We start from the raw sequence: 57671 nt of genomic DNA, 5'->3' as shown, positions 1-57671 counted from the left end.
TTTCATTAAGTTCCTTGTATTTATAAGGCTCAATATTACAAAAAACTTTTCCATCTGCTATTACTTGTGTATATTCACCACTTGGTTTTAACAAAACCGGATTCATCAAAGCATCTGGCTCTAATTTGCAAGCCTCTGCTTGAACTACTTGAGCTCGTCCCATTTCCAATCCATCTTTTGTTACATAAGAATTTAATGAAATATTTAGGGCCTTAAAAGGAGCTACATTTAACCCTTGATTCTTTAAATATCTACATAGGGCTGTTACTAAAGTACTTTTACCAACAGAAGACGCTGTACCTAAAAACATTATACTTTTTTTATCCATTTCTTTACTCCCCTCAAATTCGAGTTCCAATACTTAACATTTAATTTTTAATCTCTGACTTCCAACATTTGAATTCAAATTTCGAATTATTTTTCCAAGTCCTATCATTAATCTAATAATCCGTTTACTGTTAAATATCCATAATTCTCTGTAACCTCTGTACCATTCTTATTAAATTTGATTGAATTCTTAAATATAGGACCATCAAAAACTAATGTATGATATTCTCCATTTTCTCCACAAGGATCACATCCTAAGTTTTTTATTTCATTAACAACATCTTTGGTTAATTCTTTTCCTAAGAATTCTATTCCTAGCGCCTTTAGATTTACCTTTTTAATTATAGCCTTAAAACCACAGTCTATAAATTCATTAGTAAGCTTTTCCCTATTTTCTTGCCATAAAGGAAATACTCCTTTAATTTCTGCTGCCTTGCACCTATCTAAACACCAGCTTCTATGTGCTTCTATATCTATATCTCCAAATACACAAATTTCAGCGCCTTTATCTTTTGAAGCTTTTAATGCCAGCTCAAATTCTTCTTCATAATTATTCTTATTGCTACAATCTATTTCAATAAGTGGAATTTCCAATTCTTTAGAAATGTCCTGAAAAACATTCCTTGGTATTTTATGAAAATACGAATCATTTTTATTTTCGAAAGTAACTAATAATCCTATTATTTTATAACCACTTTTAATCATTCTATACAAGGCTAAAGTGCAATCTTTTCCCCCGCTGAATGAAACTACAACTTTTTCTTTATCCATACTACCCCTCTTATTTGTTTTTACTTTAATTCAAATTCAGCAGCACATCTTCCGCTAAACTTTACTATTCTATATTTCCCCGCAGTTAAATTCTCTAAATTTTCTAGAGAAATAACTTGACTACTTGTTTTTCCTGGTTCTAAATTATAAGCAATTTCTATAAACATTGGTTCATCTTTAAAAGGGACTTTACTCCATCTATTATCTACAAATTTTTCAACTGCATATTCTACTCCATAATAAGCTGATTCCTTTCCATTGTTTGTAATATACACAGTAATTTCTTTAGTATTTAGACCATATTCATTTTTTTCTGTTTTCATAGTAATATTATTTTTAAATTCATCATTAATTTCCGTCGCATCGCTAGTTGAATTTTTTTCAACCCAAGATCCATCTACTCCTAAATAGTATCCATCAACAGTATCATCGGAAACCATTTCTCCATTTTGGCTTAAATAATACCAAGCCCCTTTATACTGAATCCAACCTGTTTTCATGGCTCCAGATTCACTCATATAATACCACTTGTTATTAACATTAATCCATCCTACAGCCATATTCCCATCGTCTTTAAGGTAATAAAAATTCCCCTTATCATTTACCCATCCAGTTTTTACACTGCCATTTTCATAATAACTCCAGCCATTATTGTTATTGACCCATCCATTGCTAATTTCTGCATTAACTTCATTAGAGATTCCTATACTCATTCCTACAAGCACGCTCATTATTGAAGCAATAAATTTTCTATTCATATCCTGGCTCCTCTCATTATCAAAGCTTAATATTTCATCTGATTCTAACAATAAAATTAACCTATACATAACTTAAATTATTGTTCATTTCTGTGCATTTCAAATATATTTTTCATTATTTTTATCAGTTTGTAATTCTCTTCATGACTTCGTACAGCAATCCTATAATATCTATTATCCAATCCTACATAATTGCTACAACTTCTAATTAATATATTATTCTTTAGTAGTTCTTTTTTCAAATCTATTTTGATCAGAGTTTTTAATAAAACAAAATTCACACTTGGTTCAAAGACTTTAATTCCATCTATTTCTCTTATTTCATTATAAAGGTATTTTTTTTCATGGTCTATAAATTCTATAGATTTCTTTATATAATTCTTTTCATTAAGTGCTGCTTTTGTTGCTATTTCTGCCAAGATATTTATATTCCAAGCAGGAGATATAGTTTCTATCTTCTCTTTTAGTGTTGAATCACTGCAAATAGCATAACCAATTCTTATACCTGGAAGCGCAAAAAATTTGGTCAAAGATTTTATTATAATTAAATTTTTATATTTATCTATATAGGGAATCATTGAAAAACTTTCTTCTCTGAAATCCAAAAACGATTCGTCTATTATTACCCTAACATTATTTCTCTCCGCTTTGTTCAAAATTCTTTTTAATAAATCTATTTCAGTTATAACACCTGTTGGATTATTGGGATTACATATAAATATCAAATCTAAGTTTTCATTTATATCATTTAGAATATCTTCTCTTATATTAAAATCATTTTCTTCTTTCAAATTATAATAAATAATATTACTATTTATTGCCTTTGCTGCCTCTTCATATTCTGAAAAAGTTGGGGCCAAAATTAGTGTATTCTTTGGATTAATTCCTCTTACTGAATTAAATAAAACTTCTGCTGCTCCATTACCTAAAATCAAATTTTCTTTACTAACATTTTCGAACTTTTCTATTGAATCCTTCAATTCAAAATAAGTTATATCAGGATATTTCTCAATTTCATCTATACCTTCAATAATCGCATCTTTTACACTACTTGACATTCCCAATGGATTAATATTAGCTGAAAAATCAATTATGTCTTTGTAATTTATTTTGTTTTCTCTACTTATTTCTTTAGCATTTCCACCATGTCCAAAGCTTGCCATGACTTTCCTCCCTATGCATAGTGCATATATGTTTCAATTAAATTTCTCCACTTCAATCTTAATTTATTTTTAGCTTGTTATAAGCTTAAATATAAATTTACTATTTCAATATATATATTAATTTTAATTTAATATTAACTCTCACATCTCTATATTATAATATTCGTTAATCACCCAAATTTCTGACACTTAAAACATTGTTATCATTAGCTTTCTAAATATTAAAGTAAGTACAAATCCTATAAAAAATGATAAATAGAGGACCTTAGCAGTCTTCTTAACATCATTGATATCAATTTCTTTAATTTTATCTCCTATTGTAGGCTTACTTACAAGTTTTCCAAAATAATAATTTGCCCCTCCAAGCTGTACCCCTAATGCACCAGCTATAGCTGCTTCTGGATGCGCACTATTAGGGCTTGTATGATTATGTCTATCTCTTCTGTATATCTTAAAGCTATTTTTATAATCATATCCTAGAAATGCAGAAGCTAATATTATCAACATTCCTGTTATCCTGGCTGGAATAAAATTAAAAATATCATCCAATTTCGCCGGAAAATACCCAAACTCTATGTATTCATCGTTCTTATATCCAAACATCGAATCTAATGTATTCACCGCTTTATATGCGAATGCGAGAGGCGCTCCAAAAATCATAGCATAAAATAACGGAGCTATGACCCCATCTGCCATATTTTCTGCTATAGTTTCAACAACTGCTCTTATTATTCCTTCTTTACTCAAACTTGCAGTGTCTCTCCCCACTATAAATGATAGCTGCTTTCTTGCGCCATCTAAGTCATTTATTAATAAAAACTTAACTACTTTATATCCTTCAACAACTAATGCTTTCGATGATATGCAAAAATATATCAAGATTCCCTCTAAAATAATTCCAAAGTAAATATTAAATTCTCTAGATAAGTTAATAATTGCGAATACAATTGCAAATATTATTGACACAGTAAGAATCCATACAATAAGACCTGCTGCTTTTAAATGCTTTCTAAGGATTCTTCTAAACAGTGCTTCAAGTTTTTTAGCCACATATCCAATTCCTCTAACTGGATGAAGCGGATTATTAGGATCGCCAATTAATAAATCCAAAACAAATCCTATACTAAGTTCAATCATATAGTTCTCCTCGTTATCTTCTTTCGCATCTCCAAAATAGTTCTAATCATATTATCTTGCTATATTTGAGATACATTTTTTATTTCGAATTGCTTGTCTTCTCTAATTTTTATTGTAAGTTCGTACCCTTCTCCATTGCTAGGCTGCCACTCATAAAATTTTTTCTTATTATCATAAAACATTTCCAATAGTATACCTATACTTCCTCCATGAATCACTCCAAAAGCAGTATCTATATTTTCTTTAATGAGATAATTTATAAGCTCCACAAATCCATCATTAACTCTTTTTCTAAATTCTGCTCTGCTCTCTCCACTTGGACATTTTACATTTCCTTCTTTGTCTTCTATCCAAGTTATATACTCTTTTAACAATTTTAGTTCTTCATATGATCTTAATTCAAAATCACCAAAATCATACTCAAAAAACTTGTTTAAAATTTTATACTTATTCTGTGGACAAATGATTTCTAATGTTTGATTTGCTCTCTTTGCCCCACTTGTAAAGTAAAAATCGCACTTTGTATATTTAACCCTTCTAGAAATTTCCCTTAATTGCTCTTTCCCACTTTCACTTAATTCAACATCACTTTTACCACAATATAATTGTCTTTCATTGCAATAAGTTTTTCCATGCCTGACCAAATATAACTTAATTTCGTTCATACCTTAATCGCTATAGTTTTTTCAATTAAATCTATAACTAATTTACCTCTTTCTTTAAATTGTATTATTTTTCAATTCCTCTTCAATTCCAAAAAATATTCTATATACATGGGAAGAATGCTTTGCTAGAAACTGAAGTAATCGCCCAGTTTCTTCTCTCCATATTCTATCAAATTTTTCGATTGGAACAATTCCAGAATTTATTTCGTCACATATTATTATTTTATTTTCTAACAAATCCATTTTATCTTTTAAAACTTCTATTGGGTTAAGCTTATTAGAAACACACGCTTTAACAAAAATATGTAATCCACATATGATTTCCTTATTATATTCTATATTTTCATCCCTACAGAAAAATATCTGTTCATTACTTACTTTATATTTTTCTTTTACATAATCTAATTTTCCATTATAAGCTCCACCAAAAATTAATTTCATAAACGCCACCCTTCCCTTTACGGGATTATTCCTAGTATTAATATTCCAACTACTTCACCTATAACCAAAGCAAATCCGGCAACATCTCCAGATATTCCACCAAATTCTTTTCTGCATTTTTCTACTGACAATTTAATTCCTAAACTCATTAATAAAACTAATATTATTCCATAAATATTTAACAAAATTACTGATATTATTAATGCTATTATCAATGTTATTATCATAATAAGCTTATCATACACATTTGTCCCTTTTTTAAAATAAGTCCCTAAAGTACTTTCTTTTATAGTTGCTCTGCTTAAAAGATAATACGCTACAACACTTCTACTTATTATTGGAATCAAAATTAATGTATAAAGAGAACTATTTTTTTCTAAAATAGAATATACCCCTCCAAATTGTAAAAAGAACAAAATCACTAGGGATATTACTGCAAACGCTCCTGTAGCTGAATCTTTAAGTATTCTGAGTTTTTCTTCCTTACTTCTCCTTGAAAGAATTGCATCGCAAACGTCCATAAAACCATCCAAATGCAGCATTCCTGTTATTATAAATGGTACTATGGTAATTATCGAACTCTTTAAAACAATTGAGATATTTAATATACTCGCCAAATAATATATTATACTCCACAAGATTCCAATTATTAATCCAATCAGTGGGTAAAATTTCATCATATTTTTTACTCCATCGTCATCCCATTCAACATATGGAGTTGGAAGTATCGTAAACATGCTTAATGCCATAATAAATCCTTTGTATAATTTCTTCATAAAGTTATTTCTCCTCATGTTTAATATACTTAATTAATCCGAAGCTACATTCTATAACATTCTCACAATAATTTGCTAACCCTCTATTTATAATGGCTAGTTCTTTCTTGAAATTTTCAGTTATTTCATCATATTGTATAGCATCATTAAATATGTAATCACTTACAATAACAACATTCTTTGCATTATTCATAACTTGCCTTATATCATTTAATATCTTATGCGAAGGATTTTTTATAATATTATTTTCAACAAACATCTCATTAGTCAAAAGGGAGGTTATACTATCTATAAGTACAGTATCCTTGCAATTGATTGTATTAATCACACTATCCAAATCTCTAGTAACTTCTAGTGTCTTAAAATTTAATCCTTCTCTACTTTTTTTATGTCTCTCTATTCTATCTTCATCTTCTTTATCATATGGATTCATCGTAGCAATATATATAACTTTGTTTCTATTTAAAGTCAGAGCTATTTTTTCTCCAACTTCTGATTTACCACTCTTAGACCCTCCAATTATCAAATAATTCATATACTCTAATTTAAGCCCAAAATACTATTAAAAATAAATTACTTCTCTATACCTATCCTTGAGCCTATTCCTTTCTCATATGGATGTTTTACAGCTTTAATTTCTGAAACATAATCTGCAAGTTCAACTAACTTTTCATTAGGATTCCTACCAGTTAGAACAACTTCTAATCCCTTTGGTTTGTTTTCTAAAAAATTTATCACTTCACTTAGAGGGATTAAATCTAAGTTAGTAGATGCAATCACTTCATCTAATATCAATAAATCAAAATTTTCTTCTACAGCCTTCTTAGTAACTCTAAAAAATCTTTCCTCATGCTCTCTTTTAGTCTCTATCTGCTCTTCTTCACTCATAAATTTAAAAAATTTCTTTACAGGAGTTCCTTTAAAAACTTCAAAGTCATTTCCTAGCTTATCAATAGAATTCAATTCACCAGTCTCATTATCTTTTAAAAATTGTGTTAATAAAACTTTCTTTTGACGTCCAACAGCCCTCATCCCAAGACCCATAGCCGCTGTTGTCTTTCCCTTTCCATCTCCACAATAAATATGAATAAGTCCTAATTCCATAAACACTCTCCTTTCTTATTCATAAAAACAAGTATTTTTATATTCAAAAATGCTGCTTATTTATTACTTTATAACAGTTTGTCAAAACAAATATATTATTATCAAATTATTAAAACATAATATTATCAGTTTTAACTGCTTTACATACTCATATTTTCATAGAGTATACAGTTATTATAACATATTCTTTAAGTTCCATATTAACCCCACTATGATGATCTTTTACTTCCTCGCACGACTAGAAATATACAACTTATAAAAAGCAGCTATACACTTATGAAAAGATCAGCTATACTGCAATACGGAACTTTTCTACATAAAAAAACATTCCTTAGTAGTTTTTTACCTATTATTTACTTTCATGTGCCTTATTAAATTATAAATAGTTAATTTAATCCCCTGCAATCATTTAAATATTTATCATTTATTCATAGCCTTAAGTTCATCTAAATAACTGTCGTTAATCTCCGCTTCCTCAAAAGTCGCCATGTTATTCATAATTGCACATGCAGATTTCATTATTGAAAATGCTAGTGGGCATCCACTTCCTTCTCCAAGTCCCATATTTAAGTCTAATATTGGACTTAAGCTTAATTCTTTCATTGCAACTTTAAATCCTAATTCTTTTGAATCATGTGAAGTAAACATATAATCTCTAGTTTTTGAATTTAATTTAAAGGCTATAAGCGCAGCAACTGATGATATAAAGCCATCAATAACAACTGGAACTTTATAATAAGCAGATCCTAAAAATACTCCTGCCATGGCTGCTAAATCAAAGCCTCCAACTTTTGAAACTACATCTATTGGATCATCTTTTTCCGGATTGTTCACCTTTATTGCTTTCTTAATAACTTCCTTCTTTTTCTCAAACGCTTCGTCTGTGATTCCAGCACCTCTTCCTACAACTGTTTCCACTCTTACGTCTGTTAATACTGACAACACGGCACTACTAGTAGAAGTATTACCAATCCCCATCTCTCCAACACCAAAAATTTCGTAGCCTAGTTCTTTCGCGTTTTTAACAGACTCTATTCCAATTAAAATTGCTTTTTCTGCTTCTTCCCTTGTCATTGCAGGCCCCTTTGCAATATTATTAGTTCCTTTTCTTATCTTTTTATTAATTACGCCAGGATAGCTAAAATCACAGTTAATGCCAACATCTATCACCATAAGCTCAGTATCATTTTCTTTTGCAAGAACTGCTACACCCGTTAATCCTTTTGTGAAGTTAATTGTTTGAGCTAAAGTTACCGATTGAGGCGCTGAAGCAACTCCTTCTTCAACCACACCATTATCTGAAGACATTATTATAACCATTTTTTTTGTTATGTTATTTTTCACTTTGCCTGTAATGCCCGCAAGTTTTATAGCAATTTCCTCTAGCTTCCCCAAACTCTTCAGTGGCTTTGCAAGCGATGTCATTCTTCTATCTGCTTCAGCGATTACATAAGCATCTGCTTCTCTTATACTATTAATAATATCTTTTAATTCTTTAGACTTAATGTTCATTTCATTTCCCCCAATTATATACGCTATTATTTTTTGTTTTAATATAACATAAATTCATAAAAAATGCGTACAATTTATTTATTATCTTTAAAATAATTCATCTCACATTCGAAATCTAAAAGCTGAAGATTTTGTTCTTGAATAACTCCTATCAGAAGTTTCGAATAAATTTCTTCTCCCTTGTCATTTTCTACTGTACTATATCCAGCCTTTTCTATAGCATTAGCCTGGTCTAGATAATTAGCTGCCTGAAAAACTCCACTTTGTTTATATCTTTTATTATTGCTGAGAAATTCTCCATAATCTTTTATGGAATCTTCTTTATTATTATATACCCGAAAGTAATCCTCAATCTTTTGTTTATAATATTCTGAGGTACTCATTTTAATTTTTTTCCCTGTCCATCCTGAATCTGCTTTTATTCCAAATAGATTATTGGCTTTAGTGCTCAAATCGGATTTTCCCCAGCCACTTTCTAATATTGCCTGCGAGATAGTTATAGAAGGGAGAATACCATACTTATCATATATCTCACTTGCCTCTGGATATAAATCATTAATAAATCCTTGCTTAGATTCATCTTTTAAATTATTCTTCTGAGATCCAATATATTTTAAATCATCTATATACTTATATACTTTTTCTTTTTGTTCTTTATCAAAAGATAGCTTATCTAACACTGTATCCAAGTCGACGAGCTTATATTGACTATTTTTAATTTTAACGCTTGTACTCTTATTGTTATCTATGAACATATTAGCTAATTGATTTATGCTACTATCCGTTACTTTAGAAAAATCATTTTTGTATCTAACACCATCAATAGCCGCCATGAATTTCCAATTTACTTGAAGTTTACCTTTGCTCGCATTATCTGCATCCTGTATATACATTTTTGTGTTTAAATCCTGCAGGTTTATACTATTATATTTTGCCATATAGCCGCTATAAACTCCAAAAATAGCAAAGGCTATAATACCAAATGCTATAATATTTAGTATAAATCTTTTAAATCCTCTTTTTCTTTTTCTCGTGTTCATAATAATTCTCCCTTTCATCCCACATAAAAAATATATAATTATAAATGAAAAATCATAGCCTCAAAAAACTTCTCTTAATAAGCTATAAAACGTTATGCTAAAATAATAAAATTACATTCAGAATTTCAGTAAACCAAGACTTAATGATAAATTGTATTATCTATAAGTTATATATTTAAATTATATAATGTAAATATGAATTTCAAATAACTATTTTTATTAAACTTCTATTACTTTTTGCATAATATTTCGACAATCACTTATTCTTTTAAATATATTTTTAAGTGTAATTACTAAAAAAATTATTAATGAATTAACAGCTAGCTTCTTTAACCTAAACATCATATATATGTTGCAATTCATAATTCACAATGCAAATTTCACATTTCACAATTATGGCTAAAATTCTTTTAATATTTTCAGAACTATGATAAAGAATTTTTTTCCAATATATATTCAAAAAAAAAAATAAAGAGCCTCTTTTTGTGATATTATCATTATCCCAAGAGTACCCTTTAATTATCATGTATATTAGTTTGCTGGCTCCCATTTGCAGCGGACTGGTGATACAATAGCGCTTTCTTTCTTTAATTCCTTGAATGCATTATCAATTTCTTTACGATCTAAACCAGATAACTTTTCAACCTCACCTGCACTAACTGGCTTTCCAGCCTCTCTCATAACTTCTAAAACTTTTTCCTTAACGCTCATTACTTTAACTCCCTTCAATAAGAATTATTTCTTTTCTTTGATTATATTCCAAAAAAATAATTTAATCAATAATCATTTTCCAATAAAATCTATTATTGATCTTAAATATTCTTCCTCATGTACACAAAATTCATGCGCTCTTATATTAAATTTTGACTTTCCATCAGTTGAAAAAGCTATAATATGGTCATAGCCACCTAATACCAACTTCTTAAATTCACTAAATGATAACTTTACCATCTTCTCCACTTCAAATCCAATATTAAATTTAGGATCTTCTACATTATATAAATATACTTCACATATTTCATTATTTAAGAAGCTACTTAGATTAAATTTTTCTCTTATACTTCCAACAAATCTTAATTTCTTAAAATTAATTTCTATTCCTATTTCTTCCTTAACTTCACGTTTTAATGCATTTTCTATTTTCTCTCCAATCTCAACATGTCCCGCTGCTGAGATATCATATAATCCTGGAAAATCTTTTTTCTTATATGATCTCTGTTGAAAATATATCCATTTCTCATTGCTAGACTCATCTACTATCCAACAATGAACCACCTTATGTAGAAGTCCATTTGCATGTATTTCTGAACGAGAAGCTACACCAATTTCATTTAATTCTTCATCGTAAAATGACAGTTTTTCTTCGCTTTCCGTAAGTATCTCCCCCTTTTATCTATTTTGTTTCGATGAAAAACATTTTTATAGCTATATTAACATCTCTATAGTAAATTTCTCTATCAAACGATTTTCTTCATACAAATACTATTACTATCATTTATATATGGTCCATAGTTTTCAGTTAACTTATATCCCATACTCTCGTATAAACTGACAGCGGCCTTTTGTCTGCTTCCTGTCTGCAAAATAATATTTTTAATATTACTTTCAATTGCTAACTTTTCAATTTCTTTTACTATAATCTTAGCTACTCCTCTGTTTCTATATTCTAATGATACATATACCCTCTTCACTTCCGCTAAATCACAATCAAGAAATTTTAAGCACCCACAGCCTATTGGCTTTTGGTCAACAAATATTATAATTGTCTTTAAATCTATAACTGTATTGTGTGATGAATAATTACTTTGCATATCCCCATATATTTCGAATAACTCATCATCAAGTTGCTTCTCTAAAAACTTAAAATCTACATCTTCCGAAGTAGTTCTTTTGACTATATAATTCATTTTTACCCCCATTTTATTTTTTATATTTCATCAGAAACTCTACTAATTTTTCTTCATGATTAAATACTAATTCATAATTAAATTTTGGTTTTTCTATTACTATTAATTTAATCTTGGCTTCCCGAACTGCTTTAAGCTTTTCTAGAACTCCGCCTTCTTTACCACTGTCTTTAGTCAAAATTGCCTTAATATTATATTGGTAAATAAATGCTTTTTCTAGTTCATACGATATCGGACCTTGAAGCGCTATAATATCTTTAATATTAATTCCCTTTTCGACTATCTTTTCTAATACTTTAGGTGATGGTAAAATTCTATGTATTACTCTATGATTAAACTCTAAATTTACAAACTTAGAAACATTATTTCCGCCTGTAGTATTTAAAATATTCCCATCTATATTCTTTATAATTTCAATAGCCTCATCATAATCCTTAACTCTTACTATATCTTCTCCAGTAATACTCTCAAGAGCACCTAATCTTTCATATCTTACATACTTAATCTTAAGTGAATTTGCGCACTTTAATGCGATCTTTGTAACTTCTTGTGCATAAGGATGAGATGCATCAACTAGTATATCAATTTGATTAATCTCTATCCATTTTAGCATTTCTTCTGCATTCAAAGGTTTTGTGTTTAGTTCCTTTATATTAAATTCCTTGAGTAGCTCTCCTCCATAAGCTGTAGCAGTTGTAACTGCAATGTCACTAGTATATTTATTTATTAACGACAAAATTTTTCTTCCCTCTGAAGTTCCTAATATAAATCCAATCATACTTTCTCCATTCCAGATTGCCAAGACACATTAAGAAAAATAATGAGCCAACCATGCGAATTTATTTCCAATTAATGTAGCGCATCATCGACTCATTATTTTCTTTTATATATCTAAATACAATCTATTTCTATCTTTTATTTTCATAACCTCTAGGTGTTATGAATTTTTCATCTTTATAATAACTTTTTGAATTTCCTACTATTACAATAGACATCATATCTACTATATCTTCATCAAAATCTTTGATAGTAAATAATTTATAACTTTGCCCTTCTCTAAGTGCATGTCTTATTACTGCCACTGGAGTGCTATCCTGCCTAAACTCCCTTATTATATCAATACATTCTCTTAAATAGTCAGGTCTTCCCTTACTTTTAGGATTATATAAGGATATTACAAAGTCTCCTTCTGCTGCAAGTTTTACTCTCTTCTTTATATCTTCATAAGGTGTCATGAGGTCACTTAAGCTAATATTGCAATTATCATGCATAAGAGGTGCCCCAACTACAGAACCTGCTGCACTACTTGCAGTAATACCTGGAATTATCTCCACATCCTCATCTTTTTTAAGTTCAAGTATCAATCCAGCCATTCCATAAATACCTGCATCTCCAGTACTTATTAATGCAACATTTTTATCCTTACATAAATTTAAAGCTTCCTTGCATCTAGCTTCTTCACCTTTCATTCCTGTCGAATATAACTCTTTATCTTTAACTAAGTCTTTTATCATATCTATGTACTTATTGTATCCAACAACAACATCACTATCTTCAATGGCCTTTAGTGCTCTCAGACTCATATTCTCAACACTTCCAGGTCCTATACCTATTACTCTTAATTTTCCCATATTTCAACCAACCTCTTTCGCTTAATTCTTATCCTTCGAATAAAATCTAATTCTTAATTATCATTATCTAATTCTATATTATAGCATTTCACTATAATATAGTTAACTAATTAATATGAGATAGCATTTGAAATCTCAAAAATGCAACTTATTTACTATATATTTTTCTCATCGAAACAATATTGATCAAGGATATTTCATTACCTGAAATAAAGTATTATATTTTGAAATATTGCCGGTTCTCTACTCACATTTCTATATTTATGTGGTATATTGGCTACAAATTTAATAGAATTACCTTTTTTTAACGAATACTTTTGATCCTCAATATCTATTTCTACTTCACCTTGAGTTACTATAATATATTCCTCGACGCCATCGCTGTGTGGAGTAGATATATGATTGCACCCTGGTTCTAATTCTATAGTGAATATTTCAAAACCTTTATTTGCATCAAAAGGAAATATCGGATATAACTTCATTCTAGCATCGTCTTCTATAATCGGATCAATATTATTTTGATCTACTATCTCTAATTCATCCTGCTCTTCATCAATAAAGAACGAAAAAGACACCTTTAATCCAGTTGAAATTTTCCACAAAGTAGATACTGTCGGACTTGATTGTCCTCGCTCTATTTGTCCTAACATAGCCTTACTGACTCCAGTTAATTTTGCCGCTTCATCTAAACTTAATTCTCTCTTATTTCTGATTTCCTTCAATTTACTCCCAATAATCGAATTTAAATTTCTCATATGCTACTCCTTTTCTCAAAAATATTGTATGCTATAACATATATATTATAATATATTGCACAAAATATTGTTCATGTATATAATATAACATATCTTACTAATTTAATTTACAACTTAATTTTAAATATTTTAGGTAAGGAGTTTTTTAAATGACAAAAGCACTCATATTAGGAATTGCAGCATCATTTTTCTTTGCATTTACATTTATATTAAATCAACAAATGAATATTTCTGGAGGAAGTTTTTTATGGAGTTCATCTCTACGGTATATATTTATGCTACCACTCTTGCTTATTATTATGATTATAAATAGACAATTAAATCCAGTATTAAATGATATAATTAATAAACCCATTCAATGGATTGCTTGGAGCACAATAGGCTTTGGATTATTTTACACTCCCTTAAGCTTTGCATCTACATATGGTGCATCATGGCTGGTTGCTGGAACTTGGCAATTAACCATAGTTGCTGGTGCTCTTATGTCTCCATTATTTTTTAAAAGTATTAAAACACCCACTGGAATATGCAAAGTAAGGAATACACTTCCCAAAAAATCTCTATTAATGTCCTCTTTAATATTACTAGGTATATTTTTAATGCAGTTTGAAGAAGCAAAAAGTGTCTCTTTTTCAGAAATAATCTCTGTAATTATCCCAGTTATACTAGCTGCATTTGCTTACCCACTTGGTAATCGCAAGATGATGGAAATTTGCAATGACAAATTTAATACCTTTCAAAGAGTATTTGGAATGACTTTATGTAGCATGCCATTTTGGATATTAATATCAATATTCGGTGTATTGTCTGCAGGTATGCCAAGTAAAGGGCAAGTGCTTCAATCCTTAATCGTTGCCATTTTTTCAGGGATTATTGCTACAATATTATTTTTTAAAGCAACCGATATAGTAAGTAATGATACACACAAATTAGCCGTCGTGGAATCAACACAATCCGGTGAAGTAATATTTACTCTTATAGGTGGAGTTTTTATATTTCATGATAAATGTCCGACATTTGTTGGACTAGCAGGCATAGTACTAATAGTAATAGGTATGATTTTAAATAGCATTGTTAAATCATAAAATTATTGCGTTTAATAAAAAAGGTAGGTTTTAACCATCTCACACTTATCGATCCATTGATGTCATTACTTTTTATAACTCGAAGTTTTTATATTTCCATTTTCGTAAAAAGCAAGAAGAGATGTTGCTTCTCCTACTTGTTAATAAGTAGTTTTAACAACATCTCTTAATATTTCTTATTCTTCTGCTGGCTTGAAAGTTCCTTCAATAAATTTATTAGGATTAAATATATGCTCTATTCTTGGTAGTGAAATTCCCAAAGTTTCTCTTAGAACATCTTCTACTGTTTCTACAGCTATAATAGTTAATTGTTCCTTAACTTCTTGTGGAACCTCATTTAAATCAACTACATTATCCTTTGGAATTAGTACTTTTGTAATTCCAGCTCTTTGAGCTCCTAATAATTTTTCTTTAAGTCCTCCTATTGGAAGAACAGCTCCTCTTAGAGTTATTTCTCCTGTCATTGCAAGTTTTGAATCTACTTTTATACCTGTAACAAGTGATGCAAGTGCAGTAAATAATGCAATTCCTGCTGATGGTCCATCTTTAGGAACAGATCCTGATGGAACATGAATATGAATATCTCTTTCTCTAAAGTTTATAGCATTAATCGGCAATCTTGATTTTAATAAACTTAAAGAGATTTGTGCGGATTCTTTCATAACATCTCCTAGCTGTCCAGTTAAGACAATTTGTCCACTTCCTAGCATTCCTGTCGCTTCGATGAAAAGTATTTCTCCCCCTACGGATGTCCACGCTAATCCAGTTACAACTCCTGGGACATTATCATCTTGAGCTTTATCATGGCTTGAAACCTTTCTTCCTAATAAGTCCTCTAAATCATCTTCTTTAACTTTAAAAGGTAATTCCACCTTATTAGATACAATCTTTTCTGATGCAACTCTTGCAATAGTTGCTATTTGCTTTTTAAGTCCTCTTACTCCAGCCTCTAGAGTATATTCACTTATAATTCTTTCTAATGCTGCATCTTCTATAACAAGCTGAGTGTCATTTAATCCATGTTCTTCAAGAACTGCTGGTATTAAGTGATTCTTTCCTATGTGGAATTTCTCATTCATAGTATAACTAGAAATTTGAATTACTTCCATCCTATCTAACAAAGGCCTTGGTATAGTATCTAGAGAGTTGGCTGTAGCAATAAAGAATACATTAGATAAATCATAAGGTGCATCTAAATAGTGATCAGTAAAAGTATCATTTTGTTCTGGGTCTAATACTTCTAGCAATGCACTTGCTGGATCTCCATTATAGCTAGCCATTAATTTATCTACTTCATCTAAGACCATAACAGGATTTATTTCTCCTGCTTTCTTTATACTTTGAATAATTCTTCCTGGCATTGCACCTACATAAGTTCTTCTATGCCCTCTTATTTCAGCCTCATCACGAACTCCACCTAAGCTTAATCTTACATATTTTCTATTTAAAGCTTCTGCAATACTCTTTCCTAAGCTTGTCTTTCCTACTCCTGGAGGACCTACTAATAATAGAATAGAACCCTTTTTATCATTTTTAAGCTGCATAACTGCTAAATGTTGTATTATTCTATCTTTAACTTTTTCTAACCCATAATGCTGCTCATCTAATATTCTTCTTGCTTCTTCTAAATCAATGTCCTTAAATTCTTGTTTTTTCCAAGGAAGCTGAATTAATAATTCTAAATAATTCTTAATCACATTGTATTCAGCGCTATTTGGACTTTGGCTTTCTAATTTTTCTAATTCTTCTAAAGCAACTTCTTTTATTTCATCCGGCATCTGCGCCTCTTCAATTCTATTTAAGTAGTTCTTGTCCTTTTTAGAAGCTGAGCCTTTTCCTTCATTTAATTCTTCTTGAATAGCTTTTAACTGCTCTCTTAATACTGTTTCCCTATAATTCTTATTAGCTTTTTCTGTGAATTTTTCTGCTAATTCAAATTGTAATTTTAAAGATTCCTTTTGTTTTAATAAATAATCTATAAATTTAAGACCTCTATCCTTTAATGATTGAGTTTCCAACAAATCATATTTTTCCTCATTTGAAATTTGCATGAAATGAGATAAATATCCCATAAGCTTATTCAAATCTTTTTGACCTTCAACAGCCAACATAAACTTTTCTGAGCCCTTGAAATTCTCACTAATTTCACGAGTAACTTTTTTAATATACTCTACCATTTCATCCTTACTTTTTTCTGTAAGATCAATAATATCAGGTGCAAATTCGAATTCAGCTTTAATAAAATCTTCCTCAATACTGAATGTTTTAATTTCAACTCTATCTAATATTTTAATTTCTGCTTTATATCCCTTTTCTGTTTTTTCAATTGCATTTACTTGAAATGTAACACCAACTCTATGAAAATCTTCTTCCTTTAACTTACTTTGACCAAAGTTTTGTTTTAAAGGTAATGCAATATTAACTATATCTTCATCTGATAAACTTTCAATTTGAGTTTCACTAAATTTATTAAATTTTAATGTATGGTACATTCCAGGTAATAGCACTATATCTGACACAGGAATTACTCTTCCCATATTATTTTTATTATCTAAATTTATCATCATAATCATCCTTCCTATTAGAACATTCTTAAACGAGCATTCATTTAAAGATTGGTTAAGCAATAGCGAGATACTTCTGCAATTACATCTTCACAAAATCTCTCGCACTAAAAAACAGTTCTTTTAATTATATAAGTAATGCGTCTTGTACTATTCTAATGAGTTCCTTTAATAACTCAAATTTTTCATTTTCCTCAATACATGAATTAATAGCAATTGATTTTACAGGATAAAAAAGTATTGCTCTTAAATTATCATTTTGAAGATTTTTAAATACTTTTCTTTCTTTCATTTCATCAAGAAAATTATTTAGGTTATCTATTCCTCTTTTGGTCAAGCATTGATTTGACAAAGCTGGACAATTAGCAAATTGATCTACAAAATGAAAGACTTCTCCATGCTCCTTAATATAAATAAAATACTCTTTAACAATAATTTCGATAACTTGCTGACCATTCATATTATTGTTAAGTTTACTGAGTATGTAATCAAAAATATCTTCAGAATATTCAAGATATATGTCCTGTAACATGACTTCTTTATTCTCATAATATATATATACTGTAGCGGGTGATACCCCTGCCTCTTTTGCTATCTTCGAAATAGAAGCACCGTGAAAGCCTTCCTTAAGAATTAATTTAATAACTGCTTCTTTTATGTTTTTTTGCTTTTCATCGTCTTTCCTTCTCATTTAAACACCTCTATTATTATATTTCTATAATAAATGAACGTTCTTTTATTGTCAATACATATTTCACCCATTTTATCTTATTAAATGTTAATTTTCTTTTAAAATCTACATAAAGAAACTAAAAACATAATTTGTCCATTTTTTAATCTGCTACCAAATACATTTATAATAATTATCGAATTAGTTATGTAAAATATTAAAAATCGCTATTAATCTTTAAAATAGCGATTTTTAATATTTTCTAAACTTTTATGTTTAAAATAAGAAGTGACTTAAGCCAAACAATTCCTTACATATTTAATACGTGTCTACATTCGCTAGCGCATTGACTACATACATCAGCACAAGTTTGACAATGTTCATCATCAAATCTTCCGCATTCTTTTGCACAGCTTTCACAGACTGCAGCACATACAGTAGCTATTTCTCTTATATGACCGCTTCCTCTTGAAATAAAACAAGCTGTTGTCGAGCAAATTTCAGCACAATCTTGAAGTGATTTAATACAATACATCCTATCTCTAGCATCACTATGTTGTAAACATAAGTTTAAACATTCCTCACATATTTGTACACATTTGCTGCAAGCATCAATGCAATATTGCATTGGATTTCCTTCTGATATTAATGAATTTGCATTTCTAGTCATAGTTGCTTCCATTTTTGTTTCCTCCTTTATTATTTTATTGATCACAAAATATATTCTCTTCTAACGTACTAAAAATATACTTTGTAATTTCTTCTTAAGTAGCCTATAAAATTCAAAAAGGATATATTGATATTTTTATATAAACTTTTTTAGTTTATATTTGTTATATCTTAAATCTTTGTTCTGAATATATTTGTGCATCTAAAACAGGAGCAGATTAAGTAACATCTGCTCCTAATTTATATATGTTCTATATTTAAATTCTTTTATACAAGCTAACGACATGTACTTCCCAAAACTCATCTACCCATAAACCAACTATTGTATCAACCGAAAAATTCCAATTTTTAATTAAATTTGTGGCTTCTTCTATTTGCCTATAATGCACCTCAGCATCCACTGGATTCGCAGCACAGTCATAATGACCTACCAATCCAATTATTTTGGATTTATGAGCTTTAACCGAAATATTAATCTTATCTTTTAATCTACTTGAATAAAACGGATTTCCTTCTGACACTATCTTGTCCATTCCAGGCTCAGTTATTAAATCTACATACTCCACATTAAAATTTTCTTTTATCCAATTTATTACTGGAATCTGAGTCCTTCCGTCAATACAATTTAAAACTGTTCCAAAGCTTTTTTCCATTCATACCACCTAAAACTATTATTCTTAGGTAAGATATGAATATAAGTCAGCGTTTGCTATAACAGTCCTCAAATAAATATGATATATTATTGTTTTTCAACTACAAAAATAATTATATTCATAATTCTCTATTATAGTCTTAATTGCCTTAGTAGGCTCTTAGATGCACTTTACCTCTATTATATTTCTTTCTATAGTATTATAAAGTTCCTTTAAAATGAAATCTATATTTCATTTTTATCTCTAAATTCAATTTCTGTGCCCTCAGGAGCCTTTAGTTTAAATAAGAAACTATCTTCAACTTTATATATCACTTCATTATTTTTAACCCTAAAATTGTTATAGCCTAAACCTTTAATCCTGTTAAATTCCTCTTGAACATTATCCACTAAAAAGCACATGTGGACTATCCCTTCGCTTAACTTATTCCACTTAGAAAGATCTTCTCCCGTCTTGCTGGTTTGTAACTCAATCATGAATGTTCCTAGTTTTAACCATGTATTATAATCTCTAGTATGAAAATTCTTTGTCTCTTCTACAATCTCAAACCCAAGAATATTTTTATAAAATTCAAGAGATTCTTTGTAACTATTGGTTTGAATGCACACATGGTGCATAGCTTTTATTCCCATTATTTATCCTCCATAATAAATCTATTTATACTTGTAAATTTAGCCCTAATTATTCTATTTAAATACAACATATTGCCCTTCGTACTCTGCAAAAACAGTTTCCTTATTTTTAATAACAACCTTAAGATCTAATCTACTCTTGTTATGTTTCGTGTATGTTTCGAGAAATTCTCTTCTTGTTTCATCCCCAAAAATTTCACATTCTGCAGTAAAATCTTCACGTATAGGAGCCCTATAATTTATATTACTTTTTTTAATTACTATCTGAGCTTTTGGATCAATTTCTTTAATATTTACAAAAACCATAGACCATCCGCATATTGTCATCAAAGTATTTATACTTCCTCCAAACGCTGTTAATTTATCATTTATATTAGGTTTTAATTTAGCAGCAAGTATAACTCTCGACTTAGTAAACTCTGTAACACTTATGCCCATAGCTTCTGTAATTGGTATATTGGTATGTAAAAACTGCTCAAACTCATTCTCACTCATTATCTTACCTCCGCTGTTCATCTACATATATTGTAGACAAAATATAATATTTATAAATTCTATCATATAACTCAATTTAAATCCAATATATTACATAATAGTACAATCAAACAATTATTATTCTAATATTGAAATATAATTGTCTTAACTTGTCAGACATGCTATTGTTATCTATATAAATTCTAATATTAAAGGAGCAATTATGAAAAATATTACACATTATTTATTAGTTTCATTTATTTTAATTTTATTATCATTCATAATGTTTTTTATTCACTATTTAGTATTTGGTCAATTAGAAAACACGATTTATTACTCTTTTATGAGCCTCTGTTTTATCCCTATAAATATATTAGTCGTAACCCTAGTATTTGAGAAGCTTGTAGAAAGACGTACTAAACTTGAACGCTTAAGTAAATTAAATATGTTAGTCGGACTATTTTTTAGTGATATTGGTTTTACTCTATTAGAAATAATAGTAGCTGGTGATGAGAATATACAATACTTAAATTTAGATTTTACAGACCTAAAAACTTCTAATAATAAGCTAAAATCTTATGAACATATAATAGCATTTGAAAAGATTAATTATCCTAGACTTGAAAAACTAGTTCTCGAAAGTAGAGATATTTTATCTAACCTTATAAGTAATGAGAATATATTAGAGCATGAAACCTTTGCTGATTTACTTATGTCTCTAATGCATTTAAGAGATGAAATTGTATTTTTACAATACAAAACACTGACAAAAGATGATTCTACTCACATAAAGGGTGATATTTGCAGAGTCTATAGGGCATTAACTTCTCAATGGATAAATTACCTTTCTCACTTAAAGCAATTTTATCCTTATCAATATAATGGTGCCATCAAATTCAATCCATTTACAACTACTAGTAAATGATAATTAAAGCAGGAGAATTTAAAACTCCTGCTTTAATTATCATTTAAAATTTAAATCCTATTTTACAATATTATGTTTATTTCCTCACCACATTTTTGACACTTATTATCTTTTATAAATACATTAGTTGAATAACCATTCCTCTCAATAAGCAGTTCATTGCAATTATCACAATAAGTATTATTATCAACTCCTTGAATATTTCCTACATACACATGTTTTAAGTATTTCTTTGCTTCATTTTGAGCTTCTGTTATCTTTTCTATTTTTGTAGCCTCATTCTCCATCTTATATCTTGGAAAATATCTGCTTAAATGAAGAGGTATATTTTCATTAACACTAGCTATAAATTCAGCTATTTGCCTTGCTTCTTCTAATGAATCGTTTTCTTCGCTGACAAGTAGAGTAGTAATTTCCACATGACAGTATTCACTGCACCTTTTTATAGTTTCTAGAACAGGCTCAAGTTTTGCACCACAAATATTATTATAATATCTATTTGTATATCCCTTTAAATCGATATTCATAGCATCTACATACGGAAGAAGCTTCTTAAGCGGCCCTTCATTAATATATCCATTAGTAACAACCACAACACTTGTATCAGTATTACTCTCTTTTATGACCTTTGCAGCATCATACATGTATTCATACCACATAAAAGGTTCATTATAAGTAAATGCAACACCAATATTGTTTTCTATGGTTGGGATAATGTCTATTAGTTTTTCAACGCTTATATATTGGGTTTGTGGTTTCCCCTGGGATATCTCATAATTTTGACAAAAGCTACACGTCATATTACACCCAAAGCTTCCAATTGATAAAATATCTTTTGATGGTTTGAAATGATATAAGGGTTTCTTCTCAATGGGATCAACTCCCATTGAAGTTACTTCTCCATAATTTATTGCAATAGGTACTTTAGATTCCAACGTTCTAACTCCACAAATTCCAAACTTGTCTTCATCTATTAAACAATTATGTGGACATATTCTACATCTTACTTTGTCTTTGACTTCCTCATAAAACGGTATCTTTTTTTCCACTATTTATCACCTTCTTTAAATAAAGTATAAGATATTCATAAATATCTTTGATTTTTAAAACTATACTATCTAAACTGCTTAAATGATTTTTCTTTGCAGGCAAAAATGTATAACATAATATGCTATCCATCATATAATATACAAAAAGCATAGAATAACATCCTCATCGTAAATAACAAAACTAATTTTACGCAACTTTCTTTATATAAAATTTCATTTTACTTAACTTATTTAAGGGAGTGAAAACTATGCAATTACTATATTTATTTTTAATAGCAATTCTTAATAGCATCGATAATTTGGGAGTAGGAATAGCATACGGAATAGCTGGAATCAAAGTAAAATTTTCTAAAAACCTATTAATAGCCTTTCTTGCTTTTGCAGTATCTTTTGCAGCCTCTTTATCTGGACAATTTATATCAACCTTCCTTAATGATGAAGAGTGCTCTATCATAAGTATGCTTCTTTTAGTATTAATGGGCATAAAGATGATATACACATCACTTTCTAAAAAGCAAAATGATAACTTTGGCAAAGTAAAGGAGTTGGGCTATAAAGACGCTTTTTCCATAGGTATTGCTCTAGCACTTGATGATGTAAGCAGCTCAGTTAGCTCTGCATTAATAGGATATAGTGCCTTTATGGTATCCTTGCCATATTTCATAATTAGTTTAGCTATATTTTTTTCTGGTAACTTTGCATTGAAATTTATCACAAAGCTAAATATCGGAAATAAACCAACTATTTTAGCCGGTATATTAATGATAATAATAGGAATATCGCAATTTTTTGAATAAATTTGTTTTACCTTATAAATATTAATTACTAAATTTTATATTCTTTTATTATACTAAAAGAGGCGGTTTTCTAATTCTAAAAATAAATTTTTAGTTACCTCCTCTTTAACTTTAAATAAATTTATTATCTATCCTTCCTTATATCTTACAACTTCAAATCTTTCTATCTTATAATCCTCGTCAAAATCTATATCTGCCTTATCACATGCAATTTGCAATTGTTCATCTACAGTATTCACACCTTCAAGATCCGGAAGCAATAACCCTCGTCTCATTCCTAAAGAAACAATGACTCCATATTTTTTAGGATCTAAATCTTCCTTATTACATGGTTCCGAATCCATAAGAACATCTACAGATATATCAATGTCATCCATTTCATCTTCTGAAACTTCTGAAAATCTTGGATCACTCATAGCTGCTTCTATAGAATTTCTTATTATTTCCTCACCCACAGAACCTGTTGTTGGTGCAATTGTTCCTATACATCCCCTAAGGTTACCAAACTTTTTTAAAGATACAAAAACTCCATGTCTTTCGTTTAATAGTTCTTTTGGCAAATTGGAAATGTCTTCTATACTTTTTCCGTGAGAAAAATAATGATTTAGGTTTTCTCTTGCAAGTTTTACATAGGCATTGCTCTCATTTAGCTTTGTCTTCAATTGTTCTTCTTTATATTTTGTTAGCTCGTCTAAATAGTCTCTATCTTGCTGCTGTCTACTAAGTTTCATTACTCCATATCCCACTCCAAAAGTTCCCTGATACGATAAAAGCTGTCCTTTTATTTCTTTACCTTCCATTGCTCCAAGAAGTATATAAACTGAATTTAGCCCACATTGTCCAGCCTCACTAATCATAGTTTTATTCATATTAAAAGCGCCTAAAACATCTCCTTTTTCAAGGTTACCCAAAAGAGCTTTATCAAATAATTCTCCATATGGCGAATACGAATATGGACCTTCATCTTTAAGTTTATGCGAAAGATCTCCACTTGCTATAATAACAGCTTTTCTATTTAATTTTTCTGCTACATTTTTTATCTCCATACCAAATTTATATAAATTAATATCTCCTATCATTGAGTAAGTAATATGAACCAATTTATAATCGTTATAATATTTATTAATGAAATATAGTGGTACTATACTTCCATGGTCTAATTCATAATTAACATTATATCTACGTAATAATTCCGAATCTGCAAGAACTGACGGAATTCCTTCTACATGACATGCTGTTCCAAGCTTGACATTAAACTCCTTATCTATGGGAATATCCATTTTTATGTTTGTACATCTAAATTGGCTTAAATCTCCTGAAATTCTTTCCTCGTCTGATATAGATATTGCATCAGAAAACATTGTAGCATGAGGTGTTATAATTATTATTGTATCTGGTTTAATATCTGCTACTTCTCTTCCTATTTTATTGCATGCTAAACTTGTTTCCTCTATTTTCTTTTCTTCACCTTTACCTATGTCTGGTATAATTATTGGCGGATGTGGCATTAAATAATAACCTAGTATACTTTCCATGTTCTCACCTCCTAATTGGAACTATTCATTTTCTCTAGATTTTTCATTTTCCTTAACTTTCTCTAAATAATTTCTTTGATTTACTATATTTTCTTCGAAATTTTCTACTGCATGTTTAGTGAAATTTCCAACACTCATAATATTCTTAAACTTATTACCTTCACGATTTCTACTCATTAGTCAAACTCTCCTTTCTAAAGAATTATTTAAGATAATTTTCTTTAAATAATATGCTGCAATTCACAATGCACATTTCATAATTCACAATTGCGCCTAAAATTCTTGCAATATTTTTAGAATTATGATGAATGATTATTTTTCTAGATATATACGTTTTCAACCAAAACATTTTCAAAGAAAACCACTTATCTCTCAATTTTATTATTCTTTTTATTACTGATTTTTTTAATCTCTTCTCCAGAATAATGGAAGTTCTGAATTGCTGTAGTCAAATCACTTCCTAAACTACTAATACTGTTTCTTTTATCATAAGGCTTATTCTTCATAAATTTATCTCCCGAGCTCTGATTTATTTTTAAAAATTGGGTAAATTATTTTTATAGAGATAAATTTCTGTAACAAATCATTTCGTTTTTATTATTTCTATAAATATATTTATTATGCTTGCAGCATAATAAACTCATAAGCTGATAGACTATTGTTTACTTCTTATCAATATTAGTCCAAATCCTCATATAAGGGCTAAAATCCTATATATTTAGCGTTATTTGTTATATTATCTTATTTTTAATAGTTTGACTAATATTTTTTAACAATGTTATTATAATAATTATTCTTAAAATAATTATTAATTTACCTACTTTACATACTAAAAGTAAATTAAAAGTATTTAAATTTCGTTTATTTAATTTTAGGAATTATGTATAACTATTTTTGATGTAAAGGATGATTAATGTGAAATCAACTACAAAACATGGAGATGTTGCAAAACTGAGTGCTGGAGGAATACTTATAGCACTAGGTGTAGTTTACGGAGATATTGGAACTTCACCACTTTATGTAATGAAATCAATTATTGAAGGTAATGGGGGCTTGAATAATATATCTGAAAACTTTATTCTTGGATCATTATCTCTAATTTTTTGGACAATTACAATTTTAACAACAATAAAATATGTCCTTATAACTTTAAATGCGGATAATAATGGCGAAGGTGGAATCTTTTCGCTCTTTACCTTAGTCCGAAATCGCGCAAAATGGCTTATAATTCCAGCAATGATTGGTGGATCGGCCTTGTTAGCTGATGGGATGCTAACTCCTGCCGTAACTGTAACTTCAGCAGTGGAAGGATTGGATTTAATTCCAAGTTTTAGCGCTCTCTTTGGTAGTCAGCTTGATATTGTTACAATTGTAATAATCATATTAAGTGCTCTATTTTTCATTCAGCACTTTGGGACTGATTTAATTGGAAAAATGTTTGGTCCAATAATGTTTGTCTGGTTTTCTGCGCTAGCCATATGGGGAATTATTGGTATTTCGCACAATTGGACATTATTGCGTGCCCTATCTCCATATTATGCAATTAACACTCTTTTTAGCAGCGAAAACAAAGCAGGTTTTTTCATACTTGGCAGCATATTTTTAGCAACAACAGGTGCAGAAGCTCTTTACTCAGATCTCGGGCATGTTGGTAAATATAACATCTATGGCTCTTGGCCATTTGTTAAAATATGTTTGCTATTGAATTATTTTGGCCAAGGAGCCTGGTTACTATCAGCTAGGAATAATCCAACTTTTACTAATATGGAAGGCTTAAACCCATTTTTTCAAGTGATTCCGTCTTCCTTTTTAATTTTTGGTATAATACTTTCAACTTTAGCTGCAATTATTGCTTCACAGGCTCTAATTTCGGGCTCTTTTACTCTTGTTTCTGAAGCAATCAAACTAAATTTATTTCCAAGATTACATATTATGTATCCATCCAGTACTAAGGGACAACTTTACATACCTTCGATTAATAGATTTTTATGGATTGTCTGTATCGGAATTGTTCTCTACTTTGGAAATTCTGCAAGGATGGAAGCAGCTTACGGATTATCAATTACGGTTACTATGTTAATGACTACTATTCTTTTATTTAACTATTTACTGAAGAAAAAAACACCACTCATTGTTGCCGTATTGATTCTTGTTTTCTTTAGTGCATTTGAATTTTCTTTCTTCATTGCAAATATTATCAAATTCACTCACGGAGGATTTATTGCTGCTTTAATTGCTTTTGCAATCTTAAGCATTATGTACATTTGGATCAAAGGTTATTATATTAAGATGCGTTTATTAGAACATGTGCCAATTGAAAATTATAAGACCCAACTTAATCAATTGCGCCAAGATAGTGATCGTCCTAAGTATACAACAAATCTTGTATGTTTAACCAGCAGCCATGATCCTGAACAAATCGAAAGAAAAATAATGTATTCTATTTTAGACAAAAGACCTAAAAAAGCAGATGTTTATTGGTTTGTTAATATCGCTGTTACTGATGAGCCTTATGTAGCAGAATATTCAGTAGATACTCTGGGAACATTATATATTGTAAGGGTTCAAATAAGACTTGGATTCAGAGTAGAACAAAAATTGAATGTCTTTCTACGACAAATTTCAACTGAGTTAGTTGAAAATGGTGAAATAAAGATTCAATCTAGAAACTATACAACTATGCCAGATAGAAAAGTCGGTGATTTCCGTTTTCTTTTAATTCAAGAGCAGCTTTCGTATGAAACAGATTTAAATTTCTGGGAAGAATTCATACTTAAAGCAAAATTATTCATAAAAAGATATACAGTTTCTCCAACCAAATGGTTTGGTCTTGAGAATAGTGATGTTGATGTTGAAAAAGTCCCTCTATTCATAGGGAAATATGACCATACAACTTTAAAAAGAACTCCAAAATAACACTATTAAATTAACTAAATGTTTAAATGTAACTGTCCACAATTTAGTGGGCAGTTATATTTTTTCTCTAAAATATTTATTTAATTTTTACAGTTTATTTTTTCTATGGCTTTATATATAAATATAAGAATTGCTCCTATAAAATACGAAATTATATCATAAAAATCAAAAGTTGATCCAATAATTATCTTAGCTATTTTAAAATCTTCCATGTGCAAAAGAGAAGCCAAATTAAAATACTGGCCAATCTCAATTAAGCAAGCAAATATGAAAACCTGTATTGGTGAAACCTTCTTAGTAAACACTCCAATAAAAAAATAAATTAAACATACAACTAATACATCTCCAATAAAAGGTCTAATTATATTATCATGTATGAAAACTCCAATATATACTTCAGTTAAAAATAAAGCTATGAAAATATATAAATATTTGTAGTCTATTCTCATATAAATCCCTCCCGTTCTGACTTAAATATATAATTTTTATGCAATTATTTCAATAATGCATATTAGCATAAAAAATCACAGGCGACTGTGAAGCCGAAGATTTTTTTCACGCATCTGCCTTTTCGAACTCATGTGAGAAAAACTTGGCAGGCAACTGTGGTTATGTTACGTATTGTGCTTTCCAATATTCTCAGTATACTTTGTTAAGGCTTTGCCGTCATGAGCAGTTCCTATAGAATAAAAAACAATAAGGATAGAATCACCAAGTTTCTATCCTTATCATATATTCTAAATTGATTTATGTTTTATATTATACTCTAATCCAATATAAAAGCTTTTTTAAAGTATTCTTCTTGCTGCGTAAAAGTTATATACTGGACCAACCTTAACAACATCACCTGTTTGTGGCGCATGAATCATTTGTCCATTTCCAACATATATTCCAACATGTCCAGCATGAGGGAACACTAAGTCTCCAGGTTGAAGTTGATCCTCACTAACAGGTCGTCCAACATCAATCTGTGTATAAGTTGTTCTTGAAATATCTATCCCTGTAGCATGCTCATAAACATATTCTGTAAATCCTGAACAATCAAATGTACTTGGTCCTGTTGCTCCCCATACATAAGATGCTCCTAAATGCTTATATGCCTCATTAAGAACTGCTTGTGCACTACCTCCAGATGGCGCAGCTACAGATGAACTTGATTTCTGACTACTCTTTGATTTGACGCTTGATTGTACATTTGAAGCTACTACTGATTGCTTTACACTTTCTGCAGCAATCCTATCTTCCTCTTGCTTCTTTTTAGCCGCGGCTGCCTTTCCTTTTTCTATTTTATCATTAATTTCCTTAGTAACAATTGGGCTCTTAATTTGACTATCCCTAATACTAATTAACTGGTTCACTGCTCCTTGAATCTCTGTTGATGAACTATTTGAACTATCAATTACATCAAATTGATACTTTACAGCTTCTCTTTCAAGTTGTGATAAATACTGTTCATCAAATTTACTTTTTTCTGCCTTAGCCTGATTAGCTAATTGTTCTTCTTCTTTCTTTTTTTGCGATAGCTGATTTAAATTATCTTGTGTCTCTTTGTTAAGCTTGCTAATTTCTGCTTTTTTATCGTCTAATGACTTTATTTTAGCATTTAATTCATTTTTCTTGTTATTGATATCTTCTATGTAAGACTTGTCTTTCCCTACAATCTTACTAACAGCTTGTAGTCTTGAGAAAAATTCAGTTGTTGAATCAGAGTTAACAACAAAATTTAAGTAATTAAATTCCAAATCTCCTGATGCATACATAACTTTAACTCTTTGTCCTAAAGCTAGATCTAAATCATTAATGTCTTTTTTGTATTGCTCAATATCCTTTTTTGTCTTCTCAGTAATTTTATTAATATTATCTATCTCTATTTTATTTTTATCCACAGTTGCTTGTAATGGCTCCATCTGAGTATCTAAATCATAAATTTTATTTTCAATATCTTTTATGTTATTTTCTATTTCAGCATATTTCTGTCTTGAAGCATCCAACTGTGCATTATCAGGTGCTGCAAAAGCAGCTATTGAACTACTTGTAGTGATTACTGTTGCTAATATAAGTGCTAAAACCTTATTTTTCATAATACCGTCGGTTGTTACAACCCTTTCCCCCTTTGTCATCCCCTGTTATACATAATTATAGCACTTTTAGTAACCGTCAACAAACCTCATATATGCTGTGATGATACATTAAATTAGTTTTTCTTCCCCATTCTCTTATTCTCCTTAAAAATTTGGTAAAATCTTCACATCTACGCAGGCTCATATTTGTAAATATTCTTATGAACTATAGCATATTTTATATAAATATGTGAATTCTTATGCTTATTCTTTCGGTATATTACCTTTGTGTTTTTCTTGCTAAAAAAGTATTTATATTTATTGGATTTTAACCTTATACAAGAAAAAAGCACTAACTTCCATATAATGAATAGTTGTGCTTTTCTTTAAATATTTCACAATTTATGACCAATACTATTTTAAACTAATTTGGGAAGCGTAGTCGCTCCATGAGGCATAAGGTTAATCGTAAGATTTTTATTTTGATTATTATCATAAGAAATTTTAAGTGCCTCCTCCAACGTTCTAACAACAATAATTTTTGTATTTTTCAGCAAATCAGGATCAATTTCTGAAACTAAAATTAACCTATACTTTTCTCCTGTTTCGCAAAAGAAGTATCCCACATATTTTGAGATAGTATAATTCTCCCTAAGATCTCTTTCTCTATCAAGCATATTGTCAAAATTTAATATCATATCATTAATATCTTTAATTTCTCCAATTCCCTCACTACACTCAGCAAGTACTATAATAGTACCTCCTTCTACAACTGCTTCTTTGGCATTTATCAAAGTTTTTATTGATTGATAAAGATTTATGTCTTTTGGTGCCCCTCCCGCACTTGCAATAACTATATCTGATTTACTCCTTATATTGACACCGTCAATACTATCCACCAATTTTCTTCCTGCCTCATGAGCCGTTATATAGTCTCCAGCAACCGCACCTGCTATATTTCCATCAGGTCCCATGACTACATTAAACATAAATGTTGGTTTTACCATTGCAGCTGCTTGCATCATATCATCATGTACTGGATTTTCTATAATATTGCCTGAGCACACACTCTCTCTTGTCCCGCTTCCAAATCCATCATTCAATGAAAGTGAATGGTTTGCTGATATTGTTTTAAATGATGCAATACCAGGAAGTATAGATTTTTTCCCTCCTGACCATCCTACAAGAAAATGATAAACTATTGCTCCTGTAATAACTATATGATCACATTCAACAGCTTTTTTATTTAGCATAACAGGAGTGCCATAGCTTGTATCCCCTAGATATGTCATATTTTCTTCATCGAAGCAATCATGATCATAAACTTCAAATCTTTTTGATAGCTTTTCTCCAAGAAGTATTTCATGTTCTTCTCTTGTCTGTTTTCTATGAGTACCCTGAGCAGATAAAAATATAATATCTTCGTCTTTAACTCCGCCTTCACTTAGTTCCTCTACGATTTTATATAAAAATTTATATGGCTTTTGCCAACTTCTTGTAATATCTGAAATTATTATACAAACTTTTTCACCTTCATGTACAATATCTTTAAGTCTTTCGCTGTCAATAGGATTATACAATGCCTCAGCTATAATTTCATCTTCTGTCTTACTCTTCTTAAAATCGTTGCTTTCAATTATCTCCAAAAGATTTTTTTCTTCAATAAAAGCCTCCATTTTATCTCTTCCATATTTCATATTAATTTCTTTCACTTATAGCCCCCCAAATAATGAATTTGTTAACACTTTTAATTTTTTATTACCAATTTATTAAAGTTTTCCATCTACTTTTAATATAATACAAATTTTAACTATAGTCAAATTAGAATTTAGAAATAGTCTTTTATTCTAATACATCTCTTTAGACTCACACATATTCAATTTTATATTAACAAATAAGAAACAGATTGCTTGACATCACTAAAATAAAAACTCTACTATTCATTGGTGCATTGTCCAATATATAATGATAGATTATTAGCTTCATTATAATATTCAAAATATTTACTTGGCCCTTTCTAGAATGTATACAAAAAATTAAAACCATAGAGAAACTCAACTCTCTATGGTTTTAATTTTATATATTATAATTTATGACAAGTATAATAAAATGTCATATTTAATTTTGAAAATCAACTTTTTCTATATAGTGACAATTAACATCGATATGATTTAAAAATAATAATAATCTCTCATAAAGCGGATGAACCTTATCACCATATTTTCCTTCTAAACTTTCTCCTATGTACTTCACATTTTTCTTTCCATCTATCTGAAATAATATCCAGCTTCCATATTCATCTAAAGTAATCTTTTTATACTCTGGAATTCTGAATTTAAGTTTTCTAAAGAACCTTTGGACCTTATGGTCTTGTTTTAAAAGTATAGTCACAATATTATTTTTATCCACTTCATACTCTAAATCATCAGATATTTTATATACTAACTCTAAAACATCTTTATTATTTTCCAGCATCTTTTACCTTACTCTTTAGAATTGGTACTGCAGTTGCTATTACTAAAACTATTAGTAATATGAATGCCATTCCATTAGAAGCAGCAAATCCACTTGGCTCAGCTCCACCTACAAGACCTGATATTTGGAATATTATGCCTACAAGTCCAAGAATAGAACCTCCAGCAACTAGTCCAGAAGATAAACTTATACCATTTGAAACTTTAGCTTCTTTTTCCTTTTCAGATTTAGAATTCTTTTCTATAAATAGACGTACTAGCGCTCCTGCCAATATTATAGTAGTTGTAGATATAGGTAAATAGAATCCTATAGCAACTGCCATTATAGGAAGGTTTAACATAAACAAAACAAGTCCCATAACAACACCAGCAATTACCATTACCCAAGGTAATTGTCCTGACATTATTCCAGCAGTTAGTGTAGACATTAAATTAGCTTGTGGTAATGCAAATGGAACATTATCACCAGTCATTGCAAGTTGATCTGAAAGTAATAATATAGTACCAACAACCACTGCAACACCTAAAATTCCAGCTATTGCAAAGTACTTTTCCATTTCTCTTTTGTCTCCACCTATTACAAAAGTAACCTTTTGAGATTGTGAGTACCCTCCAGCTACTGATATAGCAGTAACAATAAATGTTCCAAATAAAAGTAGTGATTTGTTGCTTTCAGGGCTCTTCCATCCCATTACAACAAATAATGATGTCACAATAACTATAGAAGCTATAGTCATACCTGATACAGGAAGATTTGATGTTCCTATAGTACCAGTCAAACGACCAGAAACTATAACAAATAATAATGATAAGAATAATGATAAAATAGAAGCAAGTATTGCCATTACTATATTACCATTAGATGCTACAAAACCACCTACAAATCCTAATATTATACCACCAAGTAGTATCATATTTTCAACAGATGAACTCTTTCCACTATTTGAAGCTTTAGCATTAAGAGTTTCTTTTATAGAAGATATTATAGTAGGAATAAGTTTTATAGCGCCTATTAAACCACCAGAAAGCATCATTCCTGCCCCTATATATTTTACATAGCTACCAGCTATATCTTTAACTTGCATAGCATTTATAGCAACATTAGGATTATTCCATACAGATCCTCCATCTCTTCCAAGACTTGAGAAGTATCCTATTAATGGCATAATACCAAAGTTAGCTAGTATAGCTCCAGCAAACATGGTTAAAGAAACCTCCATACCAACTATGAATCCTATTCCTAATAGTAGAGGATTAACTTCAACTTCAAATTTCCACTTATAAAACGACTCATTTACATAACTTATAACATTGTTAACTAAATTCAAAAATGAACTTGTTATAACAGTTATAATACCGCCTATTCCAAAACCAATTCCCATGAACTTCATTGATTCTCCAGCACCTTCTGAAGCAACAAGTGTTTCAGATATAGCCATTGATTCTGGATACATTAATTTTCCATGTTCTTCAACAATTAAGTAATTGTAAACAAGAGAAGCTATTCCTATACCAAATAAAACTCCAGCTGCTCCAACAGAAAAACCTTCTATGAAACTAACTTTAGAGCCGATTAAAAGAATTGCTGGTAATACGAATATTACACCACTAGCAACAGATTCTCCACCACTTGACATACCTTGAACTAAATTTTTACCAAGTATACCTTTTTGCTTTGCAAATACAGCTATAAACCCAGACCCTATTATAGATCCCGGTATACCAGCAGCAACTGTAAGTCCTGATTTCATTCCCGAGTAGGCCGTTGATGCTGCAAATAGAACAGCCAATATAATACCAATAATTAAAACCGAAACGTTTCCACCCGACTTAGAACCATTAGAAATGTATGGAACATAGTTCTTACCAGCTACACCGCCATATGCATCTTTGGACAATTTATTATTCATAAGGGCACCTCCTTTTATATTTCACAAGCAATATTATAACACGATTTTCATATAATACTATATTTTTTGTCTTTAATCGCCTATATTTTTTTAAATATTCTTATTAAAATATTTAATTTTTGAATATCCTCGCATATAATGGATCATCTTAAAAATATAAAACCATTCCTCTACCCTTAAATTACCTATGTTTAGAGTTTAGTATTTCAATAAAATTATGTTTTCCTATTGTAGACTAGAATATTCTAAACATAAAAATATACAATATATTAGTTTAATATCCAAAATATATTGTATACTCTACATTAACTCTAACTACTATAAATTGTTCCATCAAAGAATTATTTTAAGTTTATTTGAATAATCAATTGCATGAGGATAAAAACATTTAAAGTCACTTTCAAGACCTTCGTAATTATTAATTAATTCCTCTATAGGATTTACTAATGGGTGCCTTGTGTTAGCAAATCTTGTAGCAATCCTATCAACTGCTGTTTGAATGCCATGTATATCTCTGTAAGAAAGGAGCCAGTTTTCTTCTATAATATAATTCATCCTTCTTAATAACTTATCTGGCAGACAGTAAGAAAACTTTCTAAGTATCTTATAAAAATTATCAGCATACTCTTCTAATGATATTGAGGAATAATCCTTCCAATTTTTAGCTAAGAAATGATCATAAAATATATCAATCAATACACCTGCCAAGCGTCTATTATTTTTTGAAATTCTTTTTCTGCTCCTCATGAAGTCTGGATGTGAATCCGTAAAAGTATCAAGCTTTTTATGCATAATAATCCCTTGTCTTATGGATTGTTCAAATTCATTTTCCAAAGACTTATTTACAAAGTCCCCTAAGAAATTTCCTAACATATTTTCTTCGCTATTATCTGCGAGATATATGTGCGCTAAATAATTCATTTTTTCTCCTTTCAAATTCCTACAAATGATATTCTAAATTTATAATTTCTATCGCTTATTGTTTTTCATTCTTTATCAAAATAATATCACTGATATCGTCTTTGGTCATTTAAAAGTATCATATTTTTCTCTATTAATTATAAGTTCTTCTTCATATAATATTTCTTATGGTTTTCTTAACAATTATCTAATATATAAGCATATTATTGATAATAAGAATTACAAGTGTTAAAATTTAATAGAAATGAATTTAAATAAAGTTCTAATAGATGTAACTATTATAGTATATTATTGAGCATTTATTCTAAATTATATTAAGGAGTGACGTTAATGGAGAAGATAGCAAGTTTTACAATTAATCACCTAGAATTACTTCCTGGTGTATATGTCTCAAGACAAGATAAGTTTGGTGATACAGTTCTTACAACTTTTGATATTAGAATGACTAGACCAAACTTTGAGCCAACTATGAATACAGCAGAGATGCATGCAATTGAGCACTTAGCTGCTACATTCTTAAGAAATCATAAAGATTATGCAGATAAAACAGTTTACTTTGGACCAATGGGATGTAGGACAGGCTTTTATTTAATTTTACATGGTGATTATAAATCTAAAGATATAGTTCCTCTACTTACAGAACTATATAAATTTATGGCTGAATTTGAAGGAGATATTCCTGGCGCTTCTGCAAAAGATTGTGGAAACTATTTAGATATGAATTTACCAATGGCAAAATATTTAGCAAATAAATTTCTTAACGATATCTTATTAAATATAACTGAAAAAAACTTAGTTTATCCTAATTAATAAAATTATGATAAACTTATATGATACAAAAAATAGGATGCTTTTATGAGTATCCTATTTTTTCTTTACTTAATAGATATATACTTCTAGAATCTCTTAACCGATGTTTATCTAATAGATATTTTCATTTATATAATTTATAACATTTTATAGATAAACCAACTAAGACCTGAACTTATGCATATAACTCGCCGAAATGAATAACATACTTTTGTTCCAGTTTCTAGGTAATTCTGATGGGTGATTCTAAGGCTATAAAGTTGCACCCAAAGTGCTAGCCTCAAAGAACAAGCTTTGAACTAGCACATTTGGAACAACTTATAGCCAAAGAATCACATCCATCAAAATTACCAATGAAACATTCCACAAAAGTATATTACCCATTTCTAGTTGGGATATATTTCATAGTATAAATCTAACTTATAATTGGCTTATCTATATAGATAAACAATTTAAGAATTCGATTTATTAGATTAACATATTTACAAAGTCGCTAAAAATCTAATTTCATATCTTCACTAGAAATCATAAATATATTTGTGTAGAAAACATTTGAAAATGAGCTGTTAAAGTTTCTTAGCTGTAGATTGTTCCATTTTAGCTTGTCAAACTGAAAGTTGGAGCATGCTAAGGTGCGCACAACCAGCTGCTTAGAACCTTCAGCGATATTTTCATAGCTTTTCGGAATCAAAATATTTATGATTTCGGTGAGATATACTTATAGCTTGAAAAATCTGCTATATCAGAAAGGACAGGTACTCTTTTGTGCAGTGTTACATTAAAGAATATGTTGCAGGCATTTCTTCATCATAAGTTGTTCCATTTTTGCTTGTCACGAGCTTGTCTCGGGAGCATGCTGAAATGGTGCAACTTATGATGTTAGAAAGCCTCAACTTATTCTTAGTAACCGAAACAACAGAGTACCTGTCCTTTCGGTAAATTATTGCATAAGTCTAAGTTTTGTTTTGGATATCTATAGTTCCTATATCTGCGTATTATATTTTAGAAATTATAAAACTATATTCTAAATCCTTACTTGAATCGATACAGAATTCAGGTAATACTGGTGCTCCCCAGCTGTCATCTCCTCCAACACCCATTTGTTTACCTATTATATTCACATGAGTAAAATTAACAGATGGTAATTCCTCCATGTGAAGTGCATTTTCTAATTCCATGTTGCTGTATGGTAAAACACTAAATTCAAATGGAACTTTATCGTAAGTAAATTTAAGACCTTCATTCTTATTGTTTTTAACTATTACCCATCTTGTACCTGTTCTATTACCACATTCTTGTGGTAATAAATACCTTGATAGATTTTCTATTGGTGCACTTTCATATATTCCAAGTTTTGAACCTTCACATCTGTCTATATAGTTTTCTTCCGGCCCCATTCCATACCAGCTAAATGAATTAAACTCGGCTAATAATTTAAAATTCATTCCTAGTACAGGCAGTTCAGGCAATTCTCTAACCCCTTTATACTTAACATTTACTTTAATTATTCCTTCTCCAGATACTTCATAAGTTATCTTAACATTAGTAGATGGCACTGTTGGCAATTGATAAGTATAATATAATTTAATTTTCTCATCAAATTCCTCAACTGAAAAATCCACATACTTCTGCCCCATGGTAGCAGCCAGCCATTGACTGCATCTAAATTCATGTCCATTTCCTCTATCATTATCTGTTGTTGCTCTCCAATAGAAAGTTTTAGGAGTTCTCGTTATAAATTCCTTATTGTTATATCTCAAGGATACAATTCCGCCTTCTTGTTTAGAGAATATAACCTTGAAGTCTTTTCCGTGAACCCCTATGTTTACATCTCCATGAATGATATTCATTTTAGACTCTGAATTATGATTGTTCATATCTGATTTTTCTTTAATAATCTTTTGTCCAAATGCTACTTCATATCCTTCTTCTGCCCAAAGTGTAGCTTGTGACAATCTTAAGCAGGTTGTAAGTACAATTTCTTCAAGAAAATTATACTTTTCTATTGGAAGTTCTATATATTTTTCTTCACCTGGAGCTACAGATACATTTAGATAACCATCTTTTATTAGTTTTCCATCTCTTTCAACGATATAGTATAAATCATATTTATCGGTATTAACAAAAAGATTTTGATTCTTAATAGTCACCCCTTTTGCATCTGGTTCTAATTTTACGTTTTGATATAGATACTTAACTTCCTGTGCTTTAGGCGATATAGTTCTATCTGCATAAATCAAACCATTTCCAGAGAAATTATAATCTGTTGGACGATCTGTAAAGTCTCCTCCATAAGCTAGAACTTCTTTTCCATCTGGAAGTTTTCTATATAAAGCTTGATCGCCATAATCCCAAATAAATCCACCTTGATACATCGAGTACTTGTCTTCAAGTTCTGTATATTTCATCATTCCACCAGTTGAGTTACCCATTGAGTGCATGTATTCGCAGCTGATATAAGGTTTCTTTGGATTATCATTAAGATATTCTTCTATTTCTGCTGCCTTTGCATACATTCTACTTTCCATGTCGCTCGTGTCATCAAATTCTCTACATCTAGTTACCCCTTCATAGTGCACTAAACGTGAAGGATCTTTTTTTCTAAAGTATTCAGACATCTGGTAAATATCTTCACCCGCATAAGATTCATTACCACATGACCAAATAAGGACAGATGGATGATTTTTATCTCTTTCAACCATTGATGATGCTCGATCTAAAACTGCTGCCTGCCACTGTGGAAGACTTCCTGGCACATTCCATGATGGTTCAATCTGCCCCATTTTTTGCCATGAACCATGGCTTTCTAAATTTGTTTCATCTATTAAATATATTCCGTATTCATCGCAAAGCCTGTACCATAAGCTTTGATTTGGATAATGTGATGTTCTAACAGCATTAATATTGTGTTGTTTCAAGAACTTAATATCCCACAACATGTCCTCTTTCGTAATTGAGCGTCCACGTCTTGCACTAAATTCGTGACGGTTTACGCCTTTAAAGATAATACGCTTTCCATTTAGACACATAATTTTATCCTTCATTTCAAAGTGCCTAAACCCTATCTTTTGAGTTACAACCTCAATTAAATTACCATCTTTTTTATTTACTAAAATATAAAGTGTGTATAAGTTAGGCTCTTCTGCACTCCATAAGCTTATATTTTGCGCATCTAAATATAAAGTCAACTCATCAGAGAACGGAATCTTTTCAGATATAGCTATTTTATTTCCTTCTTTATCTTCTAAATATGTTTCAACTGTTGTTTCTGAATTTCCAATCATTTTAAGTTCAGCATTTAGCTTTGCGTTTTTGAAATCGTCATATAAATCTGTTTTTATAAATATATCATTTACATGAGTTTCTGGAACTGCATATAAATATACATCTCTAAAGATGCCTGAAAATCTCCAGAAATCTTGATCTTCTATCCAACTTGCGCTACTCCTTTTATAAACCTCAACCGCAAGTTTATTTTCTCCCTCTCTTAAATAATCAGTAATATCAAATTCTGATGGTGTAAATGTATCTTCGCTATATCCTACAAATTCTCCATTTACCCATACGTAAAATGCTGTTTCAACACCTTGAAAAGAAATAAAAGTCTGCTTATTTTTGAGTTCATCTTTAACTTCAAAAAATGTTACATAGCTTCCCACCGGATTATATGTTTTTGAAATATGAGGTGGTCTTAATTCATCGTGACCTTCCCAAGGATACATAGTATTAATATATTGACATTTATCATATCCTTGAAGCTGAATATGACCTGGAACTTCAATATAATCAAATCCCTTTATATCAAAATCATCCTTATAAAACTCTTTAATTCTTAATGATGGATTTTCACTATATGAAAATCTCCATTTTCCATTTAAATTTTGCTTGAGAGGCATGACGTCTTCTAGTTTAACATCCTCAAATTTTTCATAAAACCAATGATCGGAATGAGCATCTATTCTATTAACTCTAAATATTTCTGGATTTTCTAGCCAATCTAATGACGGCTTATTATTAATCATACTCTTACCTCACTTTCACCTTGTAGAGTTATTGCTTTTTTAAATTAAAGTTGTTAATCGTATTAACTAAATGCAACCCTTTTATAAAGTCACATTTAATTAATACTTAACATATATGAGAATAAAAAAATTATGGGCTAATATTATTAGGACACCTTACTTAGTAATCAATTACATTACTTCTTTGATTTATCCTATCTTCTGATGTTAGATTTATGCTATTAACTAAATTTATAGTTTCATTTTATTATCTTTTTAGTAAAAAATCAATTATATTTTACTAAACTTTACTAAAGTAATTTATTGTTTAATTGAAAACCTTTAATCTATAAGGTATAATCAGTATTAAGCAATATTTATCTATCTTGTGGTAATTTTAGAATAGGGGTGCTAACTATTGAACGAATATAGTAAAATTTTAGTTGTTGATGATGAATTTATTATGCGGCAAGGCATAACTCATATGATTGATTGGGAAAAAGAAGGCTTTCAAATTATAGGACAGGCTTCTAATGGTCAAGAAGCTCTCGAAATGATAAAAAAGGATATTCCTGACATTATAATTTCTGATGTTGTAATGCCCCAAATAAATGGCGTTGAATTAGCTAAATTTGTGCAAGACAAATACCCTAAGATAAGAATTATTATCTTAAGTAGTTATAGCGATTTTGAATATGTTAAATCATCTTTTCAAAATGGTGCTGTTGATTATATTTTAAAACCTTCTCTAAATCCTTCTGAGTTATTAAGTACTCTAAAAAAGATTTCAATTAAAATGAAAAGAAATACTTTAGAAGGGAACTCTTTAAGTCTCACTAATAGCTCCTTGAATCGACTTATATCAGGTTTTGACAATGATCCTGACTTTAACTATTTTGATACAATATTTACTTTTCAATCATTTTGCTTATTTGGTTTAAACGCAAAGAAAATATATGATAATTATAACAAACGCCATGAAATTATTGATTTTACAATTTCAGAAATCGGCAATGAATTTTCTTTAGAAGGATCAAATTCCAATTATAATATACAAATTGCCAATATTGAAAACGAAATCATAGTTGTGATTCTAAATTTTGATGATAAAAATTATAATTCTCTATTTAGTAAGCTAGAAAATATTTCAGAAATAGTTTCAAATAGTTTTAAAGAAGCATTTTTTGTATTAAGCAACTTCTTCTATTCTAGTAGAAATATTAAAGACATATACGAAAAGGAATTCTTAGTGTTAACTCAGCAATATTTTTACAACAAAAATGTTTCTTTAATGTGTTCTTCCAACTTCAAAACACCATCGCTAATAGAAAAATTTAATTTTAAGCGTTTTTCAGAATCAATTTCTATAATGCAATTTCAGAATGCGTTCGAAATGCTAACAATATATGTTACAAATGCTATTGATCAAAGATCTCTTACAGAATTTGAATTAAAAGCATTAATTCAAAATTCTTTTTATAATGTGATTACTTCTTTAGAATATTTAAATTTCGATTTAGATAAGCTAAATTCCTTAAAGCAAGAGTGCTTTCATGACATAGATAACACTAAATATTCTGAAGACTTACTTGTGGCCTATAATTCTCTCTTAAATCGCTTTAAACAAATAATAGACACATATGAAAATAAAATAAATTCACATATGATCAATAAAATTATTCAATACATTCATGATCATTACGACGAGCAACTTACTTTAACTAATGTATCTAAGCTATTTAATTTTAATTATTCATACTTATCAGCTTACTTTAGTTCTTATAATGAAGAGGGATTTAATGAATTTCTTAATAAAATTAGAATACAAAAAGCTTGTGATTTTTTAAAACAAGATATTCCTATCTCAGATATAAGTGGAATGGTTGGTTACTCAGATCAAAGTTACTTTTGTAAAGTTTTTAAGAAATTTACCGGACTCACTCCTAGCGCTTTTAGAAAAAAAAGATATTAATAATAGTAACAAAGGAAAGGACTTTTCATTATGCTAAAATTATCAAAATCAATACATTCTACGAGCCTGTTTTTTAGAGTTGCTTCAGTTGTTCTTATAAGCGTTATTTTAGTATCTATTTCAATAGGAATTATTACGATTAAAATTTCAAAAGATACACTTGCTGATACTTTCAGCAAATCAAATTATAAAGTTTTAACACAAATAAGCAATGAACTCAATACGTTTAATGATAATACAATCAATATTATGAATGCGATTGATTATATCCCAGATTTTCAGCGATATTTATCAGAAAAGGACCTCACACCACAACAGAATTATCGAACTTTATATAATATGTTTACAGGCTTCCATAAAATGATCCCTGATAAAGATCTTTATGATATCACTGTACTAGCTGTGGGCATTAATGGTAATACTTATGTAGCAAGTGATTATGACCGCCTTATTATAGATACTAATGAAGTTTTAAATAGCAGCTTTACTAAAAAAGCATTAGATAATAAAAATACTGTTTTATATCAATACTTAGATCATGGCTTTACAAAACTTACAAAGAACTCTAGTACCATTGTGGCCATAAAGGTTTTATGTGACAAACTTACACGAGAGCCCTATGGATTTGTATATGTACTTATCAGCGAGCATACATTTCATAAATATTATGATTATTTTGTAGGTAATGGAAATAGTATTTCTATTATATCAAGTGATGGTACCATTGTTTCTTCTAGCCTTTCCTCAAAAATAGGGACGAAGAATTTAGATTTATATAATATATCAAATGTTATTTTAAATAATAACCTAAAGTACGTTAACACTAAATTAGGCTCTTCTGATGTGGCAATATTATCAAAGCATTTATCAACTTACAATTTTAATATAGTTGGTACTATTGATAAAAATATAGTGTTAAGTGAGATATATGATTCTTCTGAAATTATAGCAGTAAGCATATTAATTGCATCAATATTCATTGCTATTACTTTCTTTGTAATACGAAGAACGACAAAACCAATTTCAGCTCTTGTTAAAGTTATGCCTAAAATAATTCATGGTGATTTCAATAATCATATTCCTGTTGTCGGAAGCTATGAAGTTCGTGAACTATCAGCTAATTTTAATTATATGCTAGATGGTTTAAATAATTATGTTCATGCTCAGATAAAAATGCAGAAAGAAAAGAGAAAAGCCGAAATACATGCTTTGCAAATGCAAATTAATCCACACTTTATTTACAATACTTTAGCTTCAATCAAGTGGCTTATGTGGCAAGGGAGCACAGAAAAGTCCATACAAACTATAGATGCATTTATATCGCTTCTTAGAAATACTATTAGTAATAAAAATGAAATGATAACAATACAAGAAGAAATAGAAAATTTAAATAACTATGTTTTAATTAATCATATGCGCTATGGAGATAATATTAATGTAAATTTTTTCGTAATGCCAAATTGTGAAAACTATGTAATTCCAAAATTAATTTTGCAACCTTTCATTGAAAATGCATTTTTTCATGGCTTTAATGAACGAAATAATGGGTCTATACATGTGTTTGTAAATGAACAAAATCAAAATTTAATTTGTGAAATCATAGATAATGGCGTAGGCATGACAGCTGAAGAAGTCAAAAAAATTCTTAATGACTCCTCTAAAAAGCATGAACATTTCACAAGTATTGGTATTCAAAATGTTAATGATAGAATTAAACTTCTATATGGAGATGACTATGGCATTTCGATCAGCAGTGAACTAGGTAAAGGAACTACTGTAAGAGTAACAATACCTGCTCAAAAGGAATTTATAGAGAATTAAATTATGTAGGAAAAATCTGTACATCAGAAACGGCAGCTATGCATTTATAAAAATAGTAGCTATGCTACAATACTGAACTATTCTAAATATAAGAATATTATTTTATGCAGGCGAATATATTTTCTTTTTTTATTCTCTTTGCGAGCCATAACTTTCTGAACCAGCCTTTTCCATAACTTATGTCCTCAAGGGGCACAACGTCCACAGATTTAACTTGAATATAAATTGCTAAAGAATAAAAATTTAAAAACTATAATATGTTGTATATAAGTTCTAAATAGTATAATTCATTCCTTATAAAATTATTTGCTTTGAATCGCCAAATAGTTTGGAGTAATCTCTTATGAATTAAACTTTCTAGAATATATTAAGTTTCAAATACAACATATTATAGTTTTTTAGTAATAAAACACATTCTATAATTCTTAACCTTTTTTCTTTAATTCTCTATAGAAAAATTGACTCATCGGAACTTCTACTTGACATTTTAAAGCTAGTTCAATTAACTTTCCAGAAAAGACCTCTAATTCATTTTGCCTTCCTGCCTCAATATCTCTTTTTAATGAACTTGTTGATTCTCCAGCTTGCTTATTCATTAAGTGATAAAAATGTTCTTCTTCTAAATCATCAGAAATATTAATTTTTAATTTACGAGCTACAGCACAAGCTTCCTTTAGTAATATTTTAGTTTGCTTGATTGCTTCATCATTTTTTATAATTTCTGCTGTTGTTGCGTTATAATAAGCAGTTATTACGTTATAAGCACAATTTAATATATATTTTCTCCAAATTGCAGCTTCTATATCTTCTTCTATTTTACAAATGATTTCAGCTTCTTGTAATATTTTTTGAATTCTAATTAATACATTCTCTACTTCATCATTGTTTTTTAAGCCATACCCTATATGTATCTTACAATAAGAACTTGCATGATGTATTGAAAAATCTTTTTCTGCCCCAGAAACTATATATATTAAACCATCCATAACTTGGCCATTATTTATAAATTTTCTAACTTTTTCAGATACTCCAACTCCATTCATTAATGGAATTATTACAGTACTTTCATTAATCATCGGTTTTATTTGTTTACATACTTGTTCCAAAGAAAAATGTTTAACACATATAAAAATATAATCCATTATTCCAATTTCATCAGCGCTATCGCTTGCTAATTTAGGATGTACATTTAATTCTCCATGAAGATTACTGTATAATTTCAAACCATTATTTTTTATTGATTCTAATCTTTTGCCTCTTGCTAAAAAATAAACATTAGAAAAATGCTTTGCAAGCATACAGCCAATATATCCTCCAACTCCACCTAACCCTACAACACAAATTTTACTATTATCCATAAATAACTTATCCTTTCACATTTTATAATTTATTTAAAATATTTTATCTAATTTATACCTATTTAGTTTATTTATAGTATAGCATTAAATTAATTCATTGTTAATTTTCATTCTTTCACCTCACTTATAAATAAGATAAAATCACTACAAACTTTTAAATTATTTATAGTGATTTTATCTTAATTGGGGGTAATATATTAATTTTTTAATATATATCACAATTTAATTTCTACATTCTGGCCTTAACTAAACACTTGTCTTATTAGAATTTTAAATGTCAATTTATTATTGCAACATATATACATAAAGAATTTTTCTTATTCTAATAATTTATTATGATTAACTTGCTTTAGTATTTTTAGACCATATTTATCTAATATGATTTTTCCACTGATTTTTTCATCAGAAAGCATATCAAAATATATTTCTTCTCCTAAATCCACCTTTTTTTCTTCTTCAGTGAAATTCATAATGAAAGTATACTTATTATTTTTATTAGAACGCATTTGAGCTGTAACACCTTGTGGCAATTCTCCCTCTATAACACTCTTAATATTTAAATCCTTAATAAGACTTGAATAAAAATCATTGTTAAAATCCGCTCCCGTTCTTGCTGAAATATAATATGCTTTTCCCTCCCCATAGTTATTAACTGTTAACGCAGGCATATCAGCATAAAAATCTTCTTTATACACTCCAAGAACTTTTGCTGTTTCCACATGGATTAAGTCACAGTAATCTTTTACTTCATATTGGCTCTTTAGTTCTTTAATTTTATCATCTTTGAATTCTATATAATTCACTTCATCATCATATAGTGAATCTATTTCTTCTGACCAGATTCCAGTTACTTCTCGAAGCGGTCCTGGAAATCCTCCTAAGAAACAGAGATCATTTTCATCTACTATCCCACTGAAATAAGTAGTTACAAAAGTTCCTCCTGTCTTTACAAATTCATTAATTCTTTCTGCAACATTTGCTCTTATCATATATAGCATTGGTGCTATCACAAGTTTATAATCTGATATATCACAATCCATATTAATAATATCTACTGAAATTCCATTTTCCCAAAACACTTTATGAGCTGCTTGACAGCTTTCTTCATAGCCCTTTCTATATTTTTTTAGTCCCTGTGCATCATCAATAGCCCATAAGTTTTCAACATCAAATATTATGGCCACTTCTGATTCTTTAATTGACCCTTGAATTTCTTTAATATTTTTTAAGACTTCTCCAACTTCTGTAACTTCTCTAAATACTCTTGTATTCTCATGTCCACAATGATCTACAACAGCACCATGGAATTTTTCTGAAGCTCCTCTTCCTTTTCTCCATTGGAAGTATAGAACAGAATCTGCTCCATGAGCCACACCTTGCATTGATGATAATAAATGCATTCCAGGGCGCTTTAATTTATTAGTATCATGCCAATTTACTAGACTTGGAGTACTTTCCATTATTAAAAACGGCTGTCCACCTTTTAACGACCTGTATATATCATGCACAAAACTAACATTAGCTGCAAGATCTTCAGTACTTTCAAAATCATTATGCCATGCAGGATAGTTGTCCCATGTAGCAACATCCACTTCTTTTGCAAACTTCCAATAATCTAAACCTGTGAACAAGCCCATACGTGGATAATTGCCCATGAAATTAGCTGTTACAGGTATGTTAGGTGTTATTTCTCTTATGGGGGCAATTTCATTTTTATAAAAATCTATTGTCTGATCTGTAACGAACCGCTTCCAATCTAAATTATGTCCATGAACAAACATTTCACCCTTTTCAGACGGACTTTCGATTTGTGACCAATTGTTAAATCTATGACTCCAGAAACCAGTCCACCAAGCCTCATTTAATTTATCTAAATTATTATTATACTTTCTCTTAAGCCATTCTCTAAAAGCATCTTGACAGAGATCGCAGTGACATTCTCCTCCATATTCGTTAGAAACATGCCACATAATAAGCGCTGGATGATCTTTATATCTCTCAGCAAGAATTTTATTTATTTCATATGTCTTTTTCCTATAAACAGGTGAAGTAAAGCAATGATTGTGTCTCTGACCGTGAAGATTTTTACTTCTATCACTATTTACTCTTAAGACCTCTGGATATTTTTCTGACATCCATGCAGGTCTTGCACCACTTGGAGTCGATAAAATTACATGAATATTGTTTTCTTCCATATCATTCATAATTTTATCTAACCAATCAAATTTATATTTCCCTTCTTCCGGCTCTATTGCACTCCAGCCAAATATGTTTATTGATACACAATTGCAATTTGCAAGTTTCATAAGCCGCACATCTTCTTTTAATACTTCGGGATAATTTAGCCATTGATCTGGATTATAGTCACCACCATGCAAAAATCCATTTATTTTACTACTAAGTACAGGAAATTCCTTCTTCACAAGCTTAACCTCCAATATTTTATAAAACTCTTATTTTTTCAGATTCTAATTATTTAATGAATTATATTATTCATAATTTATATATACTTATATTTTTATTTCTATTAAATTTTATTTTATTGAACCAGTCATTCCTGCGACAAAGTGTTTTTGCATAACAAAGAATACAAATGCAGTTGGTAAAGTCGTAATTACTATAGCCATCATTATTAACCCATAATCTGGAGAATAACTTGATGCTAACTTTGAAATTATAAGTAAAACAGTTTTCTTTTCTGGTGATTGTAATGCAATCAATGGCCATAAATAAGCATTCCATGCGCCCATAAATGTTATAATCGCTGCAGCTGCATAAGTTGTTCTCATAGTTGGAAAAAATATTTTAAAGAAAATTCCAACCTCACCTAATCCATCAATTCTTGCTGCTTCTAAAATTTCTTTAGGGAAGGACTTTGTGTTTTGTCTAAAGAAGAAAATTAAAAATGCAGTACAAACACTAGGTAAAACTACAGCCCATAATGTATTTACCCCAAGAAAGCTTAATGGTGAACTTTTTAAATTTGAGAAAAATTTGAATAATGGAATCATTAATGCTGAAAATGGGACCATCATAGACAGAAGTAAAATGTTAAATAGTCTATCTCTAGCTTTTGTTCTGAATATTTCAAACCCATACCCTGCTATAGACGAAACAAGAAGTGCAAGAATTGTAGTTATAATTGCGATTTTTGCTGAATTAACTAAGGAAGAAGCAAAGCCTAATTCTGGCTTAAAAAGATTATTTAAATTTTCCATAAAGCTACTTCCTGGAATTAATTTTCCTCTTGTCACATCTACTGATTTATTGGTCGCACTAATAACCATCCAAAAAAACGGAAATATGGAGACAAACGATGCTACACTTAAAAATATATATTTGAATACTCTATTCATTTTACTTGTCATTCTTATCTCCTCCTATTTTGAACTGAATTATAGCTAATACTATTACTATAATAACAACAAGATAAGCTACTGCTGTTGCATATCCAAAGTCTGGTGTATATGTGAAACATAAATCATATATATATTTAGAAATGGTAGTTGTTGCATTCGCTGGACCACCTTTTGTTATATTCATAGGTTCATCAAATAACTGTAATGTACCAATTGTCGAAGTGATTGTTGTAAATAATATTATAGGTTTTAATAGTGGTACTGTTATAGATGTGAATTTTTTAAATGGAGATGCCCCATCAATTTCTGCAGCTTCATAGATTGAATGATCAATATTTTGCAAGCCTGACAAATAAAATATCATATTATAGCCTGTCCATCTCCAAGTTATAGCTATAATAATTAATATCTTAGCCCAAAATGGATCTGTAATCCATTCAATTGGTATCGAGATTAAATGAATATTAATAAGTAGTTTATTTACTAAACCATCTGATGCGAATATACTCTTTATAATAACTGAATACCCAACTAAGGATGCTACGCAAGGCAAAAAAATTGCTGTTCTAAAAAAACCGCTAAATTTTAATTTTTTATCATTAAGAACTGAAGAAATAATAAGTGCTAAAATAATCATTATTGGAACTTGGACTATTAAAAATACAAATGTATTTCCAACTGCTTTAATCAATGTTGCATCAGAAAACATTCTTACATAATTACTAAAACCACTAAACTTCAAATTATTGCCTTTACCTGATTGTAGTGACATTATCAAAGATTGTATCATTGGTAAAAACACAAATAATCCTATTAAAAACGTACCTAATGCTACATAAACCCATCCCCAAAAGTTTTCTTTGCTGTTAATACCAGATCCAATTTTACGTTTCATTTTTTCAACTCCTTTGAGGTTTATAAAAGGCTATTTGCTAAACATGTATTTAGATTTTTAACAAATAGCCTTTACAAATTCATATTTTTCAAATTACGGTTATTTTATCTCTGTTATTTACTTACAGCCGCTTCTGCTTGAGCTTGAGTTTTTTGAAGAGTTTCATCTATATCAGCTCCACCAACAATAGCCTGCATTCCTTCTGACATAACACTTTCTAACTGATATGTGTAAAGACCATAGTTTACAGATGGAACCTTTTCAGCCCAAGCTGATAAATCTTTAAACACTTGTTGATCGCCATAAAATTTTATTGGCTTACTATAATTTTCACTTGTACTTGCAGATTTCAACGTACTTACTAAACCAATTGCTGGAACTAACTCATTCATTAAAGCATCATCTGATGCAAAAGTACTTGCTAAAAAGTCAGCAGCTAAATCTGAATTTCCAACCTTATCTAGAACATACCAGCTACTACCCCCAAGGTTAGATGCATTAACTGATTTTGGATTTGAAGCCATTCTTGGAATAGCTGCTACTGCCCATTTTCCACTTTGGTCTTCAGAAGCTTGTATTGAAGATGAAACCCAACATCCACTTGGCACAGTAGCAACGTCACCTTTTTGGAATGCTGCTATAAATGCATCCCATCCAGATACTTGTTTTGTAATTCCTGCATCAACCATTTGCTTGTATATATTAATCGCATCTTTTAAAGCTTGATTACCAGCAATATTTACTGTTTTCCCATCATCTTTAACATACCATGAACCAGCTGACTGCATCATAGCTCTTAGTTGATTTAAATCACTTGGATCTATAGTTATCATAGCTTTTCCAGTTTTAGCTTTAACAGCTTTACCGATTTCTATATATTTTTCCCAAGTAAGATTTTGCATATCTTCTTTCTTATATCCAGCTTGTTCAATTAAATCTGTTCTATAAAATAGCGCTGTTACACCACTATCAAATGGTACTCCATAAGTCTTATCACCTTGCTGCATAGACTTTAATTTGTAATCCATAAATTTACTTTTATCTATCTTTCCACTTAAATCTTTAATCTCACCAGGATAAGATTGCAAATAATTTTGAATTTTATAATCTTCAATTAGCACAACATTAGGAAGTCCATCATATGTTCCAGATGAAAGACCTGTATTTAATTTTTGCACTACATCATCTTGTGCCATACTTACTACATTAATAGTTACATCCGGATGATCCTTTAGATATTTTTCTTTAGCCATATTAGCTGCTTTTATATTGAATGTATCATCCCAAGCCCATATAGTAATTGTTTTATCATCTTTTCCTTTGCTTGATGACGAAGCGTTGCTACCACCTGATGATGAACCACATGCCATTAAACTAAAAGCCATCATGCCAGTTACAACTGCAGCCATAATTTTTTTAAGTTTCATTAATTATTCCCCCTTCAAATTAAAGTTTATACACAAGTAATTTTCCACTTTATATCACTTATGTATTTGTTTACATTATAGCATTCTCAATATAGTAAACGTTATTGCATTATTGGTATCAATTTGTAATAATTTTATAATATTAATATTGGGATTTGTACTTTTTTTGGTTATTAGCACTTTTTTTATTAGCTTGATATAAGTATTAAACTCGTCTTTTTCAATGAAAGAATTTAATCTTCACGTTAGATTTAATGGTGATAAGAATCTAACATGCTTTTTGTATTTTTTCTTTATCTAATTCTTAAAAAGTTTAAATATATATGTTGCGATTCACAATGCACAATTCACAATTACGGCTAAAATTCTTGCAATATTTTTAGATTATGATGAAGAATTATTTCTGCAATATATATTTTTTAGAGCAAAAAAATAGTAACCCCTTTCTACAAAAAGGCTACTGCTTATTTTTTATATTCTCTTACAACTCTCTCTAATTTTAAATTCAGTTGGTATTATTACTTTTTTATTATATTCCCTAATTCCATTCAAATTTTCAAACAGCAAGTCAACAGCTGCTTTTCCTAAATACTCACTTGGTATTCTTATCGTAGTTAGGGCTGGTATCATATACTTTGCACTAGGCTGATCATTAAATCCAATTATGCTTATATCATCTGGTATTGATAATCCTTCCTCCGAAATTGCTTTGTAAGCTCCAACTGCCATTGTATCATTTCCAATGAAAAAAGCTGTTATGTTATTTTTAGATTTTAATGCTTCTTTCATAAGATTATATCCAGCTTTAAAAGTAAATTTCTCTGTCTCATATATGTATTTATTATTATAGATGTTCTTACTTTCCATAAATTCTTTATATTTTATATCCCTTTTATCCAAATATGTATCTCTATAATCTATGCATTCTAATTTCTTTCCACCAATAAAACCAATCTTTCTATGGCCTAAACTGTACAAATAGTCTAAGATTTCATAAGTTGCTTTTCCTAAATCCGCCATCACTGAATCAAATTTATTTTCATCAGGTGAAAAATCTACAAATACTATATTATCATTAGCACTTGCTAATTTATCTATGGTACTTGAAGAGAACTTTCCAATAGCAATTATTCCACTAACATTCTTAATATCCTCAATACTGCTATCCTCACTTAGCTTCACCAAATTAAAATTATTTTCATTACATTTTTTTTCAGCAGCTAACCTTATTGATAAATAATATGGATCTCCTAATTCTTCCTCATAGTTATACCAATAAATAATTCCTATATCCTTGCTTTTCTTATTCTTAGCTTTTTTTGTCTTTGCTGAAACATAATCAAGTTCATCTGCTATTTTTAATATTTTTTCCCTTGTTGTATCACTTACATTTAATGTTTCATCAAAATTTAAAACTCTAGAAACTGTTGCTATAGAAACTTCTGCTATAGAAGCTATTTCCTTTATAGTGGCCAACTTAACTTCCTCCTTTAGCTCGCATAGTCCAAAAAAATTAAACACGAGATTTTGCTGAAAACAAATCTAACTTAAGTGTATCTCACAAGCAAAATATAGTCAAACTGTTACAAGACTTTTGTATATAGATATCAAGCTTTAAAACTAAATTTATGTGATAACTTAACGAAATCATAAATATTTTGATTCCGAAAAGCTATGAAAATATATTTATGATTTCTAGTGAATATATGAGCTTAAAGCTCTAGCAATCTTGTAAATATGTTTATCTAATAAGTTGAATTATTAAATTGGATACCTATAAACCAACTAAGACCTACACGTATGCATATAGCTCGCCGAAATAAAGATTATTCTGTTGTTCCAGTTTCCAATGAAATTATAAATATTTTGATTAAAAAAGAAAACTATAAGAACTTCAGAGATAATTAAGAGAAAGAGGGTCCCACTTAAACTTATTCCATTTTAAATTGAATAAGCAAAGCGTTTCCCCTCTTCCCCTAAATAGCTTGGACAGCTTACTTTATTTCCGCCACATAATTAATTTGACTTCTTATGTAAAAGCACTCATATAATAAATCAAATATATATCTATACCACGCTAGAAATGATAGGTTCTCTTATAACCATAAATAGCCCTTACACCTGATGTTTCCTATAAATATTTATATATGTACATATGAAAATATTTTTATACGTACATATATTTCTTTAAAAATATATACCTTTAATTCTATATAAATATATACATATATTTATAGTCTTATCCACTGATATCCACATAGGTTCAACTATCATTACGCCTATAGATAAACAACTTAGGAATTTGATTTATACTTTATAATAAACGCCATACTAGAAAGCAGAAACATTTTTATGCAACAGGCATTGAAAATGAGCTGCTAAAAGTTCTTAATTGTAGGGTGTTCAACTAATGCTTGTCACACTGAAATTGGGAGCAAGCATTAGTGGTGCAACCTGCAATTTAGCACTTTCAGTGAAATTTTCATAGTCCTGTGAAATAACAATGTTTCTGCTTTCGGTAGATTATTGCATAAGTCTAAGTCATATATTGTTTATCTATATATGCAAAAAATATTTTATCCTATTGTATTAAGTAGGTTCGCCATTTCGATAGCTGAAACTGCACTTTCATATCCTTTATTACCAGCTTTAGTTCCTGCTCTTTCAATTGCTTGTTCTATAGTATTTGTTGTAAGAACACCAAAAATTACTGGCTTTCCACTTTCAAGAGAAACACTTGCAATTCCCTTTGATACTTCTGAGCAAACATAATCATAATGTGATGTAGATCCTTTTATTACTGCTCCTAAACATATTACTCCATCGTATTTAGGGCTCTTAGCCATTTTTTTAGCAATCAGTGGTATTTCAAAAGCACCTGGCACCCATGCAATATCGATATCTTCTTCTTTTACTCCATGTCTCTTTAATCCGTCTATTGCACCTTCTAAAAGTTTTCCTCCAATAAATTCATTAAATCTTCCTACTACTATCCCAAATTTTAATCCTTCTGAAACTAAATTTCCTTCAAATATATTCATTGTTTTTTCCTCCAATATTTTATATTATTTATTTTTTATCAACTTCAATTAGATTTGAATGTAGACTAAATACTAATTGAATTTATAACCACAAATATTACTCCAACTTATCCCCGCTAATGTTACTCCAAATGTAGTAACATGCTATTAGAATTTAGTTATCAAATATTTAGCAAATGATTCATTCTTTCTTTTTTAGTCTTTAAATAAAACTCATCATTTTCATTCAAAGGCATTTGTATTGAAACTCTTTCTACAACTTTTATATCATTTTTTTCTAATCCTTCTATTTTATCTGGGTTATTAGTAATTAATCTAACATTCTTTATCCCTAAAATCTTAAGCATGTCAGCACTTGTTTTGTAATCTCTCATGTCTTCTCTAAATCCTAGAGCCAAATTTGCATCTACTGTATCCAATCCTTGGTCTTGAAGCGCATATGCCTTCAACTTATTTAAAAGTCCTATTCCTCTTCCTTCCTGTCTCATATACAGAAGTATTCCTGAGTCCTCTTTTGCTATCATTCTCATCGAAGCTTCATATTGTTCTCCACAATCACATTTTCTAGATCCTAGAGCATCTCCAGTTAAACATTCAGAGTGAACTCTCACAAGCATTGGTTCATCATTACTTTTAATATCTCCTTTGACTAAAGCCAAATGACATTTTGAGGAATCTTTTTCTTTAAATGCGAGTACTTTAAAATTCCCATACTTAGTTGGAAGATTAGCTTCCGTTTCCATAACGACACTTAAATGTTCTTCTTTTCTGTATTTAACTAGATCCGCTATAGTAACTATTTTTAAATTATGCTCCTTAGCAAACTTTACCAAATCATCTCGCCTTGCCATTGTTCCATCATCTTTTACTATTTCACATATAGCTGCCGCACCTTTAAATCCTGCAAGTTTTGCCAAATCTACTGCTGCCTCTGTATGACCAATTCTCTCAAAGACTCCCCCATTCTTAGCTATCAAAGGAAATACATGCCCTGGTCGTCTAAAGTCATCGCCTTCACTTGCAGTTACAAGTTTATTTATTGTATAAGCTCTTTCAAATGCTGATATGCCTGTTGTCGTATCCTTATGATCTATGGATACTGTAAAAGCAGTTTCATGGTTGTCAGTATTTTTTTCAACCATTGGATTTAATCCAAGTTTCACTGCAATTTCTTCTTCTACTGGTGCACAAACAAGTCCTCTCGCGTACTTAATCATAAAATTGATATTCTCTCCATTAGCCAGTTCTGCTGGAATTACTAAATCCCCTTCATTTTCTCTTCCCTCATCATCTACAATTATTATCATTTTCCCTTCTTTAATATCCTTTAATGCCTCTTCTATACTATTAAACATAATGCTCAGCTCCTTAAATTTATATTTTATATATACCGAAAGTTTATTCTGATGATTTAGATTATTAAAACCCATTTCTTCTTAGGAATTCCATTGTAATATTGCTATTTTCATTTTCTTCTTTTTCTTTTCCACCAAATAACTTTTCTACATATTTACCAATTAAATCGCACTCCAAATTAACCTTTGAATTGACTTTTTTATATGAAAGTATAGTATTATCTATCGTATGAGGTATAACAGAAACCTTAAATACTTCATCATCAACATAAGCAACAGTTAAGCTTATTCCATCTATTCCAATTGATCCTTTATATATAATGTATCTTAGTACCTCCTCAGGTGCAGATATAGTAAACCAAGTTCCATTACTTTCTTCTTTTATGGAAACTATTGTCCCAACACCATCTATATGTCCACTTACAATATGACCACCAAGCCTATCGCTTAATCTCAATGCCCTTTCAAGGTTTACTTTATCTCCAGCCTTTAAATTTCCTAAGTTACTTTTATCTAAAGTTTCTCCCATCACTTCTGCTTTAAAGGAATCTGAATATTTTTCTTTTACGGTTAAGCAAACTCCATTGGTAGCTATACTATCTCCGACTCTAGTTTCCTTTAAAACTTCACTACACTTGATTTCCATAACTCCAAAGCCATTACCTGTACTAAATTTCTCTAACACGCCAACTTCTTCAATAATTCCAGTAAACATCTTCTCCTCCTTATTCTTTCACCTCTTATTTAGCAACATAACCTTCTAGTACTAAGTCCTCTCCAATTGTTCTATAATTAATGTCCTTTAATCTAACTGCGTCATCTAATTTAAAGAACCCTTTTCCTGCTATACTACTTCCGCTGTTTTGTCCACCTATTATCTTAGGGGCTATATAAAATCTTACTTTATCTACAATTCTCTCTTCCAATGCAGAAAAATTTAAAGTCCCTCCACCTTCTATAAGTATTGAATCTATTCCTTCTTCTCCAATTCTCTTAACCAGTTCTTTCAGATTAACTCTATTATCTTTATCTGCCACTTCTATAACTTTAATGCCCATAGATCTTAATTTCTTTTTCTTTTCTTCATCTGATTTCAAAGTCGTTGCTACTATTGCAGCTTTATCATTATTTATAAGAACTTTAGAATCTAATGGAATTCTAAGATTACTATCTACAATAATCCTTATTAGCTTCTTCTCATGGTTGATTCTGCATGTTAGCTCAGGATCATCTTCAATTACTGTATTTACACCTACCATAATCGAATGAAACCTATTTCTTAAGTGTTGAGAATCTTCTCTAGATTCTTTAGATGTAATCCATTTTGATTCTCCACTATAAGTTGCTATCTTCCCATCAATAGACATTCCACTTTTCAAAATAACAAATGGAATCTTTGATGTTATATACTTTATAAAAATCTCATTCAATTCTTTACATTCTTTTTCTTTAATACCTACTACAACTTCAATCCCATGCTCTTTTAACTTTTCCACACTTTTTCCTGAAACTAACTCATTTGGATCTAACATTCCTATTACTACTCTTTTAAACTTCTTTTCAATTATTAGATCTACGCATGGCGGTGTCTTTCCATAATGCGCACAAGGTTCTAAGGTGACGTAAATTGTGCTCCCCTCCACAGGTTTTGTTGCATTTTTCACTGCATTTCTTTCTGCATGAGCTTCTCCATAGCACTCATGATAACCTTCTCCTATTATTTCATTTTCTTTAACTATAACGGCTCCAACTAGTGGGTTAGGATTTACTCTTCCTATTCCTCTTTTAGCTAATTCTAAAGCTATCTCCATGTACTTCTCATCCAAAACTAATCATCTCCAATTTTTTATACTATTTCCTATAATATAATCTTATAAACACTTAGTTGAATTATAATTTAATGAATAATAAAGAAACTCCGGGATTCAAATCCTCGGAGTTTCAAAAATTGTAATAATCATTTATATATACAAGTAAAATTTTAAAATTTATCCTATATATTACAGCACATATTTTAAGCCAGTTCTATCAATCTTATATAATTTCAAACTTAAAAATATATTGCAATAAAAAAACCCTGAATTTTACTTAATTCAGGGTACTTAAATACGAACAAATAACATTTAAAACTTTAATTTTAAATATAATTTATAACATTACTCTCTTCTTTCATCCAGACTTTACTGTCGGCTTCGGAATCTAACCGAATCTGCTTTTTAAAGCTCGCGGGCTGTACCGCCGATAGGGAATTTCACCCAACCCCGAAGATTTCTTTATTCAATTTACAATAATTATAATATCATGAAACTTT

53 protein-coding genes and 1 riboswitch (1 of these 54 only partly in view) are annotated in these 57671 nt (G+C 29.7%); of the genes, 7 read left to right on the top strand and 46 right to left on the bottom strand.

Annotated features, from left to right (window positions below; genetic code table 11):
- The 18 genes from PZA12_RS07025 to PZA12_RS06940 all read right to left on the bottom strand — a co-directional run.
- Nucleotides 1-328 carry the start of a cobyric acid synthase gene (locus tag PZA12_RS07025; RefSeq protein ID WP_077839368.1) on the bottom strand. Its footprint begins 1172 nt before the window's first position, so 328 of the gene's 1500 nt are visible here — the first part of the coding sequence; its start codon is at nt 326-328; the stop codon falls past the left edge of the window.
- Between the two features lie 107 nt (nt 329-435).
- On the bottom strand, nt 436-1098 hold the full coding sequence (locus tag PZA12_RS07020) for a diphthine--ammonia ligase (RefSeq protein WP_103697658.1): 663 nt from the start codon (nt 1096-1098) through the stop codon (nt 436-438).
- 20 nt (nt 1099-1118) lie between these two features.
- Nucleotides 1119-1856: an immunoglobulin-like domain-containing protein gene (locus tag PZA12_RS07015; RefSeq protein WP_103697657.1), complete on the bottom strand. Its 738-nt coding sequence runs from the start codon at nt 1854-1856 to the stop codon at nt 1119-1121.
- A 77-nt stretch (nt 1857-1933) separates the two neighbouring features.
- Nucleotides 1934-3019: a threonine-phosphate decarboxylase CobD gene (gene cobD, locus PZA12_RS07010; protein ID WP_103697656.1), complete on the bottom strand. Its 1086-nt coding sequence runs from the start codon at nt 3017-3019 to the stop codon at nt 1934-1936.
- Between the two features lie 189 nt (nt 3020-3208).
- Nucleotides 3209-4156 carry an adenosylcobinamide-phosphate synthase CbiB gene (gene cbiB / locus PZA12_RS07005; protein WP_077839372.1) on the bottom strand — a complete coding sequence of 316 codons (948 nt, stop codon included), beginning with the start codon at nt 4154-4156 and terminating at the stop codon, nt 3209-3211.
- Nucleotides 4157-4215: 59 nt separating this feature from the next.
- On the bottom strand, nt 4216-4821 hold the full coding sequence (locus PZA12_RS07000) for a histidine phosphatase family protein (RefSeq protein WP_103697655.1): 606 nt from the start codon (nt 4819-4821) through the stop codon (nt 4216-4218).
- Nucleotides 4822-4875: 54 nt separating this feature from the next.
- Nucleotides 4876-5262 (bottom strand): bifunctional adenosylcobinamide kinase/adenosylcobinamide-phosphate guanylyltransferase, encoded by a 387-nt coding sequence (locus PZA12_RS06995; protein WP_078114907.1) that lies wholly within the window; start codon nt 5260-5262, stop codon nt 4876-4878.
- A gap of 17 nt (nt 5263-5279) precedes the next feature.
- On the bottom strand, nt 5280-6038 hold the full coding sequence (locus tag PZA12_RS06990; RefSeq protein ID WP_103697654.1) for an adenosylcobinamide-GDP ribazoletransferase: 759 nt from the start codon (nt 6036-6038) through the stop codon (nt 5280-5282).
- Between the two features lie 4 nt (nt 6039-6042).
- Nucleotides 6043-6573 (bottom strand): bifunctional adenosylcobinamide kinase/adenosylcobinamide-phosphate guanylyltransferase, encoded by a 531-nt coding sequence (locus PZA12_RS06985; protein ID WP_103697653.1) that lies wholly within the window; start codon nt 6571-6573, stop codon nt 6043-6045.
- A gap of 38 nt (nt 6574-6611) precedes the next feature.
- Nucleotides 6612-7142 (bottom strand): cob(I)yrinic acid a,c-diamide adenosyltransferase, encoded by a 531-nt coding sequence (locus PZA12_RS06980; RefSeq protein WP_103697652.1) that lies wholly within the window; start codon nt 7140-7142, stop codon nt 6612-6614.
- 420 nt (nt 7143-7562) lie between these two features.
- Nucleotides 7563-8654 (bottom strand): nicotinate-nucleotide--dimethylbenzimidazole phosphoribosyltransferase, encoded by a 1092-nt coding sequence (gene cobT / locus PZA12_RS06975; RefSeq protein ID WP_103697651.1) that lies wholly within the window; start codon nt 8652-8654, stop codon nt 7563-7565.
- Between the two features lie 74 nt (nt 8655-8728).
- On the bottom strand, nt 8729-9694 hold the full coding sequence (locus tag PZA12_RS06970; RefSeq protein WP_103697650.1) for a glycoside hydrolase family 73 protein: 966 nt from the start codon (nt 9692-9694) through the stop codon (nt 8729-8731).
- Between the two features lie 531 nt (nt 9695-10225).
- Nucleotides 10226-10405: a transcriptional regulator gene (locus tag PZA12_RS06965; protein WP_026889282.1), complete on the bottom strand. Its 180-nt coding sequence runs from the start codon at nt 10403-10405 to the stop codon at nt 10226-10228.
- 72 nt (nt 10406-10477) lie between these two features.
- Nucleotides 10478-10969, bottom strand: a complete 492-nt coding sequence (locus PZA12_RS06960; protein ID WP_161222718.1) for an NUDIX hydrolase — start codon at nt 10967-10969, stop codon at nt 10478-10480.
- Nucleotides 10970-11151: 182 nt separating this feature from the next.
- A complete protein-coding gene (locus PZA12_RS06955; protein WP_161222717.1) occupies nt 11152-11601 on the bottom strand; it encodes a GNAT family N-acetyltransferase in 450 nt (149 codons plus the stop codon).
- Between the two features lie 13 nt (nt 11602-11614).
- Nucleotides 11615-12379, bottom strand: coding sequence for a cobalt-precorrin-6A reductase (locus PZA12_RS06950; protein WP_078114898.1), 765 nt, complete (start codon nt 12377-12379; stop codon nt 11615-11617).
- A 130-nt stretch (nt 12380-12509) separates the two neighbouring features.
- Entirely contained in the window at nt 12510-13232 is a 723-nt protein-coding gene (gene cobJ / locus PZA12_RS06945) for a precorrin-3B C(17)-methyltransferase (RefSeq protein ID WP_077843435.1), read from the bottom strand.
- Nucleotides 13233-13432: 200 nt separating this feature from the next.
- On the bottom strand, nt 13433-13987 hold the full coding sequence (locus PZA12_RS06940; RefSeq protein ID WP_078114897.1) for a helix-turn-helix domain-containing protein: 555 nt from the start codon (nt 13985-13987) through the stop codon (nt 13433-13435).
- A gap of 149 nt (nt 13988-14136) precedes the next feature.
- On the opposite strand from PZA12_RS06940, the gene PZA12_RS06935 reads away from it, so the two are divergent.
- Complete coding sequence (locus PZA12_RS06935; protein WP_103697649.1) at nt 14137-15072, top strand: multidrug resistance efflux transporter family protein; 936 nt, start codon at nt 14137-14139, stop codon at nt 15070-15072.
- Between the two features lie 176 nt (nt 15073-15248).
- On the opposite strand, the gene lon is transcribed toward PZA12_RS06935, so the two are convergent.
- The 6 genes from lon to PZA12_RS06905 form a co-directional block, all read right to left on the bottom strand.
- Nucleotides 15249-17636 (bottom strand): endopeptidase La, encoded by a 2388-nt coding sequence (gene lon / locus PZA12_RS06930; RefSeq protein WP_103697719.1) that lies wholly within the window; start codon nt 17634-17636, stop codon nt 15249-15251.
- A 127-nt stretch (nt 17637-17763) separates the two neighbouring features.
- On the bottom strand, nt 17764-18327 hold the full coding sequence (locus tag PZA12_RS06925; protein ID WP_023976668.1) for a TetR/AcrR family transcriptional regulator: 564 nt from the start codon (nt 18325-18327) through the stop codon (nt 17764-17766).
- A 289-nt stretch (nt 18328-18616) separates the two neighbouring features.
- The gene (locus PZA12_RS06920; protein ID WP_023976669.1) at nt 18617-18988 is read right to left on the bottom strand and encodes a four-helix bundle copper-binding protein; all 372 of its coding nucleotides are present in this window, start codon (nt 18986-18988) and stop codon (nt 18617-18619) included.
- Between the two features lie 244 nt (nt 18989-19232).
- The gene (locus PZA12_RS06915) at nt 19233-19628 is read right to left on the bottom strand and encodes a carbonic anhydrase (protein WP_103697648.1); all 396 of its coding nucleotides are present in this window, start codon (nt 19626-19628) and stop codon (nt 19233-19235) included.
- 224 nt (nt 19629-19852) lie between these two features.
- Nucleotides 19853-20260 (bottom strand): VOC family protein, encoded by a 408-nt coding sequence (locus tag PZA12_RS06910; RefSeq protein ID WP_103697647.1) that lies wholly within the window; start codon nt 20258-20260, stop codon nt 19853-19855.
- A 54-nt stretch (nt 20261-20314) separates the two neighbouring features.
- A complete protein-coding gene (locus PZA12_RS06905; protein ID WP_103697646.1) occupies nt 20315-20755 on the bottom strand; it encodes a YiiD C-terminal domain-containing protein in 441 nt (146 codons plus the stop codon).
- Between the two features lie 202 nt (nt 20756-20957).
- Here PZA12_RS06905 and PZA12_RS06900 point away from each other — a divergent pair, with 202 nt between their 5' ends.
- A complete protein-coding gene (locus PZA12_RS06900) occupies nt 20958-21659 on the top strand; it encodes a hypothetical protein (protein WP_103697645.1) in 702 nt (233 codons plus the stop codon).
- A 62-nt stretch (nt 21660-21721) separates the two neighbouring features.
- Here PZA12_RS06900 and amrS read toward each other — a convergent pair whose 3' ends face one another.
- The gene (amrS, locus tag PZA12_RS06895) at nt 21722-22708 is read right to left on the bottom strand and encodes an AmmeMemoRadiSam system radical SAM enzyme (RefSeq protein WP_103697644.1); all 987 of its coding nucleotides are present in this window, start codon (nt 22706-22708) and stop codon (nt 21722-21724) included.
- Nucleotides 22683-22859: a hypothetical protein gene (locus tag PZA12_RS06890; protein ID WP_338481380.1), complete on the bottom strand. Its 177-nt coding sequence runs from the start codon at nt 22857-22859 to the stop codon at nt 22683-22685. The genes amrS and PZA12_RS06890 overlap by 26 nt, the downstream gene beginning before the upstream one ends.
- Before the next feature lie 97 nt (nt 22860-22956).
- On the opposite strand from PZA12_RS06890, the gene PZA12_RS06885 reads away from it, so the two are divergent.
- Complete coding sequence (locus PZA12_RS06885) at nt 22957-23505, top strand: manganese efflux pump (RefSeq protein ID WP_103697643.1); 549 nt, start codon at nt 22957-22959, stop codon at nt 23503-23505.
- 128 nt (nt 23506-23633) lie between these two features.
- Here the strand turns inward: PZA12_RS06885 and amrA are convergent, their stop codons facing one another.
- The 3 genes from amrA to PZA12_RS06870 form a co-directional block, all read right to left on the bottom strand.
- A complete protein-coding gene (gene amrA / locus PZA12_RS06880) occupies nt 23634-25040 on the bottom strand; it encodes an AmmeMemoRadiSam system protein A (RefSeq protein ID WP_103697642.1) in 1407 nt (468 codons plus the stop codon).
- 21 nt (nt 25041-25061) lie between these two features.
- Nucleotides 25062-25217, bottom strand: coding sequence for a hypothetical protein (locus PZA12_RS06875; RefSeq protein WP_168983397.1), 156 nt, complete (start codon nt 25215-25217; stop codon nt 25062-25064).
- Between the two features lie 188 nt (nt 25218-25405).
- A complete protein-coding gene (locus PZA12_RS06870; RefSeq protein WP_168983396.1) occupies nt 25406-25546 on the bottom strand; it encodes a hypothetical protein in 141 nt (46 codons plus the stop codon).
- A gap of 409 nt (nt 25547-25955) precedes the next feature.
- On the opposite strand from PZA12_RS06870, the gene PZA12_RS06865 reads away from it, so the two are divergent.
- Complete coding sequence (locus tag PZA12_RS06865) at nt 25956-27956, top strand: KUP/HAK/KT family potassium transporter (protein WP_319801733.1); 2001 nt, start codon at nt 25956-25958, stop codon at nt 27954-27956.
- Between the two features lie 80 nt (nt 27957-28036).
- Here PZA12_RS06865 and PZA12_RS06860 read toward each other — a convergent pair whose 3' ends face one another.
- The 6 genes from PZA12_RS06860 to PZA12_RS06835 form a co-directional block, all read right to left on the bottom strand.
- Nucleotides 28037-28405: a DUF2809 domain-containing protein gene (locus PZA12_RS06860; protein WP_077843428.1), complete on the bottom strand. Its 369-nt coding sequence runs from the start codon at nt 28403-28405 to the stop codon at nt 28037-28039.
- Nucleotides 28406-28744: 339 nt separating this feature from the next.
- Nucleotides 28745-30037 (bottom strand): NlpC/P60 family protein, encoded by a 1293-nt coding sequence (locus PZA12_RS06855; RefSeq protein ID WP_171770842.1) that lies wholly within the window; start codon nt 30035-30037, stop codon nt 28745-28747.
- A 398-nt stretch (nt 30038-30435) separates the two neighbouring features.
- The gene (gene larA, locus PZA12_RS06850; protein ID WP_103697641.1) at nt 30436-31728 is read right to left on the bottom strand and encodes a nickel-dependent lactate racemase; all 1293 of its coding nucleotides are present in this window, start codon (nt 31726-31728) and stop codon (nt 30436-30438) included.
- A gap of 406 nt (nt 31729-32134) precedes the next feature.
- On the bottom strand, nt 32135-32491 hold the full coding sequence (locus tag PZA12_RS06845; RefSeq protein ID WP_103697640.1) for a PqqD family protein: 357 nt from the start codon (nt 32489-32491) through the stop codon (nt 32135-32137).
- A complete protein-coding gene (locus tag PZA12_RS06840) occupies nt 32478-34400 on the bottom strand; it encodes an OPT family oligopeptide transporter (protein WP_103697639.1) in 1923 nt (640 codons plus the stop codon). Before PZA12_RS06840 ends, PZA12_RS06845 begins: the two co-directional genes overlap by 14 nt.
- 333 nt (nt 34401-34733) lie before the next feature.
- Entirely contained in the window at nt 34734-35321 is a 588-nt protein-coding gene (locus tag PZA12_RS06835; protein WP_103697638.1) for an ACP phosphodiesterase, read from the bottom strand.
- 330 nt (nt 35322-35651) lie between these two features.
- Here PZA12_RS06835 and PZA12_RS06830 point away from each other — a divergent pair, with 330 nt between their 5' ends.
- A complete protein-coding gene (locus PZA12_RS06830; RefSeq protein WP_026889258.1) occupies nt 35652-36131 on the top strand; it encodes an S-ribosylhomocysteine lyase in 480 nt (159 codons plus the stop codon).
- A 995-nt stretch (nt 36132-37126) separates the two neighbouring features.
- Here the strand turns inward: PZA12_RS06830 and PZA12_RS06825 are convergent.
- A complete protein-coding gene (locus PZA12_RS06825) occupies nt 37127-40153 on the bottom strand; it encodes a glycoside hydrolase family 2 TIM barrel-domain containing protein (RefSeq protein WP_103697637.1) in 3027 nt (1008 codons plus the stop codon).
- Between the two features lie 397 nt (nt 40154-40550).
- Between PZA12_RS06825 and PZA12_RS06820 the strand changes: the two genes are divergently transcribed.
- Nucleotides 40551-42104, top strand: coding sequence for a response regulator transcription factor (locus tag PZA12_RS06820; RefSeq protein WP_103697636.1), 1554 nt, complete (start codon nt 40551-40553; stop codon nt 42102-42104).
- 30 nt (nt 42105-42134) lie between these two features.
- Nucleotides 42135-43925, top strand: coding sequence for a cache domain-containing sensor histidine kinase (locus PZA12_RS06815; RefSeq protein WP_103697635.1), 1791 nt, complete (start codon nt 42135-42137; stop codon nt 43923-43925).
- Between the two features lie 425 nt (nt 43926-44350).
- Here PZA12_RS06815 and PZA12_RS06810 read toward each other — a convergent pair whose 3' ends face one another.
- From PZA12_RS06810 to ribD, 10 genes are all read right to left on the bottom strand, one after another.
- Nucleotides 44351-45283, bottom strand: a complete 933-nt coding sequence (locus PZA12_RS06810) for a ketopantoate reductase family protein (RefSeq protein WP_103697634.1) — start codon at nt 45281-45283, stop codon at nt 44351-44353.
- Nucleotides 45284-45600: 317 nt separating this feature from the next.
- Nucleotides 45601-47706, bottom strand: coding sequence for a beta-galactosidase (locus tag PZA12_RS06805; RefSeq protein ID WP_103697633.1), 2106 nt, complete (start codon nt 47704-47706; stop codon nt 45601-45603).
- Nucleotides 47707-47817: 111 nt separating this feature from the next.
- Complete coding sequence (locus PZA12_RS06800; RefSeq protein ID WP_077842112.1) at nt 47818-48651, bottom strand: carbohydrate ABC transporter permease; 834 nt, start codon at nt 48649-48651, stop codon at nt 47818-47820.
- The gene (locus tag PZA12_RS06795; RefSeq protein WP_078114880.1) at nt 48641-49537 is read right to left on the bottom strand and encodes a carbohydrate ABC transporter permease; all 897 of its coding nucleotides are present in this window, start codon (nt 49535-49537) and stop codon (nt 48641-48643) included. Before PZA12_RS06795 ends, PZA12_RS06800 begins: the two co-directional genes overlap by 11 nt.
- Before the next feature lie 113 nt (nt 49538-49650).
- The gene (locus tag PZA12_RS06790) at nt 49651-50964 is read right to left on the bottom strand and encodes an ABC transporter substrate-binding protein (RefSeq protein WP_078114879.1); all 1314 of its coding nucleotides are present in this window, start codon (nt 50962-50964) and stop codon (nt 49651-49653) included.
- A 471-nt stretch (nt 50965-51435) separates the two neighbouring features.
- On the bottom strand, nt 51436-52440 hold the full coding sequence (locus tag PZA12_RS06785; protein ID WP_171983609.1) for a LacI family DNA-binding transcriptional regulator: 1005 nt from the start codon (nt 52438-52440) through the stop codon (nt 51436-51438).
- 1100 nt (nt 52441-53540) lie between these two features.
- Nucleotides 53541-54005: a 6,7-dimethyl-8-ribityllumazine synthase gene (gene ribE, locus PZA12_RS06780; RefSeq protein WP_011968563.1), complete on the bottom strand. Its 465-nt coding sequence runs from the start codon at nt 54003-54005 to the stop codon at nt 53541-53543.
- A 161-nt stretch (nt 54006-54166) separates the two neighbouring features.
- Nucleotides 54167-55360: a bifunctional 3,4-dihydroxy-2-butanone-4-phosphate synthase/GTP cyclohydrolase II gene (locus PZA12_RS06775; RefSeq protein ID WP_103699365.1), complete on the bottom strand. Its 1194-nt coding sequence runs from the start codon at nt 55358-55360 to the stop codon at nt 54167-54169.
- A gap of 64 nt (nt 55361-55424) precedes the next feature.
- Nucleotides 55425-56075 (bottom strand): riboflavin synthase, encoded by a 651-nt coding sequence (locus tag PZA12_RS06770; protein WP_078114876.1) that lies wholly within the window; start codon nt 56073-56075, stop codon nt 55425-55427.
- 25 nt (nt 56076-56100) lie between these two features.
- Nucleotides 56101-57186 carry a bifunctional diaminohydroxyphosphoribosylaminopyrimidine deaminase/5-amino-6-(5-phosphoribosylamino)uracil reductase RibD gene (gene ribD / locus PZA12_RS06765; RefSeq protein WP_103699366.1) on the bottom strand — a complete coding sequence of 362 codons (1086 nt, stop codon included), beginning with the start codon at nt 57184-57186 and terminating at the stop codon, nt 56101-56103.
- Nucleotides 57187-57517: 331 nt separating this feature from the next.
- Nucleotides 57518-57633, bottom strand: a riboswitch (FMN riboswitch).
- Nucleotides 57634-57671 lie beyond the last annotated feature (38 nt).

Origin of the sequence: Clostridium beijerinckii (assembly GCF_036699995.1) — a bacterium.
In the GTDB taxonomy this organism is placed as follows: domain Bacteria; phylum Bacillota; class Clostridia; order Clostridiales; family Clostridiaceae; genus Clostridium; species Clostridium helianthi.
The sequence above is the reverse complement of the archived record's forward strand: the minus strand, read 5'-3'. Positions and strand labels throughout refer to the sequence as shown.

What these genes read in the sequence shown, in the direction of transcription:
- PZA12_RS06905 (WP_103697646.1), bottom strand. Translation starts at nt 20,755, where the DNA reads ATGAGTGAGAATGAGTTTGAGCAGTTTTTACATACCAATATACCAATT.
- PZA12_RS06980 (WP_103697652.1), bottom strand. Translation starts at nt 7,142, where the DNA reads ATGGAATTAGGACTTATTCATATTTATTGTGGAGATGGAAAGGGAAAG.
- PZA12_RS06965 (WP_026889282.1), bottom strand. Translation starts at nt 10,405, where the DNA reads ATGAGCGTTAAGGAAAAAGTTTTAGAAGTTATGAGAGAGGCTGGAAAG.
- PZA12_RS07000 (WP_103697655.1), bottom strand. Translation starts at nt 4,821, where the DNA reads ATGAACGAAATTAAGTTATATTTGGTCAGGCATGGAAAAACTTATTGC.
- ribE (WP_011968563.1), bottom strand. Translation starts at nt 54,005, where the DNA reads ATGAATATATTTGAAGGAAATTTAGTTTCAGAAGGATTAAAATTTGGG.
- PZA12_RS06770 (WP_078114876.1), bottom strand. Translation starts at nt 56,075, where the DNA reads ATGTTTACTGGAATTATTGAAGAAGTTGGCGTGTTAGAGAAATTTAGT.
- PZA12_RS06935 (WP_103697649.1), top strand. Translation starts at nt 14,137, where the DNA reads ATGACAAAAGCACTCATATTAGGAATTGCAGCATCATTTTTCTTTGCA.
- cobT (WP_103697651.1), bottom strand. Translation starts at nt 8,654, where the DNA reads ATGAACATTAAGTCTAAAGAATTAAAAGATATTATTAATAGTATAAGA.
- PZA12_RS06790 (WP_078114879.1), bottom strand. Translation starts at nt 50,964, where the DNA reads ATGAAACTTAAAAAAATTATGGCTGCAGTTGTAACTGGCATGATGGCT.
- PZA12_RS06940 (WP_078114897.1), bottom strand. Translation starts at nt 13,987, where the DNA reads ATGAGAAATTTAAATTCGATTATTGGGAGTAAATTGAAGGAAATCAGA.
- PZA12_RS06915 (WP_103697648.1), bottom strand. Translation starts at nt 19,628, where the DNA reads ATGGAAAAAAGCTTTGGAACAGTTTTAAATTGTATTGACGGAAGGACT.
- PZA12_RS06815 (WP_103697635.1), top strand. Translation starts at nt 42,135, where the DNA reads ATGCTAAAATTATCAAAATCAATACATTCTACGAGCCTGTTTTTTAGA.
- PZA12_RS06825 (WP_103697637.1), bottom strand. Translation starts at nt 40,153, where the DNA reads ATGATTAATAATAAGCCGTCATTAGATTGGCTAGAAAATCCAGAAATA.
- PZA12_RS06795 (WP_078114880.1), bottom strand. Translation starts at nt 49,537, where the DNA reads ATGAAACGTAAAATTGGATCTGGTATTAACAGCAAAGAAAACTTTTGG.
- lon (WP_103697719.1), bottom strand. Translation starts at nt 17,636, where the DNA reads ATGATAAATTTAGATAATAAAAATAATATGGGAAGAGTAATTCCTGTG.
- cobD (WP_103697656.1), bottom strand. Translation starts at nt 3,019, where the DNA reads ATGGCAAGCTTTGGACATGGTGGAAATGCTAAAGAAATAAGTAGAGAA.
- PZA12_RS06910 (WP_103697647.1), bottom strand. Translation starts at nt 20,260, where the DNA reads ATGGGAATAAAAGCTATGCACCATGTGTGCATTCAAACCAATAGTTAC.
- PZA12_RS06835 (WP_103697638.1), bottom strand. Translation starts at nt 35,321, where the DNA reads ATGAATTATTTAGCGCACATATATCTCGCAGATAATAGCGAAGAAAAT.
- PZA12_RS06840 (WP_103697639.1), bottom strand. Translation starts at nt 34,400, where the DNA reads ATGAATAATAAATTGTCCAAAGATGCATATGGCGGTGTAGCTGGTAAG.
- PZA12_RS07020 (WP_103697658.1), bottom strand. Translation starts at nt 1,098, where the DNA reads ATGGATAAAGAAAAAGTTGTAGTTTCATTCAGCGGGGGAAAAGATTGC.
- PZA12_RS06810 (WP_103697634.1), bottom strand. Translation starts at nt 45,283, where the DNA reads ATGGATAATAGTAAAATTTGTGTTGTAGGGTTAGGTGGAGTTGGAGGA.
- PZA12_RS06985 (WP_103697653.1), bottom strand. Translation starts at nt 6,573, where the DNA reads ATGAATTATTTGATAATTGGAGGGTCTAAGAGTGGTAAATCAGAAGTT.
- amrA (WP_103697642.1), bottom strand. Translation starts at nt 25,040, where the DNA reads ATGGAAAGTATACTAGGTTATTATTTAATGCCACATCCGCCAATAATT.
- PZA12_RS06920 (WP_023976669.1), bottom strand. Translation starts at nt 18,988, where the DNA reads ATGGAAGCAACTATGACTAGAAATGCAAATTCATTAATATCAGAAGGA.
- PZA12_RS06950 (WP_078114898.1), bottom strand. Translation starts at nt 12,379, where the DNA reads ATGATTGGATTTATATTAGGAACTTCAGAGGGAAGAAAAATTTTGTCG.
- PZA12_RS06860 (WP_077843428.1), bottom strand. Translation starts at nt 28,405, where the DNA reads ATGAGAATAGACTACAAATATTTATATATTTTCATAGCTTTATTTTTA.
- cobJ (WP_077843435.1), bottom strand. Translation starts at nt 13,232, where the DNA reads ATGGGAAAATTAAGAGTAATAGGTATAGGACCTGGAAGTGTTGAGAAT.
- PZA12_RS06990 (WP_103697654.1), bottom strand. Translation starts at nt 6,038, where the DNA reads ATGAAGAAATTATACAAAGGATTTATTATGGCATTAAGCATGTTTACG.
- cbiB (WP_077839372.1), bottom strand. Translation starts at nt 4,156, where the DNA reads ATGATTGAACTTAGTATAGGATTTGTTTTGGATTTATTAATTGGCGAT.
- PZA12_RS06995 (WP_078114907.1), bottom strand. Translation starts at nt 5,262, where the DNA reads ATGAAATTAATTTTTGGTGGAGCTTATAATGGAAAATTAGATTATGTA.
- PZA12_RS06955 (WP_161222717.1), bottom strand. Translation starts at nt 11,601, where the DNA reads ATGAATTATATAGTCAAAAGAACTACTTCGGAAGATGTAGATTTTAAG.
- PZA12_RS06875 (WP_168983397.1), bottom strand. Translation starts at nt 25,217, where the DNA reads ATGAGTAGAAATCGTGAAGGTAATAAGTTTAAGAATATTATGAGTGTT.
- PZA12_RS06845 (WP_103697640.1), bottom strand. Translation starts at nt 32,491, where the DNA reads ATGCTGGAAAATAATAAAGATGTTTTAGAGTTAGTATATAAAATATCT.
- PZA12_RS06890 (WP_338481380.1), bottom strand. Translation starts at nt 22,859, where the DNA reads ATGCTTTTTGTATATTATATGATGGATAGCATATTATGTTATACATTT.
- PZA12_RS06885 (WP_103697643.1), top strand. Translation starts at nt 22,957, where the DNA reads ATGCAATTACTATATTTATTTTTAATAGCAATTCTTAATAGCATCGAT.
- PZA12_RS06925 (WP_023976668.1), bottom strand. Translation starts at nt 18,327, where the DNA reads ATGAGAAGGAAAGACGATGAAAAGCAAAAAAACATAAAAGAAGCAGTT.
- PZA12_RS06775 (WP_103699365.1), bottom strand. Translation starts at nt 55,360, where the DNA reads ATGTTTAATAGTATAGAAGAGGCATTAAAGGATATTAAAGAAGGGAAA.
- PZA12_RS06855 (WP_171770842.1), bottom strand. Translation starts at nt 30,037, where the DNA reads ATGAAAAATAAGGTTTTAGCACTTATATTAGCAACAGTAATCACTACA.
- PZA12_RS07015 (WP_103697657.1), bottom strand. Translation starts at nt 1,856, where the DNA reads ATGAATAGAAAATTTATTGCTTCAATAATGAGCGTGCTTGTAGGAATG.
- PZA12_RS06870 (WP_168983396.1), bottom strand. Translation starts at nt 25,546, where the DNA reads ATGAAGAATAAGCCTTATGATAAAAGAAACAGTATTAGTAGTTTAGGA.
- PZA12_RS06970 (WP_103697650.1), bottom strand. Translation starts at nt 9,694, where the DNA reads ATGAACACGAGAAAAAGAAAAAGAGGATTTAAAAGATTTATACTAAAT.
- PZA12_RS06900 (WP_103697645.1), top strand. Translation starts at nt 20,958, where the DNA reads ATGAAAAATATTACACATTATTTATTAGTTTCATTTATTTTAATTTTA.
- PZA12_RS06800 (WP_077842112.1), bottom strand. Translation starts at nt 48,651, where the DNA reads ATGACAAGTAAAATGAATAGAGTATTCAAATATATATTTTTAAGTGTA.
- PZA12_RS06830 (WP_026889258.1), top strand. Translation starts at nt 35,652, where the DNA reads ATGGAGAAGATAGCAAGTTTTACAATTAATCACCTAGAATTACTTCCT.